The organism is Enterobacter sp. DN (assembly GCF_046054285.1).
GTDB classification, from domain to species: Bacteria; Pseudomonadota; Gammaproteobacteria; order Enterobacterales; family Enterobacteriaceae; genus Enterobacter; species Enterobacter hormaechei_C.
Genome location: NZ_JBJJTG010000005.1, coordinates 1 through 56666 on the forward strand (window position 1 = coordinate 1; position 56666 = coordinate 56666).

Below are 56666 nucleotides of genomic sequence, written 5' to 3' on the forward strand. Positions count from 1 at the left end.
CTCAGAAGTGAAACGCCGTAGCGCCGATGGTAGTGTGGGGTCTCCCCATGTGAGAGTAGGGAACTGCCAGGCATCAATTAAGAAGAACCCCGTACCGTAAGGTGCGGGGTTTTTTGCTTTGTACGTGGAAAACATGCCGGATGGCGGCTTCCCCTTATCCGGCCTACAATTGTTAAAACAATTTTAACAATGGTGCCGCTTTGACTCGTCCCTTTGATTATCAACAAGATTTTGCCAATATTAATTTTCGCGAACATCCCGAACGGTATCAGGTGGGCCGGGGTGAGCAGGGCGTATTGATGGTCGAGCCTTATAAAAGCGAAATCCTGCCGCACTGGCGTTATAAAAATGCTGAAGTCGCAGCGCGTTCGGCAGAAGAGATCTACGCCCTTTTTGAAGAATACCGCAGGAAAAACGATTTTGTCGGCATGGATATGGCGCGTAAATTCATACAGATGGGATACACCCGTGCCCGGCGATACGCCAATCATAAAGGCGGTAAAAAGTATGATGAGAAGCGCCAGGTCAAACCCCTCGATCACGATCCAGTAAAAGCAGAAGCCGCTGCGGTGTTCAAAACGTGGTGGGATAAAATTCGTGCTGATGAAGATTATTTGCAGCGAAAAAAGGCTCACCAGCAAGCGTGGGGATAATTACTACGTCCGCTAATAATTCGATACCTGATCGAGTTCACAAAATCCAATGAAACATATTGGAAACATTTTATTTACCTAACGATTCGTTTTAAATCCGGTTTTACTGTTTGTGGGCAATGGCCCGCAATGTGAGACAGGGGATTTTAAAATGACAGAAACCGTAGCCAGTGCAGATACGGATAACACAAGTTTAGCAGGCAAGGATACTCGCCGTCGGGTTTGGGCAATCGTTGGAGCTTCATCGGGGAACCTTGTAGAGTGGTTTGATTTTTACGTCTATTCATTTTGTTCACTCTACTTTGCACATATCTTCTTCCCGTCAGGGAACACTACAACGCAGCTTCTGCAAACCGCAGGCGTTTTTGCCGCCGGGTTCCTGATGCGTCCCATTGGCGGATGGCTGTTCGGCAGGATCGCGGACAGGAAAGGGCGCAAGACATCCATGCTCATCTCCGTATGCATGATGTGCGTCGGCTCGCTGGTGATTGCCTGCCTGCCCGGATATGACACTATCGGAACATGGGCACCGGCGTTGTTGCTGCTGGCACGCCTGTTCCAGGGGCTGTCAGTGGGTGGCGAATACGGCACCAGCGCGACATACATGAGCGAAGTAGCTGTTGAAGGGCGCAAAGGTTTCTATGCATCATTCCAGTATGTAACCCTCATTGGCGGTCAGCTGCTGGCGTTACTGGTTGTGGTGATCCTTCAACAAATCCTTAGCGATGAAGATTTACGCGCCTGGGGCTGGCGCATCCCGTTTGCCCTGGGGGCTGCCCTGGCGGTTGTGGCGCTGTGGTTACGCCGTCAGCTTGATGAAACCTCCCAGCAGGAGGTCAGGGCGCTGAAAGAAGCCGGTTCGATGAAAGGGCTGTGGCGAAACCGCAAAGCGTTTTTGATGGTATTAGGCTTTACCGCCGCAGGCTCGCTAAGCTTCTATACCTTCACCACCTATATGCAAAAATATCTGGTCAACACCACGGGCATGCATGCTAACGTTGCGAGCGTCGTCATGACGGTGGCGTTACTGGTCTTTATGCTCATACAGCCGATTGTTGGCGCGCTGTCGGACAAAATAGGTCGCCGCACCTCCATGCTGATCTTTGGTGGCATGCTCACCCTGGGGACTGTTCCGCTTTTGACGGCGCTACAGCATACAACCTCTCCCTATGCCGCTTTCGCTTTGATTATGGTGGCACTTATTATTATTAGTTTTTACACGGCAATCAGTGGCATTTTGAAAGCGGAAATGTTTCCCGCACAGGTGAGGGCGCTGGGCGTAGGCCTCTCTTATGCGGTCGCTAACGCCCTGTTCGGCGGTTCGGCAGAGTATGTCGCGCTATCCCTTAAGTCATGGGGCAGTGAATCGACCTTTTTCTGGTATGTCACCATCATGGGGGCGCTGGCGTTTATTGTCTCCCTGATGCTGCATCGTAAAGGAAAAGGTATCCGCCTTTAATAATGCGCCATCTGCCAGACGGCGTAGCCGGTTGTTGCCCCGGCTACGTCCCAGGCAAAATCTTTCCAGCTCCAGCCGCTTCCCGAGGGGCGGCTATCCCAAAGTTCTTTTGATGCCCCCAGGCTGATGGAGAACATCAGCCCCATTGTGGCACTTCGATCCCGGCTATAACCCTGGTGCAGCGCATATTCATTACCCGCAGCGGACAACATTGCAGACGCCAGAAAGTGTTGAGCTTTATCCTGACCCGACCAGTTATCATTAGCCATATGGCTGCAACCGGTCAGGAAAAGAGGGATTATCAGGAAAGGCGTACGCATTAACAGACTCCATAAGAAAGCCCCGTCGATGACAGGGCTCGTGTATTACAGAATGCGGCTGATGAGGCGGTCGATACGGATCCGACGTAGACGGCGAATCAGCTTGCGAACTTTCACCGGATAATCAGCGATGCTTTGCAGATCGCGATAATGACGAACCACTGTAGTATGCGTGCGTATAAGCTCCAGCTCACGATCGCGTTTCGCGGCTAACGCATGCTGAGGATCGTGAATAAGGATGGCGTTTTCCAGATCCAGACGCCAGGCGCGTGGGTTGAGATTATTACCGGTCAGCAGCATCCACTCATCATCCACCCACATTCCTTTGAGGTGATAGCTGTTGTCTTCATCTTTCCAGAGACGCACAACCAGCTGGTCCGTGTTCACATAGTACTGTAAACGGCTCAGGAAGCGGCGCAGGTTAATCTCATAGAGATAAGGCAGTGCGCCGATGATCTTGAAAGGTTGATCTTCCGGAATGAAAAAGTCATTTGCCGTTTTATCCCCGACAATAATTTCCACCTTTTTACCATCACGCAGCAGCTGAATGATATTACGCACCAGAACGGCGGGAAGGTTGAAGTACGGGGTACAGATGGTGAGCTTATGCTCCGCGCACGGCATCAAATGGAAGATGGTCTTGTTCAGCAGGCTGGATTTTCCCAGGCCTACCAGAGGCGTAACGGACAGTTCTTCATTACTGGCATCCCCCTGAAAACGATAAACCGCATCGCGCAGTTCCTGGCGGAAGGAGCGAACGTCGTTTTTGATTTCCGGGCTTTTCGGACGATGAGGATCGTCAAGACGGTGCACACCCCGGCCATGAACCAGGTTTTTATCAACCCAGTTGAACATGATGTCGGCCATCTGCGGATTGCGGATCAGATGGTAGCGATCGTAACGGTATTTATCGAGCTGATGGAGATACACATCATTCAGGCTGGCACCGCTATAAAGGACGCTGTCATCAATGATAAATCCTTTAAAATGAAGAACGCCAAGCGCTTCACGGGTATTCACCGGTACGCCATACACCGGGATATCAATACCCGGATTTTCCTGGGCCGTGCGGCAATACCAGTCAGCATTGGTATTCGAGGCAGCGGCACCAATACGGCCGCGCTGAGCGCGGTGCCAGTCAACCAGCACGCGAACATCCAGTTCCGGACGCTGACGTTTCGCTTCATAGAGCGCGTTCAGGATCGCACGCCCACCTTCATCTTGTTCAAGATAGAGCGCCACAATACAAATACGTCGCGTAGCGCTGGCAATCTTTTCAAGAAGCGTCTCCCGGAAATGAGCGGGAGCATAAAAGAACTCTACATCATCAACTGACTGAGAAATCTTCGGTAGTTGAGCAAGGTGTTGTTGATGTTTATTACGCTTAAATTTTGACAACATCACAGTGCGTTTCTTCTCTGTTCATTGAAGGGTTGTCTGTACCAGGCAAACAACATAAGCGGACAATGATACCCCAGTGCCGCGAAAAGTGGGTAACATTTCCAGCAGCTTACTCTTGTTTATCCGTCGAAATCAGGCTGAGGGACAGAGAGACAATGCCTTCATCCAGCTGGATATCAACGTCAAAACCGAGCTTCCGCGCCAGGGTCACCATACCCCGATTGTTTGGCATAGTAATGCCATTCAGGCGTGACAATCCGTGATCGCGCGTATAACCAATGAGTTTTTCGAGCAGCCGTCTGCCCAACCCCAAACCCTTAAGATCGGAACGCACCAGTACGGCAAACTCCGCATCCACATTATCCGGGTCGGAAATGGCACGCGTCACGCCGAGGATCTCCTCTCCCGCTCCGGAACGGCGGACCGCCACAATCGCCATTTCTCGATCGTAGTCGATCTGGGTCATATTGGCTAAATCGTCGTGGGTAAATTCATTGATTTCGCTGAAATAGCGATAGTACAAATCTTCCTTCGTCACCTGCGAGATGAACGCCCGCAGCAGCGGCTCGTCTTCCGGCAGGATAGGGCGAAACAGCGCCCGCTCCCCATTTTTCATCTCCACCCACTCTTCAAGATGAAGAGGATAAGGACGAATGGCGAGACGGCTTTCCCGATCACCGATAAAGGGCGCAATATCCAGCGTCACGTCCAGCGCGGTAAATTCATTTCCGGAGGCAAGAAGGGGGTGGATATCCAGGCGCTGGATCTCCGCACAGTCAACAATGAGGTTGGAGACCTTCACCAGAAACTGGCTTAACCCGGCGATATCAAGCGGCCGCAGAGCGCTTCTCCCGCGGATTTTTTTGCTTTTGATGGCCTGAATAATCAAATAACGCGCCAGGTTCATGTTTAGAGGAGGAAGCGCGACAACCGCCTGTTCTTCTGGCCGCCACTCAACGCCGCCTTCACCCAGCATAATGAGCGGACCAAAAACCGGATCGTGTTCGACAACCACGCGTAGCTCCTGCGCACCTGCACGGTTGGCCATGCTCTGCACCAGCAGGCCGTGGATCCGGGCCTGTGGCCACGTCATTTTTACGCGATCGATAATGGCATCCGCGGCCTGTTGCACTTCTGTCGCGGTGCGCAGATACAGCATGACGCCCTGCACATCCGATTTGTGCGGAATATCGGGAGAGCGCAGCTTCAGCGCGACCGGATAACCAATCTGCTCAGCGATATGTACCGCCTCAGCGCTGTCGCCGGCAATCCAGGTAGGCAGGGTTTGCATTCCATAACTGCCAAGAATGGGTTGCACCTCATGTGTGTCAAGAGAAGCGGCGCCCTCTTCGATGGCCTGCTGCAAAAGCCTGTGCACATCCACCGAATTTGCGGTGAGATTGCCCGGCAGGGCAGGCGTTTCACGCAGCTGCTTCTGGTTGCGGCGGTATTCAACCATATGCATAAACGCGGTAATGGTGCCCTCCGGGGTACGGTAGGTTGGTAACCCGGCTTCACTAAACAGACGCCGTGCCTCCTGGGAGGAGAACTCGCCGCACCAGTTGGTCAGCAGGGTAACGTATTTGCCGCGGGGATGGTTTCGGACTGCCTCAATCAGCGCACGCGCACTTTCGCTGCCTGGAGCAACCGCGCTGGGCGAATGGATAATCATCAGCGCATCAAAGTCCTGGCTATCGAGCAAAATCGTGATCGCCTTAATGTAACGATCGCTGCTGGCATCATCGCGCAAATCGAGGGGATTATCGGGAACAACGCTTCCCGGTAACGCGTCCCGCAGGCGCTGGAGCGTCTCTTCACCCAGCGTGGCCAGCTTGCCGTTGCGTAGCCAGAGCTCGTCCAGCGCCAGGGCGGCGGGAGCGGCACCGTTGCTGACAATCATCAGCTTTTCACCGCGCAGGGGGCGCATGTGGCTTAACGTTTCGACGGCGGAAAAAAGCTCGTGCGTATCCTGTACCCGCAGTAAACCGGCGCGCTGGATCGCTGCATCCCATGCGGGATCCATCCCTGAACGGGAATGTAGCAGGCGCTGAGCCGCAGGGCTGCGCCCGCTTTTGATGACCAGTATCGGTTTATTTCGCGATGCGCTACGTGACGCCGACACAAAACGACGGGCGTCGCTCAGGTGTTCAAGGTAGAGCAGGATAGCGCTGGTTTTGCTGTCACGCGCCAGGAAATCCAGCAGCTCATCGACGTCAATGTCCAGGCTGTCGCCCAAAGCGATGAAGTAGGAAAAACCCATCTCACGCTGCTGTGCCCAGTCGAGGATGGTATTGGATACCGCAGCCGACTGCGAAATAAAGGCCAGTTTGCCTTTGCGGATCGGAACCGGGGAAAAACTGGCATTCAGCCCTTGCCAGGGCGCAAGCAGACCGAGGCTGTTTGGACCAAGAATGCGCATCTGGTAGCGGCTGGCGCAGGCCAGCAGTTCGGGCTGCTGTTCAGGAGGCGAGGAAAGAATAATGCACGTTTTACAGCCTTTCTGACCGAGCGACTCAAGCAGTTCGAGGTTTCGTTTCGCATGTGTACAGAGCACGGCGAGGTCGGGAACGAAAGGCAGGCTCTGCACATCCGGCCACGCCAGTACCCCCTGTACCGCCTTATAAGCGGGCGTAACGGGCATGACCGGGCCGTTAAACCCGCCAGCCAGCAGGTTACGCATCATCAGATACCCTGCGCGGTCCGGTTTCATCGAGGCGCCAATAACGGCAATGGATTTAGGACGGAGTAGCGCTTCTAACCCTCTCTGGCTCATGCAGGCCTCCCGTGAATGCAAGCGACCTGATGATTTTAAACGCTTTCTGTCTCTGTTGCTGTGACGCTACCCTTATGAACGGTTTTTCCCGCAAGATAACGTTCACGGAAGCAGGAGAAGTGGGAGCCCAGCGCGCCGGCCGCCTGGGTATCGCCCGCCAGATCCAGTAGCGCAATAGCGACTTCAGCGGTGCAATATTGACCGTCGGCATGCGCTTCACGCAAGCGATAGGCCGAAACGCGCGACAGATCGACGGAAATCACCGGCAGCGCATCAAGGTAAGGGCTTTTGCGAAACATCTTTCTCGCTTCGGTCCAGGTGCCGTCGAGCATAATAAACAGCGGCGGCTTACCGGATGGTGGCGCCGTAAGCACCTGACGTTGTTCGCCTGCATATGATGCCGGGAAAACGACCATGGGCTGATAGTCCGGGCTTGCCACCAGGTCGAGCAGAGCCTGAGGTGGCTCAGTGCGCGACCACTGAAACGCTGCGGTGTTGGGCAGAATATCGGCGATCAAACGCCCCGTGTTGCTGGGCTTCATCGGTTCGGTATCGAACATGACCAGACAAAAGCGGCTTTTCGCCTCGCTCGGTGCAAGCGTTTCGCACAGACACACTTTCAGCGGTAAAAGGCAGCGCTGGCAGCGGCGAATACGATTGCCTCGGGCCAGAAAAGGGCGGGTGGCGCGCGCAAGGCGCTCGGCGCGTAATTGAAGTACAGCGTTATCAGTCATGGACGAAAAGGCAGGAAAAACCCCATTTTCGCAGAGGAGAGAACGGGGCACAAGATATGCCCCGTGAATGTTACAGGGATTCGTTTAACCAGCTGTCGAAAGGCGCTTTCGGTACTGCACCATTGAGCATATCGATCACTTCACCATTTTTGAAAATCATAATGGTTGGAATGCTGCGAATGCGAAAACGGGCGCTGAGTTCACGTTCCGCTTCGGTATTCACTTTGACAAAACGCATTTTCCCGCTGCGCTCTTCAGCCACGTCTTCGAAGATGGGCGCAAAGTTACGGCAGGGGCCGCACCACGGTGCCCAGAAATCGACCACAACAGGCAGATCATCCTTGAGGAGTTTGTCCAGCGTAGCACCCGTTGCGTTAATGACATCGCCATCAAATAATTCGTGGCCACAACGCCCGCATTTCGCACCGTCATCCATCCGATCGTCCGGAATGCGGTTTACAGCCTGACAGTTGGCACATACGGTATTCATAACTAACCTCTGATAGAGCCGTGGAACAACGGCAGAACGCCGATAATGTTTCTGATATGTTACATATTATCAGTGAGCTTGTATGAAACGACAATGCGTTTTATTCAATGGGAACAATAGTCACAGGCTTTTGTACGAAATTATGGCTATGAGCTTGCACATCGGGTAATCTGCGCGCTTCGCGCAGCGCTGGTGGAGAAAAGCATGAACGACGAAATGAAAAACAAAAGCGGCAAGGTCAAAGTGATGTATGTCCGCAGTGATGATGACTCTGATAAACGCACCCAAAATCCGCGTACCGGAAAAGGTGGCGGGCGTCCGGCGTCTTCTCGTGCAGACGGTGGCCGTCGCCCCGCCCGCGATGACAGAAATAACCGCGGCGATGACCGCAAACGTGATGACCGTAAGCGTGACGATCGTAAACGCGATGATGTTGTCCGTGACGGTGGATCGCCATGGCGTACCGTTTCTCGCGCGCCCGGTGAAGAGGCGACCGAAAAAGCCGATCACGGCGGTATCAGCGGAAAAAGCTTTATCGATCCGGAAGTGCTGCGTCGTCAGCGTGCGGAAGAGACCCGTGTCTACGGTGAGAACGCCTGTCAGGCCCTGTTCCAGAGCCGCCCGGAGTGTATTGTTCGTGCATGGTTTATTCAGAGCGTGACCCCACGCTTTAAAGAAGCGCTGCGCTGGATGGCGGCGAACCGTAAAGCCTATCACGTGGTTGACGATGCCGAGCTGACAAAAGCGTCCGGGACTGAACACCACGGCGGCGTCTGCTTCCTGATCAAAAAACGTAACGGCACTACCGTGCAGCAGTGGGTCAGCCAGGCGGATGCCGATGACTGCGTGCTGGCGCTGGAAGATGTGGGTAACCCGCATAACCTGGGCGCTATGATGCGTAGCTGCGCGCACTTTGGTGTGAAAGGCGTTCTGTTGCAGGATGCCGCACTGCTGGAATCCGGTGCGGCAATCCGAACCGCGGAAGGTGGTGCAGAGCACGTTCAGCCGATCACCGGCGACAGCGTGCTGGAAGCCCTTGAGCAATTCCGTAAAGCGGGCTACACCATTGTCACCACCTCAAGCCGTGCCGCTACGCCGCTGTTTAAAGCGACGCTGCCGCGCAAAATGGTGCTGGTGTTAGGTCAGGAGCGTGATGGTCTGTCTGATGCGGCACTCTCCAGCGCTGACCTGAGCGTCTCTATCGACGGCACTGGCAACGTTGAAAGCCTGAACGTATCCGTTGCGACCGGCGTGCTGCTGGCGGAATGGTGGCGTCAGAACAAGGCATAAGCCTTTTATGTGCCGGGCCTGACCCGGCACATTCAAACCCTACTCGCTCTCTGCCGGTAACACAGGCATCCAGTCAATCGGCTTTTCGCCACGCTTTTCCAGCCACTCATTCGTCAGAACAAAATGATTACTGCCAAAGAAACCGCGATGCGCAGACAGCGGTGACGGGTGCGGTGCCTTCAGCACGTGATGACGCTGACGATCGATAATCGCCCCTTTCTTTTGGGCATGCGAACCCCAGAGTAAAAACACGACGCCTTCACGATGCTCATTGATCAGGCTGATAACCTTATCGGTAAAGGTTTCCCATCCCAGACTGGCGTGGGAGTGTGCCTGACCCGCCCGGACAGTTAATACGGTATTCAGCAACAGCACGCCCTGGCGCGCCCAGCTTTCCAGATAACCGTGATTAGGGCGGGTGAAACCAGGAATCGTTCCTTCCAGCTCTTTATACATATTCAGCAGAGAAGGGGGGATTACCACGCCCGGACGCACGGAAAATGCCAGTCCGTGAGCCTGCCCCGGGCCGTGGTACGGATCCTGCCCCAGGATAACCACCTTTACATCACTCAGTTCGGTGTAGCGGAAGGCGTTAAACACATCTTTCTGCGGCGGATAAATTGTCTGGCCGGCCTGCCGTTCAGCCGCAACGGTACTGAGGGTATTAATAAAATAGGGCTGCTGCTTCTCTTCTGCCAGCACGTCATGCCAGGTTAAAGGTGTTGTCATCTCGCTCTCCTGCGAATCTCATTCTGTGTCTAGCTTACCTGTTAAACACCAATGAGCAAAATTACCCGCGGAAAACCAGGCTAAGTGACTCAATTTATGTTGAAAACCAGGCTGGATAAGTTGAATTGGTAAACTTTTAAAATTGATCTAAAACAAAAAATACAGGCCACACTCTTTGTGTGGTTGGTGGTTTTGTTGATTTAAATCAATAAACCACCCGGGTCTGAATGTTATATATACACACAACAAACAATGGTTTTACCAATTGGCCGCAAAAGGCCAGCATCAGTTAATGTAGCCTAAGGGAGGCAACACATGATTACAGGTATCCAGATTACTAAAGCTGCAAATGACGATCTGCTGAACTCTTTCTGGCTGCTGGACAGCGAGAAAAACGAAGCGCGCTGTGTAGTAGCGAAAGCAGGTTTTGCGGAAGACGAAATCGTTCCGGTGAGCAAACTGGGCGAAATTGAATACCGTGAAATCCCAATGCAAGTGCAGCCAGAAGTTCGCGTGGAAGGTGGTCAGCACCTGAACGTTAACGTCCTGCGTCGCGAAACGCTGATGGATGCCGTTGAGCACCCGGAAAAATACCCGCAGCTGACCATCCGTGTGTCTGGCTATGCGGTGCGTTTCAACTCTCTGACCCCGGAACAGCAGCGCGATGTTATCGCGCGTACCTTTACTGAAAGCCTGTAAGGTTTCAGCTTTGGGGGAGGAATAAAAAAGCCGGGAATGTCCCGGCTTTTTTTTACTCTTCCGTTTTTGTCTCTGACGCAGCAGAGCTTGGCTTACGGCGCTTACCAATATTTTTGGTATCGCGGTGGCGCTGTTTAACGCGCGGCTTCTCTTTTTCTTTCTCTTTTCTCTCAGCACGTTTCGCGAGCGCTTTCTTGGACGGTTTACCCGTCATTTTTTCACTCGGCGCACGTGTGGTCGGACGAAGTCCGTCAATCACGCGAGCTTTCAGCGGCTCCTCAACGTAGCGGCCAATTTTCTGTAGCAGCAGATGGTCGTGCGCTTCTACCAGAGAGATAGCAATACCTTTGCGGCCCGCACGGCCGGTACGACCAATACGGTGCAGGTAAGTATCACCGCTGCGCGGCATATCAAAGTTGATCACGTGGCTCACGTCCGGGATGTCGATCCCGCGCGCGGCAACGTCGGTGGCAACCAGCACATTCACGCGGCCATCAGTCAGGCGCTTAATCCCTTCGGTACGCTTAACCTGCGCCATTTCACCTTCGAGATAGCAGTTGTTGATACCGGCATTGCGCAGCATTTCTGCCAGCTCATGCACGCGCTCACGTTTGCGTACGAAGACGATGGTACGGGTTGCCTCTTCCTGCTTCAGCAGGTGTTTCAACAACTCAACCTTATGCTCCAGGTTATCTGCGCGGTAATACCACTGGTGGATCTTCTTACGCTCACGCGTCGATGGCGTAGCGGACACTTCCACCGGATCTTCCAGCAGACGTTCGGCGAAATCTTTAATGGCATCCCCTTCAAGGGTTGCCGAGAACAGCATTGTCTGATTACGCCAGCGCGTTTCACCCGCGATGTGTTCGATATCCTGGGCAAAGCCCATGTCCAGCATGCGGTCAGCTTCATCGAGAATCAGCGTTTCCACCGCGCGGCAGTCGAAGTTCTCTTCCTTTATGTATTGCAGCAGACGGCCTGTCGTCGCGACAACGATATCCTGGTTTTCGCTGAACACTTCGGCGTGGTTCATATACGCTACGCCGCCAGTGATGGTCGCGATATCCAGATGGGTGTTCGCCGCCAGCTCACGCGCGTGTTCGGCAACCTGCATCGCCAGTTCACGGGTCGGGGTCAGGATCAAAATGCGCGGCGGGCCTGATTTTTTACGCGGAAAGTCGAGCAAATGCTGCAACACAGGCAGCAAGTAGGCTGCTGTCTTCCCCGTGCCGGTTGGCGCAGAACCGAGCACATCGCGGCCCTCAAGCGCAGGCGGAATGGCCGCGGCCTGAATGGCGGTCGGGCGTGTAAAGCCTTTGCTCTCAAGGGCATTGAGCAGGCTTTCATCGAGTTCAAGTTCGGAAAAAGTCGTTACAGTCATGTTCTACCTCTGTGTGGGGCGCTGATTATAGACGTTACGGCTGTAATCTTCATCTGTTTGTATGGATATCGCTTTTCGACCACTTCGCTTTCCCCTATGCTACTCCAGTTTCACTCAGAAGGTTGCCCGGACATGTCTCAACTCAAAGCGCAGTTGCGCCGCGATGGTTTTACGTTTAAACAGTTTTTTGTGGCGCACGATCGTTGTGCGATGAAAGTCGGTACAGACGGTATTTTACTGGGTGCATGGGCGCCTGTCGCAGGTGTAAAACGCATTCTGGATATTGGTACGGGCAGCGGACTTCAGGCGCTGATGCTGGCGCAGCGAACGGAAGAACACGTCACGATCGACGCCGTTGAGCTTGATCCTCAGGCGGCCCGGCAGGCAAGTGAAAACGCTGCTGACTCTCCGTGGGCAGAACGCATCAGGGTAGAATGCGCCGATGTCCTGACCTGGGCGCCGGAGCAGACCGCGCGTTACGATTTGATTGTCAGCAATCCGCCGTATTTCACGCCAGGCGTGGAATGTGGAACGCCGGAACGCGAGCAGGCACGTTACACCGGCTCGCTCGATCACAAGGCGCTACTGACCAGTGCGGCGGAGCTCATCTCGGAAGAGGGATTTTTCTGCGTGGTCTTGCCTGAAAGCACGGGTAATACCTTCATTGAGATCGCACGGGAAATCGGCTGGAATCTGCGCCTTCGTACCGATATTTCGGATACGGAAGGACGCTTACCGCACCGCGTGTTGCTGGCGCTCTCGCCGAAAGAGGGGGAGTGCTTTATCGACAGGATGGTCATTCGTGGGCCAGACCAGCGTTATTCCGAAGATTACACTGCCCTGACCCAGGCCTTTTATCTGTTTATGTGAATCTGCGGCGTCAACACCGACGGGCCGGACGTTTCAAGCGGTTCGGGATAGTCCAGCGTATAATGCAGGCCACGGCTCTCTTTGCGCATCATCGCACAGCGCACAATCAGCTCGGCAACCTGCACAAGGTTGCGCAGCTCCAGCAGATTATTAGAAACGCGGAAGTTGGCGTAATATTCATCAATTTCCTGCTGCAACATCATGATGCGGCGTAACGCGCGTTCCAGACGCTTCGTTGTGCGTACAATCCCGACATAATCCCACATGAAAAGCCGCAGCTCGTGCCAGTTATGCTGGATAACCACCAGTTCATCCGGGTTTTCTACCCGGCTTTCATCCCATGCCGGCAGGTGTGTTGTCGGACGTGCATAGGGCATGCGTTTGGTAATATCTTCCGCCGCCGACCACCCATACACCAGACACTCCAGCAGCGAGTTCGAGGCCATGCGATTCGCACCATGCAGGCCGGTGTAGCTGACCTCGCCGATCGCATACAAACCATCCACGTCGGTACGACCATGATCGTCAACCATCACCCCGCCACAGGTATAGTGGGCGGCAGGAACAATCGGCACCGGATCGCGGGTTAAATCAATACCCAGACTCAGCAGCTTTTCATAAATCATCGGGAAGTGCTGGCGAATAAAGTCTTCCGGTTTATGGCTAATGTCCAGATACATACAGTCGACGCCAAGCCGCTTCATCTCGTGGTCAATGGCGCGGGCCACGATATCCCGCGGGGCAAGTTCACCTCGGGGGTCGAAGTCCGGCATAAACCGGGAACCGTCCGGACGCTTCAGATACGCGCCTTCGCCGCGCAACGCTTCAGTTAACAGGAAGTTACGTGCCTGCGGGTGGAACAGGGCGGTAGGATGGAACTGATTAAACTCCATATTCGCCACGCGGCAGCCTGCGCGCCAGGCCATGGCGATACCGTCTCCGGAGGCGATATCCGGGTTAGTCGTGTACTGGTAAACCTTGGAGGCGCCGCCAGTCGCCAGCACAACGGCTTTTGCCTGGCAGGTTTCCACCTTCTCTTTATTCCGATTCCACACCCATGCGCCGACAACACGGCGCGTGCCGGGCAGGCCAATCTTATCGGAAATAATCAGGTCGACGGCGTTGCTGCGCTCCAGCACCCGAATATTAGGATGGCTGAGGGCTTTGCTGACCAGCGTGGTTTCAACCGCTTTTCCGGTTGCATCAGCAGCGTGCAGAATACGGCGGTGGCTGTGCCCGCCTTCACGGGTCAGGTGATAGCTCTCTTCACCATTAGGCTGAACATGCGTATCAAACAGCACGCCCTGATCGATAAGCCATTGCACGCAGTGGCGGGCATTGCTGGCGACGAACTCTGCGGCATGCTCATCCACGATCCCGGCACCGGCAATCAGGGTGTCTTCTACGTGCGAGGCTATACTATCCGTTTCATCAAACACGGCGGCAATACCGCCTTGTGCATAGAAGGTGGAACCTTCGCTCATCGGCCCTTTACTCAGCACGATTACGTTCTGATGTTCCGCCAGGCGCAGCGCGAGGGAGAGGCCGGCAGCACCGCTGCCGATGATCAGTACATCACAATGAAGTTCAGGCGTCGTGTTCATGATGTTTGTTTAATTTACTAAACATGGTGTGGGGAGAATAGCATTGTGATGCGAGATATCGCACGTTTTTTTTGATGTGTGTTGCAATGACTAAACGGAAGGCCAGAAGTTAAATCTGCGCTAAATGGCCGGAAATATTTTGCGAAGCAGATCGTTAGCTTCAGATTTTGTGGTGAAATAAAGCCTGTGTTGCGTTACTCTTCTGACGATAAAGTTGATGATTCTTGTCAGAAAGCGGGTGCGTATCGTGAACAGACTTATAATGAGAGAAAATGAACGGTCTGCGGCGCGATGAACAAAAACAAAGGCGTTACGGAACTTATTGAAGAACAGACACTCTAATTCGGTGCTTGCTCAAAGTGCAATGTTGTTAGAGTGGCGTTTCGATAACGCGTGGAATTTGGTTTGGGGAGACATTACCTCGGATGAGCGAGCAGTTAACGGACCAGGTCCTGGTTGAACGGGTCCAGAAGGGAGATCAGAAAGCTTTTAACCTACTGGTGGTGCGCTACCAGCATAAGGTAGCGAGTCTGGTTTCCCGCTATGTACCGTCAGGCGATGTTCCTGATGTGGTGCAAGAGTCTTTTATTAAGGCCTATCGCGCGCTGGATTCATTCCGGGGGGATAGTGCTTTTTATACCTGGCTGTATCGTATTGCAGTCAATACGGCTAAGAATTATTTGGTTGCTCAGGGCCGTCGTCCGCCTTCAAGTGATGTCGACGCTATCGACGCAGAAAACTTCGAAAGTGGCGGCGCGCTGAAAGAAATTTCGAACCCTGAGAACTTAATGTTGTCAGAAGAACTGAGACAAATCGTTTTTCGCACGATCGAGTCGCTCCCGGAAGATTTACGCATGGCAATTACGTTACGGGAGCTGGATGGCCTAAGCTATGAAGAGATAGCCGCCATCATGGATTGTCCGGTCGGCACGGTTCGTTCACGAATTTTCCGTGCGCGAGAAGCCATTGATAATAAAGTTCAACCGCTTATCAGGCGTTGACGATAGCGGGATACTGGAAAAGGTATTAGGCATGCAGAAAGAAAAACTTTCCGCTTTAATGGATGGTGAAACGCTGGATAATGAGCTGCTCGATGAGTTGTCTCATTCTCCCGAAATGCAACAGACCTGGGAAAGCTATCATCTTATCCGCGACTCTCTGCGCGGTGATACCAGCGAGGTTCTCCATTTCGATATCTCAGCACGCGTTATGGCGGCCATTGAGAACGAACCTGTTCATCAGACCACGCCGCTGATTCCTGAAGCGCAGCCTGCACCTCACCAATGGCAGAAAATGCCGTTCTGGCACAAGGTGCGTCCATGGGCCAGCCAGCTCACCCAAATGGGGGTCGCTGCGTGCGTATCGCTTGCAGTTATCGTTGGGGTCCAGCACTATAATACTCAGTCTGAAGCCAATCAGCAGCCTGAAGCGCCAGTGTTCAATACGCTGCCGATGATGGGTAAAGCCAGCCCGGTTAGCCTGGGCGTACCGGCAGATGCCTCCGCAAGCGGCGGACAGCAACAGCAGGTACAGGAGCAGCGCCGTCGCATTAATGCGATGTTGCAGGATTACGAGTTGCAGCGCCGTCTGCACTCCGAGCAGCTTCAGTTTGAGCAGGCCCAAACCCAGCAGGCTGCTGTGCAGGTGCCAGGAAACCAAACTTTAGGAACGCAATCGCAGTAATGAAGCAACTTTGGTTCGCCATGTCTTTGATGGCGGGTAGCCTGTTCTTCTCTGCTAACGCCTCGGCTGATGTTTCATCCGGGGCGTTGTTGCAGCAAATGAATCTGGCCAGCCAGTCACTCAATTACGAGTTGGCATTTATCAGCATCAATAAGCAGGGTGTCGAATCGTTACGCTATCGCCACGCCCGCCTTGATAACCAGCCGCTCGCCCAGCTTTTACAGATGGATGGCCCGCGTCGGGAAGTGGTCCAGCGTGGGAACGAAATCAGCTATTTCGAGCCAGGCCTTGAGCCGTTTACGCTCAATGGTGACTACATCGTTGATTCCCTGCCGTCGCTCATTTACACTGATTTTAAACGTCTCGCCCCCTACTATGATTTTATCTCGGTGGGGCGAACGCGTATTGCCGACAGGCTGTGCGAAGTGATCCGCGTTGTTGCGCGGGATGGGACACGTTACAGCTATATCGTCTGGATTGACGCAGAGACGAAGCTGCCGATGCGCGTTGATCTGCTCGATCGCGACGGTGAGACGCTGGAGCAGTTCCGCGTGATCTCCTTCGATGTGAACAGTCAGGTTGGCAACAGCATGCAGAATCTGGCCAAAGCCAGCCTGCCGCCTTTGCTTTCCGTGCCTGCCGGCGATTCTGTCAATTTTAACTGGGTACCATCCTGGATCCCGCAAGGGTTCAGCGAAGTTTCCAGCAGCCGTCGCCAGCTCCCAACCATCGAAACACCGGTTGAGTCGCGACTCTATTCCGATGGGCTGTTTAGCTTCTCGGTGAATATCAATCGCGCTACGGCGAACAGTTCCGAACAGATGCTCCGTACCGGTCGCCGGACGGTCAGCACGACGGTGCGCGATAATGCGGAAATTACCATTGTCGGTGAATTACCGCCGCCAACGGCAAAACGTATTTCAGACAGCATTAAATTCAGGGCTGCGCAATGATTAAAGAGTGGGCCACGGTCGTATCCTGGAAGGATGGCGTAGCGCTTGTCAGCTGTGACGTTAAAGCATCATGCAGCAGCTGCGCTTCGCGAGCCGGTTGCGGCAGCCGCGTGTTGAATAAGCTGGGGCCGCAAACGTCGCACACTATTGCTGTGCCGAGCGATCAGCCGCTGGTGGCAGGGCAAAAAGTGGAGCTGGGCATCGCTGAAGGTAGCCTGCTCACTTCCGCCATGCTGGTTTACCTTTCTCCGCTGGCAGGTCTGTTCGTGATGGGCGGGGTTTTCCAGATGCTGTTCGGCACAGATTTGGCCGCCATGTGCGGTGCCGCTTTGGGCGGCGTGGGCGGGTTCTGGCTTGCTAAAGGCGTTTCCCCAAGGCTTGCCGCCCGGGAAGCGTGGCAGCCCGTTATCCTCAGCGTTGCACTGGCACCCGACCAACTTCGTGTTGAGACGCTCTCTTCTGAGGCCCGGTAATCTGCCGGGCTTTATTATTATTTACATCGCAATAAAGAAAACGCCGTCTCTTCGCGCTATACCTGGCTCTAAGTGCATTTCCAGCTGACGAGGATGTAGTGTAGAATGCTGCGTTTTCGCACTGAAAAACGTCAGGCTAAGAACAGCGGCCTCCAGGAATTCGTAAGGCATAATTATTTAACTATATGAAGAACATACGTAACTTTTCGATCATTGCTCACATTGACCACGGTAAGTCGACGCTGTCTGACCGTATTATCCAGATTTGCGGTGGCCTGTCTGATCGTGAAATGGCAGCCCAGGTTCTGGACTCCATGGACCTGGAACGCGAACGCGGTATTACCATCAAAGCGCAGAGCGTGACGCTCGACTATAAAGCTTCCGATGGTGAAACCTATCAGCTGAACTTTATCGACACCCCAGGGCACGTTGACTTCTCTTATGAAGTGTCACGCTCGCTGGCGGCCTGCGAAGGCGCGCTGCTGGTGGTGGATGCCGGGCAGGGCGTAGAGGCCCAGACGCTGGCAAACTGCTACACCGCCATGGAAATGGATCTCGAAGTGGTGCCGGTTCTGAATAAAATCGACCTGCCAGCCGCCGATCCTGAGCGCGTAGCGGAAGAGATTGAAGACATCGTCGGTATTGATGCGACCGATGCAGTGCGCTGCTCGGCGAAAACCGGTGTCGGTGTTCCGGACGTACTGGAACGTCTGGTGCGTGATATTCCGCCGCCGGAAGGCGACCCGGATGCGCCGCTACAGGCGCTGATCATCGACTCCTGGTTTGATAACTACCTCGGCGTTGTCTCGCTGGTGCGTATTAAAAACGGCACAATGCGTAAAGGCGACAAAATCAAGGTCATGAGCACCGGCCAGGTCTACAACGCTGACCGTCTGGGCATCTTCACGCCAAAACAGGTTGACCGTACCGAACTGAAATGCGGCGAAGTGGGCTGGCTGGTCTGTGCCATTAAAGACATCCTCGGCGCGCCGGTGGGTGATACCCTGACCGGTGCACGTAACCCGGCAGATAAAGCGCTGCCAGGCTTCAAAAAGGTGAAACCGCAGGTTTATGCGGGTCTGTTCCCGGTCAGCTCTGACGATTACGAAAACTTCCGCGATGCGCTCGGAAAGCTGAGCCTCAACGATGCCTCCCTGTTCTACGAGCCAGAAAGCTCAACGGCGCTGGGCTTTGGCTTCCGCTGTGGTTTCCTCGGTCTGCTGCACATGGAGATCATTCAGGAACGTCTGGAGCGTGAATACGATCTGGATCTGATCACCACCGCCCCGACGGTTGTCTACGAAGTAGAAACCACATCGAAAGAGGTGATCTACGTCGACAGCCCGTCCAAGCTCCCGCCGCTGAATAATATTCAGGAACTGCGCGAGCCTATCGCAGAGTGTCACATGCTGCTGCCGCAGGAGTTCCTCGGTAACGTGATCACCCTGTGTATTGAGAAGCGTGGCGTGCAGACCAACATGGTTTACCACGGTAACCAGGTGGCGCTGACCTATGAAATTCCGATGGCAGAAGTGGTGCTCGACTTCTTCGACCGTCTGAAGTCTACCTCCCGTGGCTATGCGTCGCTGGACTACAACTTCAAACGCTTCCAGGCCTCGAACATGGTTCGTGTGGACGTGCTGATCAACGGCGAGCGTGTGGATGCGCTGGCGCTGATCACCCACAATGATAACGCACCGTACCGTGGTCGTGAGCTGGTTGAGAAGATGAAAGATCTGATCCCGCGTCAGCAGTTTGACATTGCGATTCAGGCGGCCATTGGTAACCACATCATTGCCCGTTCAACCGTGAAGCAGCTGCGTAAAAACGTTCTGGCTAAGTGTTACGGCGGCGACGTCAGCCGTAAGAAAAAGCTGTTGCAGAAGCAGAAAGAAGGTAAGAAGCGTATGAAGCAGGTCGGTAACGTTGAGCTGCCGCAGGAAGCATTCCTTGCCATCCTTCATGTTGGTAAAGACGGTAACGGTAAATAACCTTAAGGAGTTGGCATGGCGAACATGTTTGCCCTGATCCTGGTCATCGCTACCCTGGTGACAGGTCTGTTGTGGTGCCTCGATAAGTTTATCTTCGCCCCAAAACGCCGTGAACGTCAGGCTGCCGCGCAGGCAGCCACGGGCGATGCGCTGGACGCGAAAACCCTGAAAAAAGTCGGCCCAAAACCGGGCTGGCTGGAAACAGGGGCATCGGTATTCCCGGTGCTGGCGATTGTGCTGGTGGTGCGTTCATTTATCTATGAACCGTTCCAGATCCCGTCAGGATCGATGATGCCAACGCTGCTGATCGGTGATTTCATTCTGGTTGAGAAGTTTGCCTATGGCATCAAAGATCCGATCTATCAGAAAACGCTGATCGAAACGGGTCATCCGAAACGTGGCGACATCGTGGTGTTTAAATATCCGGAAGACCCGCGGCTGGATTATATTAAACGCGCGGTAGGTCTGCCGGGCGATAAAGTGACCTACGATCCGGTGGCGAAAGAGGTGACCATTCAGCCAGGCTGTAGCTCTGGCACCGCATGTGAAAATGCGCTGCCAGTCACTTACTCCAACGTTGAGCCAGCTGATTTTGTGCAGACCTTCGCCCGCCGTAACGGCGGTGAAGCGACCAGCGGATTCTTCCAGGTGCCAAAAGGTGAAACCAAAGAGAATGGCATTCGTCTGGTTGAACGCAAAGAGACGCTGGGCGATGTTACTCACCGCATTCTGACCGTGCCCATCGCACAGGATCAGCTGGCAATGTACTACCAGCAGCCAGGCCAACAGCTGGCGACCTGGATTGTGCCGCCGGGACACTACTTCATGATGGGTGACAACCGCGATAACTCTGCGGACAGCCGTTACTGGGGCTTTGTGCCGGAAGCGAATCTGGTCGGTAAAGCAACCGCTATCTGGATGAGTTTTGAGAAGCAGGAAGGCGAGTGGCCGACCGGCGTTCGCCTGAATCGTATTGGCGGAATTCATTAATTTTCGCCAAAAATAACACGTAGCGGCTTTTATTCGCCGCTACGTGAATTATTTCAGCGATAAATCTCTTTGAACTAACGACATCCCCTGTCGTTGTGTATAGAATATTCCCCCGAAGTTTAAGGTTGGCCCTGCAAGGGTGCCACGGCACACGAAACCGCGTTGGTTTTCTCAGGTCGGTTTCGTGTGCTGCATTTTTGACGCATTCATTTATTGGTATCGCATGAACCCCATCGTAATTAATCGGCTTCAACGGAAGCTGGGCTACACTTTTCATCATCAGGAGTTGTTGCAACAGGCATTAACCCATCGCAGTGCCAGCAGCAAACATAATGAGCGTCTCGAGTTTTTAGGCGACTCTATTTTAAGTTTCGTGATTGCAAATGCGCTTTATCATCGTTTTCCGCGTGTGGACGAAGGTGATATGAGCCGCATGCGCGCCACGCTGGTGCGCGGCAATACCCTCGCTGAAATCGCACGCGAATTTGAGCTGGGTGAATGCCTGCGTCTGGGGCCAGGTGAGCTGAAAAGTGGTGGTTTCCGTCGTGAATCCATCCTTGCCGATACGGTCGAGGCATTGATCGGTGGCGTGTTCCTGGACAGCGATATCCAGACCGTAGAAAAGCTGATCCTTAACTGGTATCAGACCCGCCTGGACGAAATCAGCCCGGGCGATAAACAAAAAGATCCTAAAACGCGTCTGCAAGAATATTTGCAGGGTCGTCATCTGCCGCTGCCATCCTATCTGGTGGTGCAGGTGCGTGGCGAAGCCCACGATCAGGAATTTACCATCCATTGCCAGGTCAGTGGCCTGAGTGAACCGGTGGTCGGCACGGGTTCAAGCCGTCGTAAGGCTGAACAGGCTGCCGCCGAACAGGCGTTAAAAATGCTGGAGCTGGAATGAGCATCGACAAAACCTATTGCGGATTTATTGCCATCGTCGGACGTCCGAACGTTGGCAAATCCACCCTGCTGAATAATCTGCTTGGGCAGAAGATTTCTATCACCTCGCGTAAGGCGCAGACCACGCGTCACCGCATCGTCGGTATCCATACTGAAGGCGCGTATCAGGCGATCTACGTCGATACACCGGGCCTGCACATGGAAGAGAAGCGCGCCATCAACCGTCTGATGAACAAGGCGGCGAGCAGCTCCATTGGCGACGTAGAGCTGGTGATTTTCGTTGTGGAAGGCACCCGCTGGACGCCGGACGACGAAATGGTCCTTAATAAGCTGCGCGACGGCAAAACGCCGGTGATCCTCGCAGTCAATAAAGTGGACAACGTGCAGGAAAAAGCCGATCTGCTGCCGCACCTGCAATGGCTGGGCAGCCAGATGAACTTCCTGGACATCGTCCCGCTGTCTGCGGAAACGGGTCTGAACGTTGATACCATTGCGGGTATCGTGCGCAAGCATCTGCCGGAAGCGACTCATCACTTCCCGGAAGACTACATCACCGATCGCTCTCAGCGTTTTATGGCGTCTGAAATCATCCGTGAGAAGCTGATGCGTTTCCTGGGCGCTGAACTGCCGTACTCTGTGACGGTGGAGATCGAGCGTTTCCAGAGCAACGAGCGTGGCGGCTACGATATTAACGGTCTGATCCTCGTTGAGCGTGAAGGGCAGAAGAAGATGGTGATCGGCAATAAAGGCGCCAAGATCAAAACTATCGGAATCGAAGCCCGTAAAGACATGCAGGACATGTTTGAAGCACCGGTTCACCTGGAACTGTGGGTGAAAGTGAAATCTGGCTGGGCCGATGATGAGCGTGCGCTGCGCAGCCTCGGTTACGGCGAAGATCAGTAACCTAAGACGACGAGCATATGGATGGATGGCAGCGCGCCTTTGTCCTGCATAGTCGTCCCTGGAGCGAAACCAGCCTGATGCTGGACGTCTTCACGGAAGAGTCCGGTCGCGTGCGCCTTGTTGCCAAAGGCGCACGTTCCAGACGTTCTAATCTGAAAGGTGCCTTGCAGCCTTTCACCCCGCTGCTGGTCCGCTTTGGCGGGCGAGGGGAAGTCAAAACCCTGCGCAGTGCTGAAGCCGTCTCCCTGGCGCTTCCTCTTTCTGGTATCACGCTCTACAGCGGTTTGTATGTTAACGAACTCATCTCACGGGTTCTTGAACATGAGACCCGCTTCTCTGAACTTTTCTTTGATTACCTGCACTGTATTCAGGCACTTGCTGGCGCAACCGGCACCCCTGAGCCTGTTCTGCGTCGTTTCGAACTGGCTCTGCTCGGGCACCTTGGTTACGGCGTCGATTTTCTGCACTGTGCGGGAAGCGGAGACGAGGTAGAAGACACCATGACCTATCGCTATCGTGAGGAAAAGGGCTTTATTGCCAGTGTCGTCGTCGATAACAGCACCTTTACCGGGCGCCAGCTCAGAGCACTGTATGAACGCGAGTTCCCGGACGCCGACACTCTGCGTGCGGCAAAACGCTTTACCCGAATTGCGCTCAAGCCGTATCTTGGGGGCAAACCTTTAAAGAGCCGCGAATTATTCAGGCAGTTTATGCCGAAACGCTAATGTTTTACCCCTCACCCCAGCCCTCTCCCGGAGGGAGAGGGAGAAGGTAAATGAACAAAAATACCGAGGATTGTCATGGCTGAATTACTGTTAGGTGTCAACATCGATCACATCGCCACGTTACGTAATGCACGCGGTACCGCGTATCCCGATCCGGTTCAGGCGGCGTTTATCGCTGAACAGGCTGGCGCCGACGGCATTACCGTTCACCTGCGTGAAGATCGTCGCCACATCACCGACCGGGACGTGCGCATCCTGCGTCAGACGCTGGACACCCGCATGAATCTGGAGATGGCGGTCACCGAAGAGATGCTGGCGATTGCCTGCGAGACCAAACCGCATTTCTGCTGCCTGGTTCCGGAAAAGCGTCAGGAAGTGACCACCGAAGGCGGTCTGGATGTGGCCGGGCAGCTCGACAAAATGCGCGATGCCTGCAAACGCCTGGCGGATGCCGGTATCCTGGTTTCTCTGTTTATCGACGCCGATTTCACCCAGATTAAAGCCGCTGCCGACGTGGGTGCGCCGTATATTGAAATTCACACCGGCTGCTATGCCGATGCCGAAAACGATGCAGCGCAGGCGAAAGAGCTGGAGCGAATCGCCAAAGCGGCAACCTACGCCGCGAGCCTGGGACTGAAGGTTAACGCCGGTCACGGCCTGACCTATCACAACGTAAAAGCCATCGCTGCCCTGCCGGAAATGCACGAGCTGAACATCGGCCACGCCATCATTGGCCGCGCGGTGATGAGCGGTCTGAAAGAAGCGGTTTCCGAGATGAAGCGCCTGATGCTGGAAGCGCGTCAGTAATGGCTATTCTGGGCTTAGGCACCGACATCGTTGAAATAGCTCGCATTGAAGCGGTGATCGCCCGGAGTGGCGATCGCCTCGCAAGACGCGTGCTGAGCGATAACGAATGGGCTATCTGGGAGGCGCATCAACAGCCGGTGCGCTTTCTGGCAAAGCGTTTCGCGGTAAAAGAGGCGGCGGCGAAAGCGTTCGGCACGGGCATTCGTAACGGCCTGGCGTTTAACCAGTTTGAAGTGTTTAACGATGAGCTGGGTAAGCCACGTCTGCGTTTATGGGGCGAGGCGCTTAAGCTGGCGGAAAAGCTGGGCGTGGCGCACATGCACGTAACGCTTGCCGATGAACGCCACTACGCCTGTGCGACGGTGATCATCGAGAGTTAAATTTTGTCCGCATGGTGCATCAGGACAAACTTATCCCACAGCTGTTCTTCGTTCTCGACGTGTGCCGGATCTTTTAAGATCGTATTGGGAATGGGGCACACCTTCTGGCAGGTCGGCGTCTCATAGTGGCCGATGCATTCGGTGCAGCGGTCGCTGTTAATCTCATAAATGCTGTCGCCCATCGAAATCGCCTCGTTCGGGCATTCGGGTTCGCACATATCGCAGTTGATGCATTTTTTGGTGATTAACAGCGCCATCAGGAAATTCTCAGAAACATCACAAACAGGGCGGGCATTATACGCTCATTCGTTGTTCAGACCAGTTTTTTTACCAGCTCTTCGCTGTGACGAATACGCTCTGGCGCACGCTCCAGATCCTGCTGAACCAGCGCCATAAACAGCAGGTCCGTCAGCATCATCTGCGCACTCGTCGACGAAATCGCCGCACTGCGAGTGGCCTGTTCCTCGGCAATGGTATACAGACAGCGGGTGGCCCGCTGCTGGAGCGCATTCGGGCTGAAGCCAGTAATCGCCAGAATTTTTCCTCCTACGCGCAGGGCTTCGTCGGTAGCCATATTAATTTCACGACGCTCGCCGGAATAGGAGATGGCCAGCAGTAAATCGTCAGGATCCATGGCCTGCACGGTCGCCAGCAGCGCGTGCATATCCTGTTCAACGATGGCGTTATAGCCGATTTTTGTCAGCTTCCAGCCAAAGTTACGCGCAACCAGTCCGGAGGCGCCGATCCCGGTCAACACAATACGCCGCGCGTCGCGAAGCATGGCTACGCTTTCCAGCAGCTTCTCTTCCGTGTTCACATCCAGCGTGGCATGCATTGCCGCCACGTTCTCTTTGATCAGCTTTTCGCCGACCAGACGCATCGGATCGTCGCCGCGGATCTGGTTATGCACCGGCATTGACTGCGGATTAGGGTTGCTTACCAGTGCTTCACTGATCGCCAGTTTTAGCGCCGGAAAGCCTTTATAGCCTATCTTTTGGGCAAATTTCACCACGCTCGACTGGCTCACCCCGGCTTCGCCTGCCAGCTGCTGGGAGCTGAGGTGTCGCGCGCGATCGGGCTGGGAAAGTAAATAATCCGCCAGCTTTTTGTCACTCTGGGCAAACCCTGCGTAGCGCTGGCGAATACGAATTAAACAGTTCATACGGTCTCCTGGCGAAAATGTGATTACCCGCGCAAATACGAATTTTGCTCGCCTGAATGAATTTTATATTCCATTATAGTGCGTTTATTATGAATTAAAAATTCCAGAGGTAAATAACATGAATCTAGGCTCTCTTGTTTCTGAAACGCGTAACCCGCAAACCATGGATCTTGATGCACTGTCCACGCTGGAGCTGGTAAACCGCTTTAATCAACAGGATACCCTCGTCGCGCTGGCAGTCAAAGAGACATTGCCCGAGGTGGCGAAAGCCGTAGACGCCGCTGCCGACGCTCTGAAAGCAGGAGGACGCATTATTTACATGGGGGCGGGTACCAGTGGGCGCCTCGGTGTGCTGGATGCCTCAGAATGTCCCCCGACCTTTGGCGTTCCGCATGGTCTGGTCGTGGGCCTGATTGCCGGTGGCCCCGGCGCGCTGCTGAAAGCGGTGGAAGGGGCAGAAGACAATAAACAGCTTGGGGAAGACGATCTCAGGGCGCTGAACCTGACCGCGCAGGATCTGGTCGTCGGGCTGGCGGCTTCTGGTCGTACGCCGTACGTCATTGGTGGGCTGGAATACGCCAGACAAACGGGATGTACCACGGTGGCCATCTCTTGTAACCCGGGTTCGCCGATTGCGCAGGTGGCCGCCATTGCCATCTCTCCGGTCGTCGGGCCGGAAGCGCTCACCGGCTCCACGCGCCTGAAATCGGGAACCGCGCAGAAGCTGGTGCTCAATATGATCTCCACCGGCGCGATGGTGAAATTCGGCAAGGTCTACCAAAACCTGATGGTGGATATGCAGGCCACCAACGTCAAGCTGGTGGACAGAGCCTGCCGCATGGTGATAGAGGCGACAGGGGCAGGTCGGGAAGAGGCGGAAGCGGTACTCAAACAGACCGATTACGACGTCAAACCCGCCATTCTGATGATATTAACCGGGCTGGATGCAGCCGCGGCCAGAGCCAGGCTTGAAGCCCATCACGGGTTTTTACGGGCGGCATTAGAACACCAATAAGAGGCGTGTATGGACAAAACAGCAGCGCTCGCCAGCGACATCCTGCTTGGGATCGGTGGGGAAAAAAATATTCAGCGTCTGGAAAACTGCATGACGCGTGTACGCGTCGAGGTGCACAACGACGAAAAGCTAGATTTAACGCGCCTGAAGCAGCTCCCCGGCGTGAGCGGGTACGTTAAACAGGGGCAACAGCACCAGCTGATTGTCGGTCCGGGCAAAGCGGCGCAGGTGGTTGATGCCATGCGCGCCCTGATGACGGGCGGTGAAACGGCTCCCGCCTTTGACGACGCGGAACGCACCAAAGCGCAGGCGAAAGCCAAATACAAAGCCCCCATGAGCGATGCGCTGCGCCAGCTGGCAAACGTCTTTATTCCTCTGATCCCGGCGTTTATCGCATCGGGGCTGATCACCGGGATTATCAATATCCTCAAGCGTCCGGATATTGTCGGGAATTTCGCCACCCAGTATCCGAACCTGCTGGGTATTCTGGCGATTTTCGGCAGCGCGGTGTTTGCCATCATGAACATTCTGGTGGGGGTAAACACGGCCAAAGTGTTCGGCGGCTCGCTGGCGATGGGCGGCGTAATGGCGGGTATCCTCTCCAGCCCGCAGCTGGCGCAGATTACGCTGTTTGGCGAGGCGCTTCAGCCTGGCCGAGGTGGGGTGATTGCCGTGCTGCTGGTGGTCATTCTGATGTGCTGGATCGAGAAAAAGCTGCGCGCGTTGCTGCCCGGCTCGATTGAGCTGATCCTCAACCCGCTGCTGACCACATTGATTACCGGGAGCGTGGCGATTGTGGCGCTACAACCGTTAGGCGGCGCGATCTCTGAAGCCATCGCCCACGGCGCGTCTCTGGCGATCGATCGCGGCGGGCTGCTGGTGGGGGCCGTGCTGTCCGGGACCTTCCTGCCGTTAGTGCTGACCGGTCTGCATCAGGGGCTGGTGCCGATCCATGTCGAACTGGTACAGGCGCACGGCTATAACGCACTGCTGCCGATCCTGTCGATGGCGGGCGTTGGGCAGGTCGGCGCGGCCATCGCGGTGCTGATGAAAACCCGCAACGCGCGTCTGAAAAAGGTCATTAAAGGGGCGCTGCCGGTCGGGTTACTCGGTATCGGCGAACCGTTGATTTTCGGCGTGACCTTGCCACTGGGTAAGCCGTTCCTGGCCGCCTGTCTCGGTGGCGCGGTGGGCGGGGCGTTAATCAGCTACTGGAAAGTGGCGACCGTCATTACCTTCGGGATCTCCGGTTTACCGCTGGCATTAACCATCGTAACCGGAAAAGTGATGCTCTATCTGTTAGGCTATTTGGTAGCGGTGATCGCCGGGTTCCTGTTTACCTGGCTGTTAGGATTCAACGACCCAGAGGAGTAAGGTTTGGCCAGTCACGAGCGTCGCGTTGTCTTTTTTGATCTGGATGGAACGCTGCATCAGCAGGATATGTTCGGCACCTTTATGCGCTACCTGCTGCGGCGCCAGCCCCTTAACGCGTTGCTGGTATTACCCCTGTTACCCGTTATTGGCATCGCGCTGCTGGTAAAAGGCCGTGCAGCGCGCTGGCCGATGAGCCTGCTGCTCTGGGGATGCACGTTTGGTCATAGCGAAGCGCGCCTTAAGCAGCTCGAACAGGATTTTGCGCACTGGTTTCGCGGGCACGTCGCCGCGTTTCCCGTGGTACAGGCGCGCCTGACCAGCTATCTCGACGCCAACGATGCCGATATCTGGCTGATTACCGGCTCCCCGCAGACGCTGGTGGAGCATGTCTATTTTGATACGCCCTGGCTGCCGCGCGTGAATCTTATCGCGACACAAATCGCGCGCGGCTACGGCGGCTGGGTGCTGACTATGCGCTGCCTCGGACATGAAAAAGTGGTGCAGCTGGAGAAACGCATCGGTACGCCGCTGCGTCTGTACAGCGGCTACAGCGACAGCAAGCAGGACAACCCGCTGCTCTATTTTTGCCAGCACCGCTGGCGCGTCACGCCTCTGGGCGAACTTCAGCAACTCGAATAGTCTTATCTGTACCGGCTGTGTATAATGCCGCCCGCTTTTCGACTGGAGTATCAGCCCTTGTCCAACCCTGAACACAATCATGAATACTGGATGCGCCATGCGCTGGCGCTGGCTCAGCGCGCCTGGGAAGAGGGCGAAGTGCCCGTGGGCGCGGTACTGGTCCATAACAATCAGGTGATTGGGGAAGGGTGGAACCGTCCGATTGGCCGTCACGATCCTACCGCGCATGCTGAAATTATGGCGCTGCGTCAGGGCGGACTGGTGCTGCAAAACTATCGTCTGCTTGATACCACCCTGTATGTCACCCTTGAACCGTGCGTAATGTGCTCCGGGGCGATGGTGCACAGCCGAATCGGTACGCTGGTGTTTGGCGCGCGGGATGAAAAGACGGGCGCTGCTGGTTCACTGATGGACGTACTTGGGCATCCGGGGATGAACCACCAGGTGAAAACTATCGGCGGGGTACTTGCACCAGAATGTTCGGGTCTGTTAAGTGACTTTTTTCGAATGCGTCGGCAGCAGAAAAAGCAACAAAAGGCAGAATTGAAACCGCAGGATGATTAAGCTCGTCCGGTGCGACCACCGGATAGCTTTCAGCCAGCTGTTGCGCCTCGGCCGCCTCTTTTTCTTTCTCCAGCAGATATCCCACCAGGCTTATCTGATACTTACGAATATTTTCCACGTAGGCATACGCTTCATGCCCGCGCGCATAGCCGTACGTCAGCTTCTGGTACCACTGTTTCTGGCTAAGCAGCGGCAGGCGTTGTTTTACATCTGACCAGCTGTCCGGATTACCTTTAGTTTTCGCCGTCAGCGCCCGCGCGTCGAGCATGTGCGCATAACCCATGTTATAGGCGGCCAGCGCAAACCAGATACGCTCCCCTTCCGGGACCGTCTCCGGCACTTTCGCCATCATATCCTGTAAATACTGCGCGCCGCCGCTGATGCTCTGTTCCGCATCGGTCCGGTCGCTGATGCCGAGGCTCTGGGCGGTATTTTTGGTCAGCATCATCAACCCGCGCACGCCCGTGGGGGAGGTGGCCTGAGCATCCCAGTGCGATTCCTGGTAGGAAATTGCCGCCAGCAGCTTCCAGTCAATCTCCTCGGCGTACTTCTCAAACAGGGGTTGCAGGTCCGGCAGCACGCTGTCCACCGCGCGCAGGAAAGTGCGGGTGTCAACGTAATCAAAATCGTCCCCGTGACCGAGATATTTCTCTTCCAGGCGCGCCAGGGTGCCGTCTTCATTGATGGAATTAAAGAAATCGAGCATAGCCGCAGAGACGGTTTGATCGTCATCTAGCTGGGTAAACCAGGTCACCGGCTGTTCGTCGGTCACATCCAGCGCCACGGCGATTTCAGGATGAACGCGCTGGAAAAGGCTGATCGCCACCGAATCAGCAATGGTATAGGCCAGCTTTTTATCTTTTACCTGCTCCAGCAATTCAGTCGTGCCGAGTTTAGGATCGACCGTCCAGCTGAGGTTCGGGTATTTTTTCTCTTTCAACGCCCGCAGATCGTCAATCACCACATGGCCTGGCGCAATGGTCAATTGCTGGTCGGTGATGTCGGCCAGTGAGCGTGGGCGCAGGCTACCCACACGATAAACCACCTGCTGCGACACGGAGTAATAGGTCGGGCCCGGCTGATAGTTTTTGCTGCGTTCGCTGTTGTACACCAGACCTGCGGCGAGAATATCGGCACGGTCATGGTCCAAATCATCAAACAGCTGGTTGATGTTCTGCCGCACGGTAACTTTCAGCTTCACGCCCAGATAGTCCGCAAACAGCTGTGCCAGTTCGTAATCAAGACCGATGGTTTTACCGTTGATATCGTCGTAAATAAGCGGGGAGGAGAGGGTACTGACGCGCAACTCCCCCCGCTCCTGAATGGCGGCGATACGGTTTTCGGCCTTGCCGAACCAGGGGATAGACGGCCAGAGGGCCACTGCCAGCAGCAACGTAACAATGCCGATGAGCAGATAATTAATCTTTAATTTTTTCAATTAGTTAATTCTCTGCGACGCCGGTTGCCTCAGTGTGCTGTAGTCATGTTAAGAGTAGAGTTTGCCATTGATTGAGCGGCATTTTGCGCAAAGTAGCGCCAGTTGGCAACCAATTAGAGAGACAGGTCACATCTATTGTTAAACATAAAGGATGATTTTATTTCGACGCAAACGGTTTCGTCGGCGCTCAGGATTCTCTATAATGACGCCCGTTTTCCCCCCTTGCGCACACTGTAAGCGCCCCGGCGCTTCGAAGACGAGAGACTTATGATGGAAATTCTGCGTGGTTCGCCTGCACTGTCTGCCTTCCGTATTAACAAACTGCTGGCACGTTTTCAGGCGGCCGACCTTCCGGTAAGCAATATTTACGCTGAGTATGTCCATTTTGCTGACCTGAACGCCCCCCTGAATGCAGAGGAGCGCGTACAGCTGGAACGCCTGCTTAAATATGGCCCAAGCCTGAGCAGCCATACGCCGACCGGCAAATTAATCCTCGCCACGCCACGCCCTGGCACCATCTCCCCCTGGTCTTCCAAAGCCACCGACATCGCTCACAACTGCGGCCTGAGCCAGATTAACCGTCTGGAGCGCGGTGTGGCGTACTATGTGGAAGCGTCAACCCTGAGCGACGCGCAGTGGCAGGTGGTTGCCGCAGAGCTGCACGACCGCATGATGGAGAGCGTGTTTGATTCTCTGGATGATGCGCAGAAACTGTTCTCCCACCATCAGCCTGCGCCGGTACAGAGCGTGGATCTGCTGGGGCAGGGGCGTCAGGCGTTGATCGACGCAAACCTGCGTCTTGGTCTGGCGCTCGCAGAAGATGAAATCGACTACCTTCAGGATGCATTCGTTAAGCTGAATCGCAACCCGAACGACATCGAACTGTATATGTTCGCGCAGGCCAACTCCGAGCACTGCCGCCACAAGATTTTCAACGCCGACTGGATTATCGACGGCGAACAGCAGCCGAAGTCGCTGTTCAAAATGATCAAAAACACTATGGAGCAAACCCCTGACCACGTGCTGTCTGCCTATAAAGACAACGCCGCGGTGATGGAAGGTTCCGAGGTGGGCCGCTTCTTCGCCGACCGCGAAGCGGGGCGCTATGACTTCCACCAGGAGCCTGCGCATATCCTGATGAAAGTGGAAACCCACAACCACCCGACGGCGATCTCCCCGTGGCCGGGTGCAGCGACCGGCTCCGGCGGTGAAATCCGTGACGAAGGTGCGACCGGTCGCGGCGCGAAACCAAAAGCGGGTCTGGTCGGTTTCTCCGTTTCCAACCTGCGTATTCCGGGCTTTGAGCAGCCGTGGGAAGAAGACTTCGGCAAGCCAGAGCGCATTGTCACCGCGCTGGATATCATGACCGAAGGCCCGCTGGGCGGCGCGGCGTTCAACAACGAATTTGGTCGTCCGGCGCTGAACGGTTACTTCCGTACCTACGAAGAGAAAGTGGACAGCCACAACGGCGAAGAGCTGCGCGGCTACCACAAACCGATCATGCTGGCGGGCGGGATTGGCAACATTCGCGCCGATCATGTGCAGAAAGGCGAGATCGTCGTCGGCGCGAAGCTGATCGTGCTCGGCGGCCCGGCAATGAACATCGGTCTGGGCGGCGGGGCAGCCTCGTCTATGGCCTCCGGCCAGTCTGATGCGGATCTCGACTTCGCGTCCGTGCAGCGCGACAACCCGGAAATGGAGCGCCGTTGTCAGGAAGTGATCGACCGCTGCTGGCAGCTCGGCGACGCCAACCCGATTCTGTTCATCCACGACGTCGGCGCGGGCGGCCTGTCCAACGCTATGCCTGAGCTGGTGAGCGACGGCGGTCGCGGCGGACGCTTCAACCTGCGCGATATCCTGAGCGATGAGCCGGGCATGAGCCCGCTGGAGATCTGGTGTAACGAATCCCAGGAGCGATATGTGCTGGCGGTTGCCGCCGATCAGCTGCCGCTGTTTGACGAGCTGTGCCGCCGCGAGCGCGCGCCGTATGCCGTCATCGGTGAAGCGACCGAAGAGCAGCACCTTTCCTTAAGCGACACCCATTTTGACAACCAGCCGATCGATCTGCCGCTGGACGTGCTGCTCGGCAAAACGCCGAAGATGACCCGCGACGTGCAGACCCGTAAAGCGGCGGGCAAAGCGCTGGATCGCCAGGATATTACCATTGCTGACGCGGTGAATCGCGTACTGCACCTCCCGGCGGTGGCAGAGAAAACCTTCCTGGTCACCATCGGCGACCGTACCGTGACCGGTATGGTATCTCGCGATCAGATGGTCGGCCCGTGGCAGATCCCGGTGGCTAACTGCGCCGTGACCACCGCGAGCCTCGACAGCTACTACGGTGAAGCGATGGCGCTGGGCGAACGCACCCCGGTGGCGCTGCTGGACTTCGCGGCCTCTGCCCGTCTGGCGGTCGGTGAAGCGCTGACCAACATCGCCGCGACGCAGATTGGCAATATCAAACGTATTAAGCTCTCCGCGAACTGGATGGCCGCTGCCGGTCACCCTGGTGAAGATGCCGGCCTGTACGAAGCGGTGAAAGCGGTGGGTGAAGAGCTGTGTCCTGCGCTCGGCCTGACCATCCCGGTGGGTAAAGACTCCATGTCGATGAAAACCCGCTGGCAGGAAGGTAACGAGCAGCGCGAGATGACCTCTCCGCTGTCGCTGGTGATCACCGCGTTTGCGCGTGTGGAAGACGTACGTCATACCGTTACGCCGCAGCTTTCCACTGAAGATAACGCCCTGCTGTTGATTGACCTCGGCAAAGGCCACAACGCGCTGGGCGCCACCGCGCTGGCGCAGGTTTATCGCCAGCTCGGCGACAAGCCGGCCGACGTGCACGACGTTGCCCAGCTGAAAGGCTTCTACGATGCCATCCAGGCGCTGGTGGCGCAGCGTAAGCTGCTGGCCTACCACGACCGTTCCGATGGTGGCCTGCTGGTGACGCTGGCAGAGATGGCCTTCACCGGTCACTGCGGCGTTGAAGCAAACATTGCAACGCTTGGCGAAGACCGCCTGGCGGCGCTGTTTAACGAAGAGCTTGGCGCGGTCATTCAGGTACGCGCCGCAGATCGCGACGCGGTGGAAGCGATTCTGGCGCAGCACGGTCTGGCAGACTGCGTACACTATCTCGGTAAAGCGGTGCAGGGCGACCGCTTCGTGATTGAAGCCGACGGCCACGCGGTGTTCAGCGAAAGCCGCACCACGCTGCGTATGTGGTGGGCGGAAACCACCTGGCAGATGCAGCGCCTGCGTGACAATCCGGAATGCGCCGATCAGGAACACAACGCGAAGGCGAACGACAACGATCCTGGCCTGAACGTGAAGCTCAGCTTCGACATTAACGAAGACATTGCCGCGCCGTACATTGCGACCGGTGCGCGTCCGAAAGTAGCCGTGCTGCGCGAGCAGGGCGTTAACTCCCACGTTGAGATGGCGGCGGCCTTCCACCGGGCGGGCTTTGACGCCATCGACGTCCACATGAGCGACCTGCTGGCCGGGCGTACCGGGCTGGATGATTTCCAGGCGCTGGTCGCCTGCGGGGGGTTCTCCTACGGTGACGTGCTGGGCGCGGGCGAAGGCTGGGCGAAGTCTATTCTGTTCAACAGCCGCGTGCGTGACGAGTTCGAAACCTTCTTCCACCGTCCGCAGACGCTGGCGCTGGGCGTGTGTAACGGCTGTCAGATGATGTCTAACCTGCGCGAGCTGATCCCGGGCAGCGAAGCCTGGCCGCGCTTTGTGCGTAACCAGTCTGACCGCTTCGAAGCGCGCTTCAGCCTGGTAGAAGTGACCCAAAGCCCGTCTCTGCTGTTGCAGGGAATGGTCGGTTCACAGATGCCAATCGCGGTTTCGCACGGTGAAGGTCAGGTTGAAGTGCGTGATGCGGCGCACCTGGCTCAGCTTGAAAGCAAAGGACTGGTGGCGCTGCGCTTTGTTGATAACTTCGGCAAGGTCACCGAAACCTATCCGGCTAACCCGAACGGTTCGGCAAATGGCATTACCGCGGTCACCAGCGAAAGCGGTCGGGTGACGATCATGATGCCGCACCCGGAGCGTGTCTTCCGTACCGTGAGCAACTCCTGGCACCCGGAAAACTGGGGCGAGGACAGCCCGTGGATGCGCATTTTCCGCAACGCGCGTAAACAACTGGGTTAAGTTTCAACGCCCTGACTGTAGGCCCGGTAAGCGCGAGCGCCACCGGGCTTTTTTGTACCTGTCGCAAAATCGCGACAATCCTCTGGGTTGAGTGTCTCCAATAAGAGACATTTAACTTATTGATTTATCTATGTCAGGACGGGTTCCCGTTAAGGTGTTGCTTAATAGCGACACTTAGCCTGGAAATCATTCACCTGACAATCAATGCATTTTAATAATAAAACGATTATTAATCATAAGGATAGTATCAATTTTTGCAATCTGGCACGCGCGTTGCATAATAGTAACCAGTGGCTCATTCACCTTCTTATGTCAGCCCCTTCGGGACGTGCTACATAAACTTCGAATGACGCACAAAAAGGTGCCTGCCGTCCAACTACTGATTATTGCAATGCTTTATCAGGCCAGGGCGAAACGTCGAGTTAGGCACCGCCTTATTCCATGACAAAGCCGGGTTTTTACCCGGCTTTGTTGTATCTGAAGGGCAGACTCAGTTACGCTCTCCTCAAACCCGGATGATGAGAGTAATGTGTTGAAACGCTGGCCCGCTTTCCCTCGCTCCCTGCGACAGCTCGTTATGATGGCCTTCCTGCTGATCCTGCTACCTTTGCTGGTTCTGGCGTGGCAGGCATGGCAAAGCCTGAATGCGTTAAGTGCCCAGGCGGCCCTGACTAACCGCACCACGCTTATTGATGCCCGCCGTAGCGAGGCAATGACCAACGCCGCGCTGGAGATGGAGCGTAGCTATCGCCAGTACTGCGTGCTGGACGACCGCACGCTGGCGAGGGTTTATCAGAACCAGCGTAAACGCTACAGCGAAATGCTGGATGCCCATGCCGGGGTCTTGCCGGATGACAAACTCTATCAGGCGCTGCGTCAGGATCTGAACGATCTGGCGCAGCTCCAGTGCAAAAACAGCGGTCCTGATGCCGCCGCCGCCGCACGACTTGAAGCCTTCGCGAACGCCAATACGGAGATGGTGCAGACCACCCGTACGGTTATCTTTTCCCGTGGGCAGCAACTCCAGCAGGAGATTGCCGAGCGCGGCCAGTTCTTCGGCTGGCAGGCGCTGGTGCTGTTCCTCGTCAGCCTTGGGCTGGTACTGCTCTTTACCCGCATGATCATCGGCCCCGTAAAGGGGATCCAGCGGATGATTAACCGCCTGGGGGAGGGCAAATCTCTCGGGGATACGGTTGTTTTTAAAGGCCCGCGCGAGCTGCGCTCGGTCGGTCAGCGTATCATCTGGCTTTCTGAACGCCTGGCGTGGCTGGAATCGCAGCGTCATCAGTTCCTGCGCCATATCTCACACGAACTCAAAACACCGCTGGCCAGTATGCGTGAAGGCACGGAGCTGCTGGCAGACGAAGTAGCGGGGCCGTTAACCCCTGAGCAAAAAGAGATCGTGGCGATTCTGGATGCCAGTAGCCGCAATTTACAAAAACTTATTGAACAACTGCTGGACTATAACCGCAAGCTGGCGGATGGTGCTGTGGTGCTTGAAAGCGTTGAGATTGAACCGTTGGTGGACATGGTGATCTCCGCCCATAGCCTGCCAGCAAGAGCTAAAATGATGCATACCCAGGTGGATCTCAATGCGCCTTCCTGCCTGGCAGAGCCGATGCTGTTAATGAGCGTACTGGATAATCTTTATTCCAATGCGGTGCACTATGGTACTGAATCCGGTACCATTTATATCAGAAGCAATAACAACGGTTCGCGGGTATTTATTGACGTAGCGAATACGGGAAGCCCGATTCCGGATGATGAAAAAACGATGATCTTTGAGCCCTTCTTCCAGGGGAGTCATCAGCGAAAAGGTGCGGTAAAAGGAAGTGGTCTGGGGCTGAGTATTGCCCGCGACTGCATACGACGCATGCAGGGTGAGCTTAACATCGTGAGTGATGAACGCGCCGATGTCTGTTTTCGTATCGAACTGCCTCTTGAGCCGGAAAAATCAATGAAATGAATAACAACCTGGTGAGTATGTCACACGTCTTTTACCGCGCACTGCGCGCGGTGTTTTCCAGCAAAAATGTGCGCCTGAGCCTGCCCTGCTTACTGCTGGCCGGCTGTGTAACCCATGCGCCGAAAAGTGCAATTAGCCACAAACAGGAAGATAAATGGCCGCAAAAACAGCTGGCCGATTTCCTTTCAACACGTTGCGATGATATCTGGAACCTGTCGGGGCGTGATGTTGAATCCAATCCGCTGTTCTGGCTGCGCGGAATAGACTGCGCCCAGCGGCTGGCGCCCGCCGAGGCCCGTGCCCAGGCGGCGATGCTGGTGGACGATACCTGGCAGGACGCGTTTAAACGTGGGATCGTGATGGCGGATGCCAGAATCACGCCTGTCGAACGCCGCGCCAACGTGACGCGGCTGGATACTTACGTGATCAATATTCCCCCGCAGGTGCGCCCGGTCTATCAGCTCTGGCGGGATGGACAAACCCTGCAATTACAGCTGTCTGAAGAGCGTTTGCGCTACAGTAAATTGCAGCAGTCGAGCGACAGCGAGCTTGATGCGCTTCGCCAGCAGCAGGAGTCGCTGCGCGAGCAGCTGGAAACCACCACCCGCAAGCTCGAAAATCTGACCGATATCGAAAGACAGCTCTCGACGCGTAAGCCGGCAGGCAGCTATCTGCCCGATGGGTCGAAAGGCAACTCTGGCACGACGCCAGACAGTGAGACGCCGAAACAAGAGGATGTGAAGCCATGACAAGCCGTAAACCTGCCCATCTGTTACTGGTGGACGACGATCCCGGGCTGTTAAAGCTGCTGGGGATGCGTCTGGTCAGCGAAGGCTACAGCGTGGTCACCGCTGAAAGCGGGCAGGAGGGGCTGAAAGTGCTCAGCCGCGAGAAAATCGATCTGGTGATCAGCGATTTGCGCATGGATGAAATGGATGGCCTGCAACTGTTCACGGAGATCCAGAAGCAGCAGCCCGGGATGCCGGTGATTATCCTCACCGCTCACGGATCTATTCCTGATGCGGTGGCCGCGACGCAGCAGGGGGTATTCAGCTTCCTCACCAAACCGGTGGATAAAGACGCCCTCTATAAAGCAATCGACAGCGCCCTTGAGCATGCGGCGCCATCCGGCGACGACGCCTGGCGTGAATCCATCGTGACGCGTAGCCCTGTGATGCTGCGCCTGCTGGAACAGGCGCGGATGGTGGCGCAATCCGACGTTAGCGTGCTGATCAACGGCCAGAGCGGGACCGGGAAAGAGATCCTGGCCCAGGCGATCCACAACGCCAGCCCGCGCAGTAAAAATGCCTTTATTGCCATCAACTGTGGTGCGCTGCCGGAGCAACTGCTTGAGTCTGAGCTCTTCGGCCATGCCCGCGGCGCCTTTACCGGCGCGGTGAGCAGCCGTGAAGGGCTGTTCCAGGCGGCTGAGGGGGGCACGCTGTTTCTTGATGAAATTGGCGATATGCCCGCGCCGTTGCAGGTCAAACTGCTGCGCGTGTTGCAGGAGCGAAAAGTGCGTCCGCTTGGCAGCAACCGCGATATCGATATCAACGTACGTATTATTTCCGCTACCCATCGCGATTTACCCAAGGTGATGGCGCGCAACGAGTTCCGTGAAGATCTTTACTATCGACTGAATGTCGTCAACCTGAAAATCCCGGCGCTGGCCGAGCGTGCGGAAGATATCCCGCTGCTGGCAAATCACCTTTTGCGCCAGGCCGCTGACCGCCACAAACCATTTGTGCGCGCGTTCTCCACCGATGCGATGAAACGCCTGATGACCGCAAGCTGGCCGGGCAACGTACGCCAGCTGGTGAACGTGATTGAGCAGTGCGTGGCGCTGACTTCATCACCGGTGATCAGCGATGCGCTGGTGGAGCAGGCGCTCGAGGGGGAAAACACGGCCTTACCGACGTTTGCGGAAGCGCGAAACCAGTTCGAGCTGAACTATCTGCGCAAGCTGCTGCAAATCACCAAAGGCAACGTGACCCACGCGGCGCGCATGGCCGGGCGTAACCGTACCGAGTTTTATAAATTGCTCTCACGCCACGAGCTGGAAGCGAACGATTTTAAAGAGTAATACCGCAAAATTCGCCTGAATATGATACTGTGAGCAACCGATTACGAGGCTGCTTACTGGCAAGAGTTTAAGGACCCACCATGAAAAAGATTGATGCGATTATTAAACCTTTCAAACTGGATGATGTACGTGAAGCGCTGGCAGAAGTAGGCATCACCGGGATGACCGTAACTGAAGTGAAAGGTTTTGGTCGTCAGAAGGGCCACACCGAGCTATACCGTGGCGCAGAGTACATGGTGGACTTTCTGCCGAAAGTGAAAATCGAGATCGTGGTGAGCGATGATATCGTCGATACCTGTGTGGATACCATCATCCGCACGGCGCAGACCGGTAAAATTGGCGACGGGAAAATCTTCGTCTTTGACGTGGCGCGCGTGATCCGTATCCGTACCGGCGAAGAAGACGACGCGGCGATTTAACATTCTTGCCGGGTGGCGCTGCGCGTACCCGGCCTACAAAACCCTTCGTAGGCCCGTGCAAGCGCAGCGCCGTCGGGCGATTACAGCACTTTATGCGGGCCGAAACATTCGTAATGAATGTTGTCTTTATTCACGCCCAGGTCTACCAGCTGCTTCGCGGCATACTGCATAAACGCTACCGGCCCACAAACGTAGAACTGCATCCCCGGTGCGCTGAACGCCCCTTCATGCTGCCCTAAATTCATCAGGCCTTCGCTGTCGAAACGAGTCGCTGCACGGTCTGCCTCCGTCGGCAGGCGATACCAGGTATGCGCGGTGAAACGCGGCAGGGTCGCTCCCAGTGCTTTCACTTCGTCCGCGAAGGCGTGAACATCACCGTTCTCCGCCGCGTGGAACCAGTTAACCTGCGCGCTGTGGTTTGCTTTCGCCAGCGTATCCAGCATCGCCAGCATTGGCGTCTGACCTACGCCTGCGGAGATCAGCGTCACCGGGGTATTCGTTTCAACGGCCATAAAGAAATCGCCCGCCGGTGCCGCCAGATGGATCACGTCGCCCACGCTGGCTTCGTTATGCAGCCAGTTGGATACCTGACCGCCTTCCTCACGTTTAACCGCAATGCGATAGCCTTTGCCGTCTGGCTTGCGGGTCAGGGAGTACTGGCGAATCTCCTGGTGCGGGAAGCCTTCAGGCTTCAGCCAGACGCCCAGATACTGGCCCGGCTGGTAATCGGCAACCGCCTGACCGTCCACTGGCTCAAACTCAAAGCTGGTGATCAGTGCGCTGCGCGGGGTTTTCTCAACGATGCGGAAGGCGCGCGTGCCTTCCCAGCCGCCATTCTTGCTGGCGTTTTCGCTGTAGATCTGCGCTTCACGGTTGATGAATACGTTTGCCAGTACGCCATAGGCCTTACCCCAGGCATCCAGTACTTCCTGGCCCGGGCTGAACATTTCGTCCAGGGTTGCCAGCAGGTGACTGCCGACGATGTTGTACTGCTCAGGTTTGATCTGGAAGCTGGTGTGCTTCTGGGCGATTTTTTCCACCGCAGGCAGCAGAGCCGGCAGGTTTTCGATGTTGCTGGCATAGGCGGCAATAGCGTTAAACAGCGCTTCGCGCTGATCGCCGTTACGCTGGTTGCTCATGTTGAAAATCTCTTTGAGCTCCGGGTTATGCGCGAACATGCGATCGTAGAAATGGGCGGTCAGTTTAGGACCCGTTTCAACCAGCAGGGGGATTGTGGCTTTCACGGTAGCGATGGTTTGGGCGTCGAGCATAGCAGCTTCCTTCTGATGTTACTTTAATGATGTATTTTATATGCATCTTATAAAAATACCCCTGCAATGTAAATGGTTCTTTGCATCGTGAAAAATATGCATCACAAAGCTGAAAAGAAATCCGTTGAAAATGGCGAGAGCTTTATTGCTCAAACCCTTGCGTGGCGTGGAGGTAAACGTTTGCGTAAAATCGTTTGTCAAGACCTGTTATCGCAGAACTATTCAGTTATACTGTTGCCCGTCGTCCAACAGGACTGCCTTTTCAGGCCAAAAATTTACTTGTTAGCTGAGTCAGGAGATGCGGATGTTAAAGCGTGAAATGAACATTGCCGATTATGATGCCGAACTGTGGCAGGCTATGGAGCAGGAAAAAGTACGTCAGGAAGAGCACATCGAACTGATCGCCTCCGAAAACTACACCAGCCCGCGCGTAATGCAGGCGCAGGGTTCTCAGCTGACCAACAAATATGCTGAAGGTTATCCGGGCAAGCGCTACTACGGCGGTTGCGAATACGTTGATATCGTTGAGCAGCTGGCGATTGACCGTGCGAAAGAACTCTTTGGCGCTGACTACGCGAACGTCCAGCCGCACTCTGGCTCTCAGGCTAACTTCGCTGTTTATACCGCGCTGTTGCAGCCGGGCGATACCGTTCTGGGTATGAACCTGGCGCAGGGCGGCCACCTGACTCACGGCTCCCCGGTTAACTTCTCTGGCAAACTGTACAACATCATCCCTTACGGTATTGATGAGTCCGGTAAAATTGACTACGAAGACATGGCGAAGCAGGCCAAAGAGCACAAGCCGAAGATGATCATCGGTGGTTTCTCTGCTTACTCCGGCATCGTTGACTGGGCAAAAATGCGTGAAATCGCTGACAGCATCGGCGCGTACCTGTTCGTCGACATGGCGCACGTTGCCGGTCTGATTGCGGCAGGCGTTTATCCGAACCCGGTTCCACATGCGCACGTTGTGACCACCACCACCCACAAAACCCTGGCGGGTCCACGCGGTGGCCTGATCCTGGCGAAAGGCGGTGACGAAGAGCTGTACAAAAAGCTGAACTCCGCCGTGTTCCCAAGCGCCCAGGGCGGCCCGCTGATGCACGTTATCGCCGCGAAAGCCGTCGCGCTGAAAGAAGCGATGGAGCCAGAGTTCAAGGTTTATCAGCAGCAGGTTGCTAAAAACGCCAAAGCGATGGTGGAAGTGTTCCTGAACCGTGGCTACAAAGTGGTCTCTGGCGGGACTGAAAACCACCTGTTCCTGCTGGACCTGGTTGATAAGAACCTGACCGGTAAAGAAGCTGACGCAGCCCTCGGCCGCGCCAACATTACCGTCAACAAAAACAGCGTGCCAAACGATCCGAAGAGCCCGTTCGTGACCTCCGGTATCCGTATCGGTTCACCGGCAGTGACTCGCCGTGGCTTCAAAGAAGCGGAAGTGAAAGAGCTGGCGGGCTGGATGTGTGATGTTCTGGACAACATCAATGACGACGCGGTTATCGAGCGCGTTAAAGGTAAAGTTCTGGACATCTGCGCACGCTTCCCGGTGTACGCATAATTCTTTACGTCGCAGAACTGAAAAAGGCCGCTCATGCGGCCTTTTTTTATGGGCTAACGTCGGTCGAGGGAGATGGCCCCCGGCCCGGTAATCGCCAGCAAAATAAAGGCGCCAGCGATACTCACATTTTTGTAGAAGTTAATCATATTTGGCAGGACCGCATCGCCCGTCATATCCCAGTAGTGGTGACCAATCACCGCCGTTCCCAGCGTATAGAAGACAAAGATCACCGCGAGGGGGCGGGTGAAAAAGCCCAGCACGATCAGAATCGCGGCGGGGACTTCCATCACCACCGCAATAATGGCGGCGAGCATGGGCATGGGGGCGCCGAGCGACGTCATATACTGAACGGTGCCGCTAAACCCCGTCAGCTTGGGATAACCGAAAATAATAAACAGAACCACAATAGCAATGCGGGCAATTAAAAGCAGGAAAGAACGAGAGGAGCCGAAATCGAAATAACGTAAGTTGTTCATGGCAAACGACCTCTTCAGGCGATGTACTATAAACGTAATACAGTTTTACCGCTCTCGCCATACGCTGTTGGGCTGGTGATGATGTTAATTTTTAGTTAATTTATAGCGCGCTAACGACTTGCTAAAGTCAGGGATTAACGCCAGACTATCGCCTCCATTTCGGGAGGGATTCATGGTCTTGCATTCCACGCGCTGGCTGGCGCTCAGCTATTTCACCTATTTCTTTAGTTACGGTATTTTTTTGCCTTTCTGGAGCGTCTGGCTCAAGGGAATTGGTCTGACGCCTGAGACCATTGGCATCCTGCTGGGCGCGGGGCTGGTGGCACGTTTCCTGGGTAGCCTGCTGATTGCGCCCCGCGTCAGCGATCCCTCCTTACTGATTAAAGCGGTGCGAATTCTGGCCCTGCTGACGCTGGTCTTTGCGGCCTGCTTCTGGGTCAGCCATCAGTTTGCCTGGCTGATGGTAGTAATGGTTGGCTTTAATCTGTTCTTCTCCCCGCTGGTGCCGCTGACGGATGCCCTGGCGAACACCTGGCAAAAGCAGATCACCATGGACTATGGCCGCGTGCGCCTGTGGGGATCGATTGCCTTCGTGATCGGCTCTGCGCTGGTCGGGAAACTGGTCAGCCTCTATGACTATCGTGCCATTCTGGCGCTGTTAACGCTCGGCATCGCCTCGATGCTGCTCGGTATGTTGCTGCGTCCGTCGGTGATGCCGCAGGGCGAAAGCCGCCATCAGGAGAGCGCCGGCTGGCCCGCCTGGCGCTCGCTGGTGGCGCAAAGCTGGCGTTTCCTGGCCTGCGTCTGTCTGCTTCAGGGGGCGCATGCGGCCTATTACGGCTTCAGCGCCATCTACTGGCAGGGGGCGGGCTACTCGGCTTCTGCGGTAGGCTACCTGTGGTCGCTCGGCGTGGTGGCGGAGGTCATTATCTTCGCGTTGAGCCAAAAACTTTTCCGTCGTTTCGGGGCGCGTGACCTGCTGCTGCTTTCCGCCGTTTGCGGCGTGGTGCGCTGGGGCATCATGGGCTGGACGACTGAGCTGCCGTGGCTGATTGTGGCGCAAATTCTGCACTGCGGAACCTTCACCGTGTGCCATCTGGCGGCGATGCGCTACATCGCGGCGCGAGAGGGTGGGGACGTTATTCGTCTTCAGGCGGTCTATTCAGCGGTGGCGATGGGCGGCAGTATTGCGGTGATGACCGTATTTGCCGGTTTCCTCTATCAGCACCTGGGGCACGGTGTGTTCTGGGTGATGGCGCTGGTCGCTTTACCTGCCATCGTCATCCGCCCAAAGGTGGCTGCTCGCTCGTAACTATGATTCGAGCATAACGCGAATATGTTCCTGCTGCTGCGTGTTCAGGGCCTCAACGGCATGAATGAGCGGCGGCGAGAACAGCGGCAAGGCGGTTGGATAAGGCGTAATGACCAGCGCCGCCTCGCGGGGGGCGCCCTCCTTCTTAAACGCCTCCAGGCTAAGATAACGAATATTGAGCGGCAGCAGCGTCAGCTCGCGAAGCTGCTGCTCAATTAACGCTTCACAGGCTTTATCTTCCCCCGTTAACAGGACCACCTGTTTTTCATGCAGGTCGGTCTCCTGCATCAGCCAGGCACCAAAAATCACCGCCACCAGAGCCATCTCTTCACCGGAGAATCGCAGACCAAATTCGGCTTCCAGCTCAAACAGCGCTTCTTTAGTGGTGCGCAGCAGCCGGGGGTATAAACGGTGGATCTCTTCCGGCAGACTGTTGTCGATGCCGATGTCAAATAAGGAGCGGTCCAGCGCCTGAGCCAGATGAATATAAAGCTGATCGGTCAGCCCCTGCTCATCGCTGAAGTTCATCCCGGTTTGCGCCCGGAAACGGGCAATCATACGCACGATGGCGCGACGCAGGCGCTGATCCTGCTGGTGTTTATCCATCACCGGGTCGGGTGTGCGAAGCATCATAAACAGCAGCGCCAGGAACAGCTGTTCATCGCTATGCGTTCCCTGCGGGACGCGCCGTTTCCAGTGGCGGACAATTTCCTGCGCCGTAAAGTATTCCCCTCGGGACTGCGTCCAGCTGCGCTGAACGGGCGAAAACTCTGGCGTATTGCCCAGATGATGCTGAATCAGACAATATTGCAGATAAAGCTGTAAAAACTGTACGTCGCGGGACTCAAACTGGCGCTGAAGCTTGCGCGCACAAAAGTTGATAAGCGCCCGAAGGTTCGCATCGTCATAAAGCGGGCGGGCAATGCCGTGCTGTTTAAGCGCGGTTTTTAAGGCAGGGGTAAACTGTTGGGCAACAAAATGTGGACACAGCCGAAGCGCCCTGCGCAGCCAGTGCAGCAGGCACAAACGTTGATTCAGGGCGGAACCCTCAATTCGGTAGCAGCCATCATGGTGCGTGACAATATCAAGCCGATGATAGCGCTGGATTTCATCGCGCGTCTCGGCTATATCTTGCCGTGCCATGACGTCGTCCACGCCGTTGGCAGCGATTATGCTCTGTGCGGTGATGGCAGCATCGGGCAGGTAAAGCATCAAAAGCACCTGGCAGCGGCGCTGCGAACTGGAAAGCACAGATGGAATTTCAAGCGTCGTCATCATCTGTCGGGTATCCAGTGTGAATGTTTGATAAGAATAGCTAAAGGATGGGCGCTGAAAAGCGCACCGGCAGGCCTTTCACTCAGGATTGCTGGCGAACATCACAGAATTTTTGACGTGAGGAACAGATGCAAATAGTTAAACAAAGCGCGGTAGCGTTATTTTTGGCGGTTTTCACTTTTGCCGCCGGCGCACATCCTCACAGTTTTATCAGCCTGAAAACCGAACTGGTGACGGACGGCACGCAGCTCAGCGGCCTGAAAATGCGCTGGACGATGGATGAAATCACCTCCGCCGACCTGCTGTACGATGCCGGAAACGCAAAGCCTGGCGATGAGATCTGGAAAAAGCTGGCGGCGGAAGTCATGGCCAACGTGCTGGGTCAGCACTACTTCACCGAGTTCTGGCACAACGGACAAAAGGTGAAATTTCTCAACCGTCCCACGGAGTACGGTATGACCCGCGACGGACATCAGGCGGTGCTGACCTTTATCCTTCCGCTGGCGCACCCTCAGCCGCTGGCCGGGCAGAAGTACACGTTTTCCACGTTTGACCCAACCTACTATGTCGATATGCATTACGCCCAGGACAGCGACGTGCAGTTGCCAGAAATATTGCAAAAAAGCTGCAAAATTGCCGTGCACACGCCGAAACCCAGCGAAGAGATGCTGAACTTTGCCGTTTCCCTCGATAAAGAGGATGCGCCCCCTGAAGACATGGAGCTAGGTAAACAGTTTGCGCAGGAGGTGACGTTGCAATGTCAGTGATCTCCTCTCCCGTCAGTAAGCCGCGTCGCTGGCTGCACCTCTGGCCTCTGGCGCTCTTTTTGTTGTTTGCGGTTGGCGGCGCGCTCTGGCTGTGGCAGGCATGGCCGCAGGTGATGATGAAAAGCATCCTCTGGCAGCGGGAAGTTAATCAGCAGATGAGCAGTCTGCTGAAAGCCGTGGCGGAAAATCCGACCAAAGCGGGCGGCGCTCTTCTGGCGTTCAGCTTTATCTATGGCGTGCTGCATGCCCTGGGGCCGGGGCATGGCAAAATCGTCATCACGACCTGGCTTGCCACGCATCCGTCGAAGCTGAAATCGAGTATCGGCCTGACGCTGGCTTCTTCTTTACTTCAGGGCGGTGTGGCGATTGCGCTGGTCGTGGTCGTCCTTTCGCTGCTACAGCTGCCGGCCCGCCAGCTGCATATGAGCAGCTTCTGGCTGGAGAAGGGGAGTTACGCGCTGGTAGGCGTGCTGGGGCTGATCCTCTGCTGGCGGGCGCTGAAAAAATTGCGCGCGTTGCTGCGAAAACCAAAATTCAAATCCTTTACACCGCATCACGTTCACCATGAAAACTGCGGGTGCGGGCATCAGCATCTGCCGACGCAGGAACAATTACAGAACAGTGAGGACTGGCGTGCGCGCCTGATGATTGTTCTCTCAATGGGGATGCGTCCATGCTCGGGCGCAATCATGGTGCTGTTGTTCAGCAAAGTGACAGGCGTATTTGGCTGGGGCATGCTCTCGGCGCTGGCGATGGCGGCGGGAACGTCTCTGACGATCTCTTCGTTAGCCCTGCTGGTGCACAGCTTCCGTCAGCTGGCGGTAAAACTCAGCGGCAATAAAACGCCGGTATTGTGGCGACAGGTTGGCTGGACGACTCTGGCGCTGGCGGGCGGGATGATTCTGCTGGTGGCTGCGGTGACAATGTGGATGAGTGCGGTGCCGGTGGGTAGGGGGTTGCGGCCTTTCTAGCCGTATCTGAGGCGTGTTGTAGGCCCGGTAAGCGTGGCGCCTCCGGGCTTAACAGACTGAATTAACGCTTCAGCGCATCGCTCAGTTCATCACGCATGTTTGCCAGCATGGCTTTAACAACGCGCGGGTTACCTGCAACGATGTTGCCGGTAGACATATAGTTATGGCCGCCGGTGAAGTCGCAAACAATCGCGCCTGCTTCACGAGCGATCAGCTCGCCCGCCGCGAAGTCCCACGGCTTCAGAGACAGCTCAAAGTAACCGTCAACGCGGCCGGTCGCGACGTAGGCCAGATCCAGTGCAGCAGAGCCGGTGCGACGGAAGTCCGCGCATTCGGTGAACAGCTTGCCCAGGATATTCATATAAGTGGTTGCGTGCTGCTTCGCCTTGAACGGGAAGCCGGTCGCCAGAATCGTGCCGTCCAGATCGCGTGCATTGCTGCAACGCAGACGGTAGCCGTTCAGCTGCGCGCCCTGACCGCGGGTCGCGGTGAACAGTTCGTTACGCATTGGATCGTAAACAACGGCGACTTCAGTACGGCCTTTGATGCGTACTGCGATAGACACAGAGAAGTGTGGCAGGCGTTTGACGAAGTTGGTGGTGCCATCCAGTGGATCGATAACCCATTGAACATCCTGATCGGTACCTTCATGTTCACCGCTTTCTTCGGTGATGATGGTGTGCTGCGGGTAAGATTTGCGGATCGTTTCGATAATAATCGCTTCTGCGGCTTTATCGACGTTCGTCACGAAATCATTGCTGCCTTTCTGGCTGGTTTCTACGGAGTCTGGGGTTTCGTAGTGTTTGGCAATTACATTACCCGCCTTGCGCGCTGCGCGCACGGCGATGGTCAGCATCGGATGCATCGGTCTCTCTCACTGGATGTTAAAGAACAGGAAAATCGGCGCAGAGTATAGCAGCGGGATCGGATTATGTCTCTCGTTTATGATAATATGCCCGAATATTCTTCAGACACTGAATCCAGACATCTAAAAATTATGCTGCAAAACATTCGAATCGTGCTGGTCGAAACATCGCACACCGGCAACATGGGCTCTGTGGCCCGCGCTATGAAAACCATGGGCTTAACGAACCTGTGGCTGGTGAATCCGCTGGTGAAACCAGACTCTCAGGCTATTGCTCTGGCGGCCGGCGCCAGCGACGTGATCGGGAATGCGCAGATCGTGGACACCCTGGATGAAGCCCTGGCCGGTTGCAGCCTGGTGGTGGGGACCAGCGCGCGCTCCCGTACGCTGCCCTGGCCGATGCTGGACCCGCGTGAATGCGGCCTGAAAAGCATCTCAGAAGCGGAACAGGCGCCGGTTGCGCTGGTGTTTGGCCGCGAGCGCGTTGGCCTGACCAACGAGGAATTACAGAAGTGTCACTATCATGTGGCGATTGCCGCCAACCCGGAATACAGCTCGCTGAATCTGGCGATGGCGGTGCAGGTGATCGCCTACGAAGTGCGCATGGCATGGCTGGCGACGCAGGAGAAACCGGTCGAACCTAAAGAAGAGACGGCCTACCCGCTGGTGGACGACCTCGAGCGCTTCTACGGTCATCTGGAGCAGACGCTGCTCTCAACCGGCTTTATCCGTGAAGGCCACCCGGGCCAGGTGATGAACAAGCTGCGCCGTATGTTCACCCGCGCGCGTCCGGAAAGCCAGGAGCTGAACATCCTGCGCGGGATTCTGGCGTCGATTGAGCAGAAGAATAAAGAGTAGTGCAGTGTGTTCGCCGGGTGGCGCTGCGCTTACCCGGCCTACAAAGCCCGTAGGCCCGTGCAAGCGCAGCGCCGCCGGGCAAAAAATACGGCACAGAAGGTTAAATACCTGACTAAAACAGTCAAGTAAATAGTTGACCAATTTAGTCAGGAATGTCAGACTTGGCCCTGCTATGCAATACCCCCATTTTACAATAAAAAACCCCGGGCAGGGGCGAGTTTGAGGTTAAGTAAGACATGAGACTGACATCTAAAGGGCGTTATGCCGTGACCGCGATGCTGGACGTTGCGCTCAACTCTGAAGCGGGCCCGGTTCCGTTGGCTGATATTTCTGAACGACAAGGGATCTCCCTCTCTTACCTGGAACAGCTGTTCTCCAGACTGCGTAAAAATGGACTGGTGTCCAGCGTTCGTGGCCCGGGCGGCGGTTATCTGCTGGGTAAAGACGCGGGCAGTATAGCGGTTGGCGAAGTGATTAGCGCGGTTGACGAATCCGTTGACGCGACCCGTTGCCAGGGTAAAGGCGGCTGCCAGGGCGGCGATAAGTGCCTGACCCACGCGCTGTGGCGCGATCTGAGCGACCGTCTGACCGGCTTCCTGAACAACATCACCCTGGGTGAACTGGTGAATAACCAGGAAGTTCTGGACGTGTCGGGTCGTCAGCAAAGCCATGAATCACAACGCAGCACCCGCACGCAAGACGCCATCGACGTTAAACTGCGCGCGTAATAAAAAGATAAGTATTTCAGAATCAGGCCGGGGCGTTAGCTCGCCCCGTGTACTCGGTCGTACATCCAGCCGGTTGCCTGATTCCTTGCATTGAAGCGATGTACGGAGTTTATAGAGCAATGAAATTACCGATTTATCTCGACTACTCCGCAACCACGCCGGTGGACCCGCGTGTTGCCGAGAAAATGATGCAGTGTCTGACCCTGGACGGAAACTTTGGTAACCCAGCTTCCCGTTCACACCGTTTTGGCTGGCATGCTGAAGAGGCGGTTGATATCGCCCGTAATCAGATTGCTGACCTGGTCGGTGCCGACCCGCGTGAAATTGTTTTCACCTCCGGTGCGACCGAATCCGACAACCTGGCGATCAAAGGTGCTGCCAACTTTTATCAGAAAAAAGGCAAGCACATCATCACCAGCAAAACCGAACACAAAGCCGTGCTGGACACCTGCCGTCAGCTGGAGCGTGAAGGGTTTGAAGTGACCTATCTCGCACCGCAGAGCAACGGGATCATCGACCTGAAAGAGCTCGAAGCGGCCATGCGTGATGACACCATTCTGGTTTCCATCATGCACGTTAACAACGAAATCGGCGTTGTGCAGGACATCGCAACCATCGGCGAAATGTGCCGTGCGCGCGGCATCATCTACCACGTGGATGCGACCCAGAGCGTGGGCAAACTGCCTATCGACCTGAGCCAGCTGAAAGTGGACCTGATGTCCTTCTCCGGTCACAAAATCTATGGTCCGAAAGGTATCGGCGCGCTGTACGTTCGTCGTAAGCCACGTATCCGCATCGAAGCACAGATGCACGGCGGTGGTCACGAGCGCGGCATGCGTTCCGGTACGCTGCCTGTTCACCAGATCGTGGGCATGGGCGAAGCGTATCGCATTGCAAAAGAAGAGATGGAAACCGAGATGGCACGCCTGCGTACGCTGCGTAACCGTCTGTGGGACGGCGTGAAAGATATGGAAGAAGTGTATCTGAACGGCGATCTCGAGCAGGGCGCGCCAAACATCCTCAACGTCAGCTTCAACTATGTTGAAGGCGAGTCGCTGATCATGGCGCTGAAAGACCTGGCGGTTTCTTCCGGTTCTGCCTGTACGTCTGCAAGCCTGGAGCCATCCTACGTGCTGCGCGCGCTGGGTATGACTGACGAGCTGGCACACAGCTCTATCCGTTTCTCTTTAGGTCGTTTCACTACCGAAGAAGAGATTGACTACACCATCAAGCTGGTCCGTAACTCCATCGGCCGTCTGCGCGACCTTTCTCCACTGTGGGAAATGTTCAAGCAGGGCGTGGATCTGAACAGCATTGAATGGTCACATCACTAATCGGTACATAAGGAGAATTCAATCATGGCATACAGCGAAAAAGTTATCGATCATTACGAGAACCCGCGCAACGTTGGCTCTTTTGACAACAGCGATGAATCTGTCGGTAGCGGTATGGTTGGCGCGCCAGCGTGTGGCGACGTGATGAAGTTGCAGATTAAAGTCAACAATGAAGGTATCATTGAAGACGCGCGCTTCAAGACCTACGGCTGCGGTTCAGCTATCGCGTCCAGCTCCCTGGTCACCGAATGGGTGAAGGGCAAGTCTCTGGACGAAGCACAGGCAATCAAGAACACGGATATTGCTGAAGAACTCGAACTGCCGCCAGTGAAAATTCACTGCTCAATTCTGGCAGAAGACGCGATCAAAGCCGCCATTGCGGATTACAAAAGCAAACGTGAAGCAAAATAATTGAGGTTTGAGTATGTCGATTACCCTTAGCGACAGCGCTGCCGCGCGAGTAAGCTCTTTTCTGGCGAACCGTGGTAAAGGCTTTGGCCTGCGACTGGGCGTACGTACCTCCGGCTGTTCTGGTATGGCTTACGTACTGGAGTTTGTTGACGAACCGGCGTCTGATGACACCGTGTTTGAAGACAAGGGCGTGAAGGTGGTGGTCGATGGCAAAAGCCTGCAATTCCTCAACGGCACTCAGCTGGACTTCGTAAAAGAAGGCCTGAACGAAGGGTTCAAATTCACGAACCCGAACGTCAAAGACGAGTGTGGTTGCGGCGAAAGCTTCCACGTTTAACCGCGCGTCATCCGAAACCCCACCGTGGCTTTGCTACGCGTGGGGTTTGTTCTAACAGGCTACCCCTGAGATTGTTATGGATTACTTCACTCTCTTCGGACTACCCGCTCAATACCCGATCGATCTCCAGGCGCTGACGGTCCGTTTTCAGGATCTCCAGCGTCAGTACCATCCGGATAAATTCGCCAGCGGGACGCAGGCAGAGCAGCTGGCTGCGGTATCACACTCCGCAACCATCAACCAGGCCTGGCAAACGCTGCGTCATCCGCTGGCGCGTGCAGAATATCTGCTCTCGCTCCACGGTTTCGATCTGGCGAGCGAACAGCATACCGTGCGCGACACCGCCTTTCTGATGGAACAGCTGGAGCTGCGCGAAGAGCTGGATGAAATTGAACAGGCTAAAGACGAAGCACGCCTGGAAAGCTTTATCACGCGCGTAAAGGGCATGTTCGATACCCGCCATCAGCAGATGGTGGAGCAACTGAACAACGAGACCTGGGACGTGGCGGCAGACACTGTGCGCAAACTCCGTTTTCTCGATAAACTGCGCAGCAGTGCTGAACAACTCGAAGAAAAGCTGCTCGATTTTTAATTCCGGAAGCAATTATGGCCTTATTACAAATTAGTGAGCCAGGCTTAAGCGCCGCACCGCACCAGCGTCGTCTGGCCGTCGGTATTGACCTGGGCACCACCAATTCCCTCGTGGCGACCGTGCGCAGCGGCCAGGCGGAAACGCTGGCTGACGAGCAGGGCCGCCATCTGCTGCCTTCCGTGGTCCACTACCAGCAGCAGGGGCATGCGGTCGGGTTTGATGCCCGCACCAACGCCGCGCGCGATCCGGCCAATACCATCAGCTCGGTTAAGCGCATGATGGGCCGCTCGCTGGCTGATATCCAGACCCGTTACCCGCATCTGCCGTATCAGCTACAGGCCAGCGAAAACGGCCTGCCGATGATCGCGACGTCTGCCGGTCTGCTGAACCCGATTCGCGTTTCCGCTGACATCCTCAAAGCGCTGGCGGCGCGCGCCACGGCGACGCTTGGCGGCGATCTGGACGGCGTGGTAATCACCGTTCCGGCCTACTTCGACGATGCACAGCGTCAGGGCACCAAAGACGCCGCGCGTCTGGCGGGCCTGCATGTGCTGCGTCTGCTGAACGAACCGACGGCGGCGGCCATTGCCTACGGCCTCGATTCCGGTCAGGAAGGGGTGATTGCGGTTTACGATCTCGGCGGCGGGACGTTTGATATCTCAATCCTGCGCCTGAGCCGCGGCGTGTTCGAAGTGCTGGCGACCGGCGGGGATTCCGCGCTCGGCGGCGATGACTTCGACCATCTGCTGGCAGACTACATCCGCGAGCAGGCGGGCATCAGCGATCGCAGCGATGCGCGCGTACAGCGTGAACTGCTGGATGCGGCCATCGACGCCAAAATCGCCCTGAGCGACGCGCAATCGGTCACGGTTAACGTTGCGGGCTGGCAGGGTGAGATCACCCGCAATCAGTTCAGCGAACTGATCGCGCCTCTGGTTAAGCGTACCCTGCTGGCCTGCCGTCGCGCATTGAAAGATGCGGGCGTGGAGGCCAGCGAGGTGCTGGAAGTGGTCATGGTTGGCGGCTCAACCCGCGTGCCGCTGGTGCGCGAGCGCGTGGGCGAATTCTTTGGCCGCACGCCGCTGACCTCTATCGACCCGGACAAAGTGGTTGCCGTGGGCGCCGCTATCCAGGCCGATATCCTGGTCGGCAACAAGCCGGACAGCGAAATGCTGCTGCTGGACGTCATCCCGCTGTCTCTGGGTTTAGAAACCATGGGCGGCCTGGTGGAGAAAGTCATTCCGCGTAACACCACCATTCCGGTGGCGCGCGCGCAGGAGTTTACTACCTTCAAAGACGGCCAGACCGCGATGTCCATCCACGTGATGCAGGGCGAGCGCGAGCTGGTGCAGGACTGCCGCTCTCTGGCGCGCTTTGCGCTGCGCGGAATTCCGGCGTTGCCGGCGGGCGGGGCGCATATTCGCGTCACCTTCCAGGTGGATGCGGACGGCCTGCTGAGCGTCACGGCGATGGAAAAATCGACCGGCGTGGAATCGTCCATCCAGGTGAAGCCGTCCTACGGCCTGACCGATGGCGAAATCGCCTCCATGATTCAGGACTCAATGAGCTACGCCGAGCAGGATGTGAAGGCGCGTATGCTGGCCGAACAAAAAGTGGAAGCCGCACGCGTGCTGGAAAGCCTGAACGGCGCGCTCGCTGCCGATGCCGCGCTGTTAAGCGCCGCTGAGCGCCAGGTGATTGACGACGCTGCCGCGCGCTTAAGCGCAGTCGCCGAAGGCAATGACGCTGACGCAATAGAAGAAGCCATTAAAAACGTTGATAAACAAACCCAGGACTTCGCTGCTCGCCGCATGGACAAATCTGTCCGCGTCGCGCTGAAAGGCCAGTCCGTGGACGAGGTTTAATATGCCAAAGATTGTAATTTTGCCTCATGCGGACCTCTGTCCGGATGGCGCTGTTCTGGAAGCGAAGACCGGTGAAACCATTCTCGATGTAGCCCTGCGTGCAGGTATCGAAGTGGAACACGCCTGTGAAAAATCCTGTGCCTGCACAACGTGCCACTGCATCGTGCGTGAAGGTTTCGACTCTCTCGCAGAGAGCACCGAAGACGAAGACGACATGCTGGACAAAGCATGGGGTCTGGAGCCCGACAGTCGCTTAAGCTGCCAGGCCGCGGTGACCGATGAAGATCTGGTCGTGGAGTTCCCACGTTACACCATCAACCACGCACGCGAGCATTGATATGGGACTGAAGTGGACAGACAGCCGTGAAATCGGCGAGGCGCTCTACGACGCGAACCCGGATCTCGATCCGAAGACCGTACGATTCACAGACATGCATCAGTGGATTTGCGATCTGGAAGATTTTGACGACGATCCTAACGCATCCAATGAAAAAATTCTGGAGGCGATTCTGTTAGTCTGGTTAGATGAAGCAGAATAGATAACATAAACGGGCTGCCTTCAGGCGGCCCGTTTGCTAGTTGCTAATAAGGAAAAATAAAATGACCGAAGCGATGAAGATTACGCTCTCGAATCAGCCTGCTGACGCGCGCTGGGGCGAGAAAGCCACCTACAGCATTAACAACGACGGTATTACCCTGCACCTGACGGGCAACGATGATTTGGGCCTGATCCAGCGCGCCGCGCGTAAAATTGACGGCCTGGGCATTAAGCATGTGTCTCTGGAAGGCGAAGGCTGGGACACCGACCGCAGCTGGGCGTTCTGGGCAGGCTACAAAGGCCCGAAAGGCACCCGCAAAATCGAGTGGGCGAACCTCGATGAAGCCGGTCAGAAAGAGCTGGAAAGCCGCCTGCAAATCATCGACTGGGTGCGCGACACCATCAACGCCCCGGCGGAAGAGTTAGGCCCTGAGCAGCTGGCGCAGCGCGCGGTTGACCTGCTGTGCGGCGTGGCGGGCGACAAGATGTCTTACCGCATCACCAAAGGTGAAGATCTGCGCGAGCAGAACTACATGGGTATCCATACCGTGGGCCGTGGTTCAGAGCGTCCTCCGGTCCTGCTGGCGCTGGATTACAACCCAACCGGGGATAAAGAGGCGCCGGTCTTTGCCTGCCTGGTGGGCAAAGGCATTACCTTCGACACCGGCGGCTACAGCCTGAAGCAGAGCGCATTCATGGACTCCATGAAGTCCGACATGGGCGGCGCGGCGACCATTACCGGCGCGCTGGCCTTCGCCATCACCCGTGGCCTGAACAAGCGCGTGAAGCTCTACCTGTGCTGCGCGGATAACATGGTGAGCGGTAACGCCTTCAAGCTGGGCGACATCATTCGCTACCGCAACGGTAAAAACGTTGAGGTGATGAACACCGACGCCGAAGGCCGTCTGGTGCTGGCCGATGGCCTGATCGACGCCTCTGCGCAGAAGCCGGAGCTGATTATCGACATGGCGACCCTGACCGGCGCGGCGAAAACGGCGCTGGGTAACGACTATCACGCCCTGTTCAGCTTCGACGACAAGCTGGCCGCTCGCCTGCTGGCCAGCGCGGCGGCGGAAAACGAGCCGTTCTGGCGTCTGCCGCTGGCCGAGTTCCACCGCAGCCAGCTGCCGTCTAACTTTGCCGAGCTGAACAACACCGCGAGCGCGGCTTACCCGGCGGGTGCAAGCACCGCAGCAGGCTTCCTGTCTCACTTCGTTGAGAACTACCATGAAGGCTGGCTGCACATTGACTGCTCCGCAACCTACCGTAAAGCGGCGGTTGAGCAGTGGTCTGCGGGTGCGACCGGTCTGGGCGTGCGTACCGTGGCGAACCTGCTGACGGCTGAGTGATCTTTTTTGCCGGGTAGCGCTACGCTTACGTGCGCCTTCGGAGTCATCATATTGCCCGGCGGCGCTGCGCTTGCACGGGCCTACGGTTTTGTAGGCCGGGTAAGCGAAGCGCCACCCGGCGTTTTTTGAAGTAGCCAAACTATGTCAGAAACCAAAAACGAATTAGAAACCCTGCTGGAGCAGGCGGCGACCGAACCCGCCCACCGTCCGGCCTTTTTCCGCACGCTGCTGGAATCCACCGTCTGGGTGCCGGGCACCGCGGCGGAAGGGGAGCAGGTTGTCGAAGACAGCGCGCTGGATCTGCTGCACTGGGAGAAAGACGACGGCACGTCGGTGATCCCGTTCTTTACCTCCCTGGAAGCCTTGCAGGAAGCGGTAGAAGACGAACAGGCATTTGTGGTGATGCCGGTGCGTACCCTGTTCGAAATGACGCTGGGGCAGACGCTGTTCCTCAACGCTAAATTACCGACCGGAAAAGAGTTTACTCCGCGCGAAATCAGCCACCTGTTGGGTGAAGAGGGCAACCCGCTCAGCACCCAGGAAGTGCTGGAAGGGGGCGAAACGCTGCTGCTGTCTGAAGTGGCCGAGCCGCCCGCGCAGATGATTGACTCCCTGACCACGCTGTTTAAAACCATCAAGCCGGTGAAGCGCGCGTTCCTCTGCTCCATCAAAGAGAGCGCTGACGAAAAGCCTGTTCTGCTGATAGGGATTGAGGCCGACGGCGATATCGACGAGATCATCCAGGCAGCGGGAAGCGTGGCAACCGACACCCTGCCGGGCGATGAGCCGATTGATATCTGTCAGGTGAAGAAAGGTGAGAAGGGGATCAGCCACTTTATTACCGAGCACATCACCCCGTTCTACGAGCGTCGCTGGGGCGGCTTCCTGCGCGATCTCAAGACCAACCGCATTATCTGATTACGGCGGGGTGACCTTCACCCCGTTGCTTCCAGCAGCAGTAAATCCATCAGCAGCACCAGATTCGACTCAAACGACGTCACCCCTGCGGCTTCGGCGGCGAAATGTACCGCTTCGTCATAGAGGGCAAAATGCACGTCCGCCATACCCGCCAGCGTATTGGCCGACGCGCGGGTAAACGCGACGATCGTCATGCCGACGTTTTTGGCGATCCG

At 55.9% G+C, this 56666-nt stretch carries 56 protein-coding genes (1 of these 56 running past the window's edge); 40 read left to right on the plus strand and 16 right to left on the minus strand.

Annotated elements, in window-relative coordinates:
• Positions 1-200 precede the first annotated feature (200 nt).
• Together ACJTMZ_RS13200 and ACJTMZ_RS13205 are read left to right on the plus strand one after the other, a co-directional pair.
• Positions 201-653 carry a DUF4385 domain-containing protein gene (locus ACJTMZ_RS13200; protein ID WP_032619240.1) on the plus strand — a complete coding sequence of 151 codons (453 nt, stop codon included), beginning with the start codon at positions 201-203 and terminating at the stop codon, positions 651-653.
• A 151-nt stretch (positions 654-804) separates the two neighbouring features.
• Positions 805-2112 carry an MFS family transporter gene (locus ACJTMZ_RS13205; RefSeq protein WP_017383558.1) on the plus strand — a complete coding sequence of 436 codons (1308 nt, stop codon included), beginning with the start codon at positions 805-807 and terminating at the stop codon, positions 2110-2112.
• Here ACJTMZ_RS13205 and ACJTMZ_RS13210 read toward each other — a convergent pair.
• From ACJTMZ_RS13210 to trxC, 5 genes are all read right to left on the minus strand, one after another.
• Positions 2109-2432 carry a YfiM family lipoprotein gene (locus ACJTMZ_RS13210; RefSeq protein ID WP_003860739.1) on the minus strand — a complete coding sequence of 108 codons (324 nt, stop codon included), beginning with the start codon at positions 2430-2432 and terminating at the stop codon, positions 2109-2111. The two genes, ACJTMZ_RS13205 and ACJTMZ_RS13210, sit on opposite strands and share 4 nt — an antisense overlap.
• A 45-nt stretch (positions 2433-2477) precedes the next feature.
• Positions 2478-3833 (minus strand): CDP-diacylglycerol--serine O-phosphatidyltransferase, encoded by a 1356-nt coding sequence (pssA, locus tag ACJTMZ_RS13215; RefSeq protein ID WP_026094276.1) that lies wholly within the window; start codon positions 3831-3833, stop codon positions 2478-2480.
• A 109-nt stretch (positions 3834-3942) separates the two neighbouring features.
• Positions 3943-6606: a bifunctional acetate--CoA ligase family protein/GNAT family N-acetyltransferase gene (locus ACJTMZ_RS13220; protein ID WP_040118000.1), complete on the minus strand. Its 2664-nt coding sequence runs from the start codon at positions 6604-6606 to the stop codon at positions 3943-3945.
• Between the two features lie 35 nt (positions 6607-6641).
• A complete protein-coding gene (tapT, locus tag ACJTMZ_RS13225; protein WP_015572132.1) occupies positions 6642-7340 on the minus strand; it encodes a tRNA-uridine aminocarboxypropyltransferase in 699 nt (232 codons plus the stop codon).
• Positions 7341-7410: 70 nt separating this feature from the next.
• A complete protein-coding gene (trxC, locus tag ACJTMZ_RS13230; RefSeq protein ID WP_032649129.1) occupies positions 7411-7830 on the minus strand; it encodes a thioredoxin TrxC in 420 nt (139 codons plus the stop codon).
• Between the two features lie 204 nt (positions 7831-8034).
• On the opposite strand from trxC, the gene ACJTMZ_RS13235 reads away from it, so the two are divergent.
• Entirely contained in the window at positions 8035-9120 is a 1086-nt protein-coding gene (locus tag ACJTMZ_RS13235) for a tRNA/rRNA methyltransferase (protein WP_017383555.1), read from the plus strand.
• Between the two features lie 39 nt (positions 9121-9159).
• Here the strand turns inward: ACJTMZ_RS13235 and ung are convergent, their stop codons facing one another.
• A complete protein-coding gene (gene ung / locus ACJTMZ_RS13240; RefSeq protein ID WP_252010749.1) occupies positions 9160-9849 on the minus strand; it encodes a uracil-DNA glycosylase in 690 nt (229 codons plus the stop codon).
• 315 nt (positions 9850-10164) lie between these two features.
• Here ung and grcA point away from each other — a divergent pair, with 315 nt between their 5' ends.
• Entirely contained in the window at positions 10165-10548 is a 384-nt protein-coding gene (grcA, locus tag ACJTMZ_RS13245; protein ID WP_003860727.1) for an autonomous glycyl radical cofactor GrcA, read from the plus strand.
• A gap of 52 nt (positions 10549-10600) precedes the next feature.
• On the opposite strand, the gene srmB is transcribed toward grcA, so the two are convergent.
• The gene (gene srmB, locus ACJTMZ_RS13250) at positions 10601-11929 is read right to left on the minus strand and encodes an ATP-dependent RNA helicase SrmB (RefSeq protein WP_003860725.1); all 1329 of its coding nucleotides are present in this window, start codon (positions 11927-11929) and stop codon (positions 10601-10603) included.
• A gap of 132 nt (positions 11930-12061) precedes the next feature.
• Here srmB and trmN point away from each other — a divergent pair, with 132 nt between their 5' ends.
• The gene (trmN, locus tag ACJTMZ_RS13255; protein ID WP_213811350.1) at positions 12062-12799 is read left to right on the plus strand and encodes a tRNA(1)(Val) (adenine(37)-N(6))-methyltransferase TrmN; all 738 of its coding nucleotides are present in this window, start codon (positions 12062-12064) and stop codon (positions 12797-12799) included.
• On the opposite strand, the gene nadB is transcribed toward trmN, so the two are convergent.
• Complete coding sequence (gene nadB, locus ACJTMZ_RS13260; RefSeq protein ID WP_252010748.1) at positions 12784-14403, minus strand: L-aspartate oxidase; 1620 nt, start codon at positions 14401-14403, stop codon at positions 12784-12786. The genes trmN and nadB overlap by 16 nt on opposite strands.
• Before the next feature lie 425 nt (positions 14404-14828).
• Here nadB and rpoE point away from each other — a divergent pair, with 425 nt between their 5' ends.
• The 11 genes from rpoE to acpS all read left to right on the plus strand — a co-directional run bounded on the left by rpoE (position 14829) and on the right by acpS (position 24211).
• Entirely contained in the window at positions 14829-15404 is a 576-nt protein-coding gene (gene rpoE / locus ACJTMZ_RS13265) for an RNA polymerase sigma factor RpoE (protein WP_006176728.1), read from the plus strand.
• 31 nt (positions 15405-15435) lie between these two features.
• Positions 15436-16086, plus strand: a complete 651-nt coding sequence (gene rseA, locus ACJTMZ_RS13270) for an anti-sigma-E factor RseA (RefSeq protein WP_015572138.1) — start codon at positions 15436-15438, stop codon at positions 16084-16086.
• Positions 16086-17039: a sigma-E factor regulatory protein RseB gene (gene rseB / locus ACJTMZ_RS13275; RefSeq protein ID WP_003860717.1), complete on the plus strand. Its 954-nt coding sequence runs from the start codon at positions 16086-16088 to the stop codon at positions 17037-17039. Before rseA ends, rseB begins: the two co-directional genes overlap by 1 nt.
• The gene (rseC, locus tag ACJTMZ_RS13280; RefSeq protein WP_252010747.1) at positions 17036-17512 is read left to right on the plus strand and encodes a SoxR-reducing system protein RseC; all 477 of its coding nucleotides are present in this window, start codon (positions 17036-17038) and stop codon (positions 17510-17512) included. Before rseB ends, rseC begins: the two co-directional genes overlap by 4 nt.
• Positions 17513-17697: 185 nt before the next feature.
• Positions 17698-19503, plus strand: coding sequence for a translation elongation factor 4 (gene lepA / locus ACJTMZ_RS13285; RefSeq protein ID WP_003860714.1), 1806 nt, complete (start codon positions 17698-17700; stop codon positions 19501-19503).
• Positions 19504-19518: 15 nt separating this feature from the next.
• On the plus strand, positions 19519-20493 hold the full coding sequence (gene lepB / locus ACJTMZ_RS13290) for a signal peptidase I (RefSeq protein ID WP_006811565.1): 975 nt from the start codon (positions 19519-19521) through the stop codon (positions 20491-20493).
• 223 nt (positions 20494-20716) lie between these two features.
• Positions 20717-21397, plus strand: coding sequence for a ribonuclease III (gene rnc / locus ACJTMZ_RS13295; protein ID WP_003860711.1), 681 nt, complete (start codon positions 20717-20719; stop codon positions 21395-21397).
• Positions 21394-22299 carry a GTPase Era gene (gene era / locus ACJTMZ_RS13300; protein ID WP_003860709.1) on the plus strand — a complete coding sequence of 302 codons (906 nt, stop codon included), beginning with the start codon at positions 21394-21396 and terminating at the stop codon, positions 22297-22299. Before rnc ends, era begins: the two co-directional genes overlap by 4 nt.
• A 17-nt stretch (positions 22300-22316) precedes the next feature.
• Positions 22317-23024, plus strand: a complete 708-nt coding sequence (gene recO / locus ACJTMZ_RS13305; RefSeq protein ID WP_015572142.1) for a DNA repair protein RecO — start codon at positions 22317-22319, stop codon at positions 23022-23024.
• Positions 23025-23099: 75 nt separating this feature from the next.
• The gene (gene pdxJ, locus ACJTMZ_RS13310) at positions 23100-23831 is read left to right on the plus strand and encodes a pyridoxine 5'-phosphate synthase (RefSeq protein ID WP_015572143.1); all 732 of its coding nucleotides are present in this window, start codon (positions 23100-23102) and stop codon (positions 23829-23831) included.
• The gene (gene acpS / locus ACJTMZ_RS13315) at positions 23831-24211 is read left to right on the plus strand and encodes a holo-ACP synthase (RefSeq protein WP_015572144.1); all 381 of its coding nucleotides are present in this window, start codon (positions 23831-23833) and stop codon (positions 24209-24211) included. Before pdxJ ends, acpS begins: the two co-directional genes overlap by 1 nt.
• Here the strand turns inward: acpS and ACJTMZ_RS13320 are convergent.
• Together ACJTMZ_RS13320 and ACJTMZ_RS13325 are read right to left on the minus strand one after the other, a co-directional pair.
• Positions 24208-24468, minus strand: a complete 261-nt coding sequence (locus ACJTMZ_RS13320) for a YfhL family 4Fe-4S dicluster ferredoxin (RefSeq protein WP_003860704.1) — start codon at positions 24466-24468, stop codon at positions 24208-24210. The two genes, acpS and ACJTMZ_RS13320, sit on opposite strands and share 4 nt — an antisense overlap.
• A gap of 56 nt (positions 24469-24524) precedes the next feature.
• The gene (locus tag ACJTMZ_RS13325; protein WP_003860702.1) at positions 24525-25373 is read right to left on the minus strand and encodes a MurR/RpiR family transcriptional regulator; all 849 of its coding nucleotides are present in this window, start codon (positions 25371-25373) and stop codon (positions 24525-24527) included.
• Between the two features lie 118 nt (positions 25374-25491).
• Here ACJTMZ_RS13325 and murQ point away from each other — a divergent pair, with 118 nt between their 5' ends.
• The 4 genes from murQ to tadA are packed head-to-tail and all read left to right on the plus strand — an operon-like array spanning position 25492 to position 28965.
• A complete protein-coding gene (gene murQ, locus ACJTMZ_RS13330) occupies positions 25492-26388 on the plus strand; it encodes an N-acetylmuramic acid 6-phosphate etherase (protein WP_015572145.1) in 897 nt (298 codons plus the stop codon).
• Between the two features lie 9 nt (positions 26389-26397).
• Positions 26398-27762: a PTS transporter subunit EIIC gene (locus ACJTMZ_RS13335; protein ID WP_059370392.1), complete on the plus strand. Its 1365-nt coding sequence runs from the start codon at positions 26398-26400 to the stop codon at positions 27760-27762.
• 3 nt (positions 27763-27765) lie between these two features.
• On the plus strand, positions 27766-28401 hold the full coding sequence (gene yfhb / locus ACJTMZ_RS13340) for a phosphatidylglycerophosphatase C (protein WP_017383550.1): 636 nt from the start codon (positions 27766-27768) through the stop codon (positions 28399-28401).
• A 24-nt stretch (positions 28402-28425) separates the two neighbouring features.
• Positions 28426-28965: a tRNA adenosine(34) deaminase TadA gene (gene tadA, locus ACJTMZ_RS13345; RefSeq protein WP_022649032.1), complete on the plus strand. Its 540-nt coding sequence runs from the start codon at positions 28426-28428 to the stop codon at positions 28963-28965.
• On the opposite strand, the gene mltF is transcribed toward tadA, so the two are convergent.
• The gene (gene mltF, locus ACJTMZ_RS13350) at positions 28853-30403 is read right to left on the minus strand and encodes a membrane-bound lytic murein transglycosylase MltF (protein ID WP_017383549.1); all 1551 of its coding nucleotides are present in this window, start codon (positions 30401-30403) and stop codon (positions 28853-28855) included. The genes tadA and mltF overlap by 113 nt on opposite strands.
• A gap of 267 nt (positions 30404-30670) precedes the next feature.
• Here mltF and purL point away from each other — a divergent pair, with 267 nt between their 5' ends.
• The 5 genes from purL to glnB all read left to right on the plus strand — a co-directional run bounded on the left by purL (position 30671) and on the right by glnB (position 39026).
• The gene (gene purL / locus ACJTMZ_RS13355) at positions 30671-34558 is read left to right on the plus strand and encodes a phosphoribosylformylglycinamidine synthase (protein ID WP_252010746.1); all 3888 of its coding nucleotides are present in this window, start codon (positions 30671-30673) and stop codon (positions 34556-34558) included.
• A 532-nt stretch (positions 34559-35090) separates the two neighbouring features.
• Positions 35091-36524 (plus strand): two component system sensor histidine kinase QseE/GlrK, encoded by a 1434-nt coding sequence (gene qseE / locus ACJTMZ_RS13360; protein WP_109937559.1) that lies wholly within the window; start codon positions 35091-35093, stop codon positions 36522-36524.
• A complete protein-coding gene (qseG, locus tag ACJTMZ_RS13365) occupies positions 36521-37273 on the plus strand; it encodes a two-component system QseEF-associated lipoprotein QseG (RefSeq protein WP_252010745.1) in 753 nt (250 codons plus the stop codon). The genes qseE and qseG overlap by 4 nt, the downstream gene beginning before the upstream one ends.
• On the plus strand, positions 37270-38607 hold the full coding sequence (gene glrR / locus ACJTMZ_RS13370) for a two-component system response regulator GlrR (RefSeq protein WP_015572150.1): 1338 nt from the start codon (positions 37270-37272) through the stop codon (positions 38605-38607). Before qseG ends, glrR begins: the two co-directional genes overlap by 4 nt.
• 80 nt (positions 38608-38687) lie before the next feature.
• A complete protein-coding gene (glnB, locus tag ACJTMZ_RS13375; RefSeq protein ID WP_003860685.1) occupies positions 38688-39026 on the plus strand; it encodes a nitrogen regulatory protein P-II in 339 nt (112 codons plus the stop codon).
• A gap of 80 nt (positions 39027-39106) precedes the next feature.
• On the opposite strand, the gene hmpA is transcribed toward glnB, so the two are convergent.
• Complete coding sequence (gene hmpA, locus ACJTMZ_RS13380; RefSeq protein WP_252010744.1) at positions 39107-40297, minus strand: NO-inducible flavohemoprotein; 1191 nt, start codon at positions 40295-40297, stop codon at positions 39107-39109.
• A 304-nt stretch (positions 40298-40601) separates the two neighbouring features.
• Here hmpA and glyA point away from each other — a divergent pair, with 304 nt between their 5' ends.
• A complete protein-coding gene (gene glyA, locus ACJTMZ_RS13385) occupies positions 40602-41855 on the plus strand; it encodes a serine hydroxymethyltransferase (protein WP_003860678.1) in 1254 nt (417 codons plus the stop codon).
• Positions 41856-41908: 53 nt separating this feature from the next.
• On the opposite strand, the gene ACJTMZ_RS13390 is transcribed toward glyA, so the two are convergent.
• On the minus strand, positions 41909-42331 hold the full coding sequence (locus ACJTMZ_RS13390; RefSeq protein ID WP_047636752.1) for a DoxX family protein: 423 nt from the start codon (positions 42329-42331) through the stop codon (positions 41909-41911).
• A gap of 172 nt (positions 42332-42503) precedes the next feature.
• Here ACJTMZ_RS13390 and ACJTMZ_RS13395 point away from each other — a divergent pair, with 172 nt between their 5' ends.
• Complete coding sequence (locus ACJTMZ_RS13395; protein WP_032669382.1) at positions 42504-43643, plus strand: 3-phenylpropionate MFS transporter; 1140 nt, start codon at positions 42504-42506, stop codon at positions 43641-43643.
• Here the strand turns inward: ACJTMZ_RS13395 and csiE are convergent, their stop codons facing one another.
• Positions 43644-44921: a stationary phase inducible protein CsiE gene (gene csiE, locus ACJTMZ_RS13400; protein ID WP_015572154.1), complete on the minus strand. Its 1278-nt coding sequence runs from the start codon at positions 44919-44921 to the stop codon at positions 43644-43646.
• 125 nt (positions 44922-45046) lie between these two features.
• Here csiE and ACJTMZ_RS13405 point away from each other — a divergent pair, with 125 nt between their 5' ends.
• Both ACJTMZ_RS13405 and ACJTMZ_RS13410 read left to right on the plus strand, forming a co-directional pair.
• The gene (locus tag ACJTMZ_RS13405) at positions 45047-45685 is read left to right on the plus strand and encodes a DUF1007 family protein (RefSeq protein WP_109937552.1); all 639 of its coding nucleotides are present in this window, start codon (positions 45047-45049) and stop codon (positions 45683-45685) included.
• On the plus strand, positions 45676-46656 hold the full coding sequence (locus ACJTMZ_RS13410; protein WP_252010743.1) for a nickel/cobalt transporter: 981 nt from the start codon (positions 45676-45678) through the stop codon (positions 46654-46656). The genes ACJTMZ_RS13405 and ACJTMZ_RS13410 overlap by 10 nt, the downstream gene beginning before the upstream one ends.
• A gap of 61 nt (positions 46657-46717) precedes the next feature.
• On the opposite strand, the gene suhB is transcribed toward ACJTMZ_RS13410, so the two are convergent.
• Positions 46718-47521 carry an inositol-1-monophosphatase gene (gene suhB, locus ACJTMZ_RS13415; protein WP_003860668.1) on the minus strand — a complete coding sequence of 268 codons (804 nt, stop codon included), beginning with the start codon at positions 47519-47521 and terminating at the stop codon, positions 46718-46720.
• A gap of 132 nt (positions 47522-47653) precedes the next feature.
• On the opposite strand from suhB, the gene trmJ reads away from it, so the two are divergent.
• The 11 genes from trmJ to sseB all read left to right on the plus strand — a co-directional run bounded on the left by trmJ (position 47654) and on the right by sseB (position 56451).
• Positions 47654-48379 carry a tRNA (cytosine(32)/uridine(32)-2'-O)-methyltransferase TrmJ gene (trmJ, locus tag ACJTMZ_RS13420; protein ID WP_015572157.1) on the plus strand — a complete coding sequence of 242 codons (726 nt, stop codon included), beginning with the start codon at positions 47654-47656 and terminating at the stop codon, positions 48377-48379.
• A 236-nt stretch (positions 48380-48615) separates the two neighbouring features.
• Entirely contained in the window at positions 48616-49107 is a 492-nt protein-coding gene (iscR, locus tag ACJTMZ_RS13425) for a Fe-S cluster assembly transcriptional regulator IscR (protein ID WP_148384570.1), read from the plus strand.
• 119 nt (positions 49108-49226) lie between these two features.
• Complete coding sequence (gene iscS, locus ACJTMZ_RS13430) at positions 49227-50441, plus strand: cysteine desulfurase (protein ID WP_003860663.1); 1215 nt, start codon at positions 49227-49229, stop codon at positions 50439-50441.
• Between the two features lie 24 nt (positions 50442-50465).
• Positions 50466-50852 carry a Fe-S cluster assembly scaffold IscU gene (iscU, locus tag ACJTMZ_RS13435; RefSeq protein WP_003860661.1) on the plus strand — a complete coding sequence of 129 codons (387 nt, stop codon included), beginning with the start codon at positions 50466-50468 and terminating at the stop codon, positions 50850-50852.
• 13 nt (positions 50853-50865) lie between these two features.
• The gene (gene iscA, locus ACJTMZ_RS13440) at positions 50866-51189 is read left to right on the plus strand and encodes an iron-sulfur cluster assembly protein IscA (RefSeq protein ID WP_003860659.1); all 324 of its coding nucleotides are present in this window, start codon (positions 50866-50868) and stop codon (positions 51187-51189) included.
• Between the two features lie 76 nt (positions 51190-51265).
• Positions 51266-51781, plus strand: coding sequence for a co-chaperone HscB (hscB, locus tag ACJTMZ_RS13445; RefSeq protein ID WP_003860657.1), 516 nt, complete (start codon positions 51266-51268; stop codon positions 51779-51781).
• 14 nt (positions 51782-51795) lie between these two features.
• The gene (gene hscA, locus ACJTMZ_RS13450; protein WP_032654486.1) at positions 51796-53646 is read left to right on the plus strand and encodes a Fe-S protein assembly chaperone HscA; all 1851 of its coding nucleotides are present in this window, start codon (positions 51796-51798) and stop codon (positions 53644-53646) included.
• A 1-nt stretch (position 53647) separates the two neighbouring features.
• A complete protein-coding gene (fdx, locus tag ACJTMZ_RS13455) occupies positions 53648-53983 on the plus strand; it encodes an ISC system 2Fe-2S type ferredoxin (protein ID WP_003860652.1) in 336 nt (111 codons plus the stop codon).
• Position 53984: 1 nt separating this feature from the next.
• A complete protein-coding gene (gene iscX / locus ACJTMZ_RS13460; protein ID WP_003860650.1) occupies positions 53985-54185 on the plus strand; it encodes a Fe-S cluster assembly protein IscX in 201 nt (66 codons plus the stop codon).
• 61 nt (positions 54186-54246) lie between these two features.
• Complete coding sequence (gene pepB, locus ACJTMZ_RS13465) at positions 54247-55533, plus strand: aminopeptidase PepB (RefSeq protein ID WP_252010742.1); 1287 nt, start codon at positions 54247-54249, stop codon at positions 55531-55533.
• Between the two features lie 141 nt (positions 55534-55674).
• Positions 55675-56451 (plus strand): enhanced serine sensitivity protein SseB, encoded by a 777-nt coding sequence (gene sseB, locus ACJTMZ_RS13470; RefSeq protein WP_252010741.1) that lies wholly within the window; start codon positions 55675-55677, stop codon positions 56449-56451.
• Between the two features lie 17 nt (positions 56452-56468).
• Here the strand turns inward: sseB and ACJTMZ_RS13475 are convergent, their stop codons facing one another.
• Positions 56469-56666, minus strand: partial view of an SIS domain-containing protein gene (locus ACJTMZ_RS13475; protein ID WP_252010740.1) — the end only. The gene runs 573 nt beyond the window's last position; only the last 198 of its 771 coding nucleotides appear in the window; its start codon lies beyond the right edge, outside the window — the gene reads right to left on this strand; the stop codon is at positions 56469-56471.

Coding starts and splice junctions, on each gene's coding strand:
- recO (WP_015572142.1), top strand. CDS start 22,317: ATGGATGGATGGCAGCGCGCCTTTGTCCTGCATAGTCGTCCCTGGAGC.
- acpS (WP_015572144.1), top strand. CDS start 23,831: ATGGCTATTCTGGGCTTAGGCACCGACATCGTTGAAATAGCTCGCATT.
- lepA (WP_003860714.1), top strand. CDS start 17,698: ATGAAGAACATACGTAACTTTTCGATCATTGCTCACATTGACCACGGT.
- purL (WP_252010746.1), top strand. CDS start 30,671: ATGATGGAAATTCTGCGTGGTTCGCCTGCACTGTCTGCCTTCCGTATT.
- ACJTMZ_RS13220 (WP_040118000.1), bottom strand. CDS start 6,606: ATGAGCCAGAGAGGGTTAGAAGCGCTACTCCGTCCTAAATCCATTGCC.
- ACJTMZ_RS13325 (WP_003860702.1), bottom strand. CDS start 25,373: ATGAACTGTTTAATTCGTATTCGCCAGCGCTACGCAGGGTTTGCCCAG.
- hmpA (WP_252010744.1), bottom strand. CDS start 40,297: ATGCTCGACGCCCAAACCATCGCTACCGTGAAAGCCACAATCCCCCTG.
- rnc (WP_003860711.1), top strand. CDS start 20,717: ATGAACCCCATCGTAATTAATCGGCTTCAACGGAAGCTGGGCTACACT.
- murQ (WP_015572145.1), top strand. CDS start 25,492: ATGAATCTAGGCTCTCTTGTTTCTGAAACGCGTAACCCGCAAACCATG.
- rseB (WP_003860717.1), top strand. CDS start 16,086: ATGAAGCAACTTTGGTTCGCCATGTCTTTGATGGCGGGTAGCCTGTTC.
- pepB (WP_252010742.1), top strand. CDS start 54,247: ATGACCGAAGCGATGAAGATTACGCTCTCGAATCAGCCTGCTGACGCG.
- tadA (WP_022649032.1), top strand. CDS start 28,426: ATGCCGCCCGCTTTTCGACTGGAGTATCAGCCCTTGTCCAACCCTGAA.
- lepB (WP_006811565.1), top strand. CDS start 19,519: ATGGCGAACATGTTTGCCCTGATCCTGGTCATCGCTACCCTGGTGACA.
- iscR (WP_148384570.1), top strand. CDS start 48,616: ATGAGACTGACATCTAAAGGGCGTTATGCCGTGACCGCGATGCTGGAC.
- iscU (WP_003860661.1), top strand. CDS start 50,466: ATGGCATACAGCGAAAAAGTTATCGATCATTACGAGAACCCGCGCAAC.
- grcA (WP_003860727.1), top strand. CDS start 10,165: ATGATTACAGGTATCCAGATTACTAAAGCTGCAAATGACGATCTGCTG.
- fdx (WP_003860652.1), top strand. CDS start 53,648: ATGCCAAAGATTGTAATTTTGCCTCATGCGGACCTCTGTCCGGATGGC.
- iscX (WP_003860650.1), top strand. CDS start 53,985: ATGGGACTGAAGTGGACAGACAGCCGTGAAATCGGCGAGGCGCTCTAC.
- trxC (WP_032649129.1), bottom strand. CDS start 7,830: ATGAATACCGTATGTGCCAACTGTCAGGCTGTAAACCGCATTCCGGAC.
- trmJ (WP_015572157.1), top strand. CDS start 47,654: ATGCTGCAAAACATTCGAATCGTGCTGGTCGAAACATCGCACACCGGC.
- ACJTMZ_RS13395 (WP_032669382.1), top strand. CDS start 42,504: ATGGTCTTGCATTCCACGCGCTGGCTGGCGCTCAGCTATTTCACCTAT.
- pssA (WP_026094276.1), bottom strand. CDS start 3,833: ATGTTGTCAAAATTTAAGCGTAATAAACATCAACAACACCTTGCTCAA.
- ACJTMZ_RS13210 (WP_003860739.1), bottom strand. CDS start 2,432: ATGCGTACGCCTTTCCTGATAATCCCTCTTTTCCTGACCGGTTGCAGC.
- srmB (WP_003860725.1), bottom strand. CDS start 11,929: ATGACTGTAACGACTTTTTCCGAACTTGAACTCGATGAAAGCCTGCTC.
- hscA (WP_032654486.1), top strand. CDS start 51,796: ATGGCCTTATTACAAATTAGTGAGCCAGGCTTAAGCGCCGCACCGCAC.
- trmN (WP_213811350.1), top strand. CDS start 12,062: ATGTCTCAACTCAAAGCGCAGTTGCGCCGCGATGGTTTTACGTTTAAA.
- ACJTMZ_RS13405 (WP_109937552.1), top strand. CDS start 45,047: ATGCAAATAGTTAAACAAAGCGCGGTAGCGTTATTTTTGGCGGTTTTC.
- nadB (WP_252010748.1), bottom strand. CDS start 14,403: ATGAACACGACGCCTGAACTTCATTGTGATGTACTGATCATCGGCAGC.
- glyA (WP_003860678.1), top strand. CDS start 40,602: ATGTTAAAGCGTGAAATGAACATTGCCGATTATGATGCCGAACTGTGG.
- ACJTMZ_RS13235 (WP_017383555.1), top strand. CDS start 8,035: ATGAACGACGAAATGAAAAACAAAAGCGGCAAGGTCAAAGTGATGTAT.
- ACJTMZ_RS13205 (WP_017383558.1), top strand. CDS start 805: ATGACAGAAACCGTAGCCAGTGCAGATACGGATAACACAAGTTTAGCA.
- ACJTMZ_RS13320 (WP_003860704.1), bottom strand. CDS start 24,468: ATGGCGCTGTTAATCACCAAAAAATGCATCAACTGCGATATGTGCGAA.
- csiE (WP_015572154.1), bottom strand. CDS start 44,921: ATGATGACGACGCTTGAAATTCCATCTGTGCTTTCCAGTTCGCAGCGC.
- qseG (WP_252010745.1), top strand. CDS start 36,521: ATGAATAACAACCTGGTGAGTATGTCACACGTCTTTTACCGCGCACTG.
- ACJTMZ_RS13390 (WP_047636752.1), bottom strand. CDS start 42,331: ATGAACAACTTACGTTATTTCGATTTCGGCTCCTCTCGTTCTTTCCTG.
- ACJTMZ_RS13335 (WP_059370392.1), top strand. CDS start 26,398: ATGGACAAAACAGCAGCGCTCGCCAGCGACATCCTGCTTGGGATCGGT.
- iscA (WP_003860659.1), top strand. CDS start 50,866: ATGTCGATTACCCTTAGCGACAGCGCTGCCGCGCGAGTAAGCTCTTTT.
- rseA (WP_015572138.1), top strand. CDS start 15,436: ATGCAGAAAGAAAAACTTTCCGCTTTAATGGATGGTGAAACGCTGGAT.
- hscB (WP_003860657.1), top strand. CDS start 51,266: ATGGATTACTTCACTCTCTTCGGACTACCCGCTCAATACCCGATCGAT.
- suhB (WP_003860668.1), bottom strand. CDS start 47,521: ATGCATCCGATGCTGACCATCGCCGTGCGCGCAGCGCGCAAGGCGGGT.
- ACJTMZ_RS13410 (WP_252010743.1), top strand. CDS start 45,676: ATGTCAGTGATCTCCTCTCCCGTCAGTAAGCCGCGTCGCTGGCTGCAC.
- pdxJ (WP_015572143.1), top strand. CDS start 23,100: ATGGCTGAATTACTGTTAGGTGTCAACATCGATCACATCGCCACGTTA.
- rpoE (WP_006176728.1), top strand. CDS start 14,829: ATGAGCGAGCAGTTAACGGACCAGGTCCTGGTTGAACGGGTCCAGAAG.
- era (WP_003860709.1), top strand. CDS start 21,394: ATGAGCATCGACAAAACCTATTGCGGATTTATTGCCATCGTCGGACGT.
- rseC (WP_252010747.1), top strand. CDS start 17,036: ATGATTAAAGAGTGGGCCACGGTCGTATCCTGGAAGGATGGCGTAGCG.
- glnB (WP_003860685.1), top strand. CDS start 38,688: ATGAAAAAGATTGATGCGATTATTAAACCTTTCAAACTGGATGATGTA.
- sseB (WP_252010741.1), top strand. CDS start 55,675: ATGTCAGAAACCAAAAACGAATTAGAAACCCTGCTGGAGCAGGCGGCG.
- ung (WP_252010749.1), bottom strand. CDS start 9,849: ATGACAACACCTTTAACCTGGCATGACGTGCTGGCAGAAGAGAAGCAG.
- tapT (WP_015572132.1), bottom strand. CDS start 7,340: ATGACTGATAACGCTGTACTTCAATTACGCGCCGAGCGCCTTGCGCGC.
- iscS (WP_003860663.1), top strand. CDS start 49,227: ATGAAATTACCGATTTATCTCGACTACTCCGCAACCACGCCGGTGGAC.
- glrR (WP_015572150.1), top strand. CDS start 37,270: ATGACAAGCCGTAAACCTGCCCATCTGTTACTGGTGGACGACGATCCC.